This window comes from Pseudomonas sp. FeS53a (assembly GCF_000931385.1).
In the GTDB taxonomy this organism is placed as follows: domain Bacteria; phylum Pseudomonadota; class Gammaproteobacteria; order Pseudomonadales; family Pseudomonadaceae; genus Metapseudomonas; species Metapseudomonas otitidis.
Genome location: NZ_JYFT01000021.1, coordinates 1 through 56,238 on the forward strand (window position 1 = coordinate 1; position 56,238 = coordinate 56,238).

A 56,238-nucleotide genomic window follows, 5' to 3' on the forward strand; every position below is an offset into this window, starting at 1 on the left:
TGGCTACGTCGATCCCAATCACGGTACAGTGCATTGTCATGGTGAGCTCCCAGGGCCAAGATGAAACGACCTGTCGAGGGCTCACGTTGGCGCAGGCTTGCAGATATGGTCGGTCTCAGGGGGCGATCCTGAGCCGATGGATTCCTTATCGGCGCTTGCAGTGAGGTGAGGGGCGGGAGATTTCTCCCACGGTCTGACTAGCAGAAGCGAATTCAGTCCCTCCGCCCCCGACAGGTCTCACCCTAGGACATACAAGCGAATTCATTCGCGACGCGGCCCGAAGGGCCGCCAGGCACTCACAGCCACATGGCATCCCAATGCGGGTAATCACCCAGGCGTTTCACCAAACCAGCCCTCAGCGGGTTCGCCACCACATAGCGCGCAACCGGCAGCAGCTCGCTCTCGCGCCGCAACGCCCGGTCATGGAAACCCGGCTGCCAGACCGCACTGCGTTCTCCCATCAACAGCCCCAGATGCCTGGCCGTACGCCCCTTCAAGACCTTGACCACTGAAGACAACGACACCGGTGCATCGAGCCGCATCAACCAGTGGAAGTGATCGGGCATGACCACCCAGGCCAATGAATACGCCAGCTCGAGGCGCTGCAGGCGCCTCAACTCGCCGACCAGCAACCGGGCATGGCCGAAGTGGGCGAAGAACGGGCGTCGATCAGCGGTTGTCGCGGTAACGAGATAGACCCTGCCGAGTTGGGAAACACGCCCCTTGCGCAGATCACGGCTGCCCACGAGCCTCTCCTCTTCCGGTGGAAAGAACGGACTCTAGCCAGGCAAGGGCCGTTCGGTCGCAAGGGTGAGCGCCGGAAACATCGGATCAGTGGGTAGGACGGCTATCGCACGCCGGAAGCCATCGGTGCTCATACCCTCGCGAATGAATTCGCTCCCACAGGGCCCTCCTCCTGTGCACCCTCGCTTTGCGCCATCAACACCTTCACCCGCTCGCCCACCTTGCGCACGGCGGCTTCCTGGGCCGCGCTGGGGCGGGGGGCGTAGTTCATGCGCAGGCAGTTGCGGTACTTGCCGGAGGCGGAGAAGAGGCTGCCGGGGGCGATCTGCACCCCGTCCTGCAGCAGCTCGCGGTTGAGGCGCAGGGTGTCGAAGCCGGCTGCCAGTTCCACCCACAGCATGAAGCCGCCCTGGGGGCGGCTGACGCGGGTGCCCTCGGGGAAGTACCTCATCACCCAGTCGATCATCTGGTCCCGGCCCTGCTGGTACTGGGCACGCATGCGTCGTACGTGGGGCTCGTAGGCGCCACTGGCGATGAACTCGGCCAGTGCCAGTTGCGGCTGGGTGGCGGTGGCGCCGGAGGAGATGTACTTCATGTGCAGCAGGCGGTCGAAGTAGCGCCCGGGGGCGATCCAGCCCATGCGCAGGCCCGGCGCGACGGTCTTGGAGAAGGAGCTGCAGAGCAGCACGCGGCCGTCCTCGTCGAAGGACTTGATGGTGCGCGGACGCGGGTAGCGGTAGGCCAGATCGCCGTAGACGTCGTCTTCGAGGATCGCCACGTCGTAGCGCTGGGCCAGCTCCAGCAGGGCGCGCTTGCGGGCCTCGGGCATGATGTAGCCCAGCGGGTTGTTGCAGCTGGGGGTGAGCTGGATGAGCTTGATCGGCCACTGCTCCAGGGCCATCTCCAGCGCCTCCAGGCTGATGCCGTTGAGCGGGTCGGTGGGCAGTTCCAGGGCCTTCATGCCGAAGCCCTTCAGGGCCTGCATGGCGCCGTGGAAGCTGGGCGAGTCCACCGCGACGATGTCGCCGGGCTGGCACACGGTGCGGATCGCCGTGGAGAGCGCCTCGTGACAGCCGGTGGTGATGATCAGGTCGCTGGCGGGGATGCGGCTGCCGCTGTCCAGCAGCAGCCGCGCGACCTGTTCACGCAGCGCCTGGGAGCCCTGCAGGCTGTCGTAATACAGCCCGCCGAGGTCACTGCGCCGGGCCGCCTGGGCCAGGTTGCGCAGCAGCGGGCGCAGGGTGGGGCTGGTGATGTCGGGCATGCCGCGTCCCAGTTGCACCAGGCCGTCCCGCGCGCCACGGCGCACCAGCTCCAGCAGGTCGCTCCACTGCGACACCTCCACCGGCCGCTGGGCGGCCCGCGCCACGGCGGGCAGCTCGGGCACTTGCCGGCGCAGGGAGACGAAGTAGCCGGACTTGGGCCGGGGCTCCGCCAGACCCTGGTCCTCCAGCACCCGGTAGGCCTGCTGCACGGTACTGAGGCTGACGCCGTGCTCCTGGCTCAGGGCGCGCACCGAGGGCAGGCGGTCGCCAGGGCGGTAGTAGCCCTGCTCGATGCGCTCGCCCAGGGTTTCGGCGAGCTGGCTGTAGAGCGTCATGCTGTTCTCCCTGGTGACTCACGCGCGGCCACCGACCATACAGATTCGCCGTCGATTGTGGATTCAGATGCCGAAGCCGGCAATCTGTATGAAGAAAATTCCACAACCTTGAATCTGTATCGAACACGACCTGCCACCGGACAATGGCTTCGCCCCCCAGAAAACACCAGGAGTCCGGAGATGAGCGGCTTGAGCGATGTACGGCTGACCCTTCACCCACAGGAACTGATGCAGGCCGGCGAACGCGCCGCCACGTCGGTGCAGCTGTCTGGCAGCCCCTGGCAACGCTTCTGGCTGCGCCTGGCGACCCGCAAGGCGCTGCTGGAGCTGGACGAGCACGCGCTGAAGGACATCGGCCTGACCCGCGCCCAGGCGCTGGAGGAAGGGCTCAAGCCGTTCTGGCGCGGCTAGTGGCTCACCCCAGGCGGAAGCGCGAGGTGTTGTCGTGCAGGGCCTGGCTGCCCAGGCGCAACTGCTCGGCCACGCTCTGCACCGAGCGTGCCCCGCCCAGCAGCAGCGCGGCGGCCTGGTCCACCTGCTGGATGTTGCCGCTGACCTCGTCGGCGGTGGCGGCCTGCTGTTCGGCGGCGGTGGCAATCTGCGCCAGGCGGTCGCTGACCCGCTGCACGGCATCGGCGATCCCCGACAGGTCGTCGCCCATGCTCAACACGCTGCCGACGTCACCCTCGGCCTGGCGGTAGGCGGCCTCCATCAGCGCCACGGCCTGGCTGACCACGCCTTGCAGGCTGGAGACGGTGTCGCCGATCTCCTGGGTGGAGTCCTGGGTGCGCTGGGACAGGCTGCGCACCTCGTCGGCCACCACGGCGAAGCCCCGGCCCTGTTCGCCGGCGCGGGCGGCTTCGATGGCGGCGTTGAGGGCCAGCAGGTTGGTCTGCTCGGCGATGCCCTTGATGACGTCCACCACACGGTTGATCTGCTGGGTCTGGTCGCGCAGTTGCTGCAAGGCGGTGACCGTCTCGCCGAGGCGGCCGCTCAGCTCGCGCATGCTGGCCCCGGTGCGGGCGCTGCGCTGGTTGCTTTGCATGGCGATCTGGCGGGTCTGTTGGGCGTCGGCGGCGGCACCTTCGCAGCTTTCTGCCACCGTCTGGGCCGTGGCGGCCAGTTGGTGGGCGGCGGCGGCGATCTGGCTGACCTGGCCCTGCTGCTGCTCCACCGAGACGAGGGTTTCCTCGGCCTGGTCGTTCAACTGGCGCACGGTGCCACCCAGTTGCTGGCTCTCGCGATTGACCCCGTCCAGGGAATTGCGCAGCTGCACCAGCGCGGCGTTGAGAGCCTCGGCGATCTGCGCCAGGTCGTCCCGCCCATGTACGGCGGCGCTGACCCGCAGGTCCCCGGCACGCAGGCCCTCGGCAGCCTCGGTGATGGCCGCCGTGCCTCGGCGGATTGCCGCGTTCAGGCACAACAGCATGTACAGCGCGAGCAGGGTCAGCACGGCGAAGCCGCCGATCACTTCGCTCATGCTGGCCATGGCTTGGCCACGGAACACGCCAAGGCGCAGGCGCAGGCGTTCATCGAGCGCGGTCTGCAGGGCCGCGAGCTGGTTCCCGGCCTGCTCGGCCTGGCTGATGAAGTCCGCCACTTCGAGGGTGAAGGGGTTGGCATCGAACATGCCCTTGTCCACAGCGGCGAGGTAGTTCGAGAGGGCCTCTTCGGCCTGGCTGAACGATCCGTCGAGCTCGGCATTGGGTAGCCCCTTGCCGGCAATGGCCTCGCGGGCCTTGCGCAACTGCCGCACGGAGTCGTCGAGGGCGCGGCGCAGATCGCGCACAGCGACCCGGCTCTGCAGGGTGAAGTGCCGGGAAATCACAGCCCCATGGGCGCTGGCGACGAAGTTGCCGAGCAGCTCGCGGGTGCGCGGCTGCACGTAGGTGATCTGCTCCATCATCAGGTAGGTGTCCATCACCGGGTCGAGGATCAACCCGCTGCTGGTGGCCACCTGCTCACGCAGGGACTGCAGGCTCTGCAGCACTGCCTGATAGCGCTCCAGGGCATCGGGCAGGGCGACGCTCGCCAGCACCTGGGGGCGGATGGCTTCGCTGCGGCTCTTCAGCTCGTCGAACAGGGCCCGGTTGGGCCCTTCCAGGGATTCGGCTTTCAACTGCGCGTCGACCTTGTCCAGCATCGCTTCCAGTTGCCCGGCGCGTTGCTCCAGGGTGGCCTTGGCGGCAACCTCGGTGCCCTTCCAGCGTGCCAGCAGGGTGCGCTGGACGATGGTCTCGTTGAGGGCATCGTCGAGGACGACGATCGCCCGCAGGCCGCTGAGTTCACCGTCGATCTGTGTCAGGCGCTCCTGGTAGAGGCCGGCGATGACCCACAGGGCGTACCCCAGGGGCAAGGCGAACAGCAGGAACAGGATCTGGAACTTGCGGGCGAAGCTGAACCCCTCGAGGAGGCGGACACCCGGGCTGAACAGTGCGTTCATGACGAGACCTCTCTGAATCCGGTCGGCCCCTGGCCGTGGTCGTACAAGAGGCGCTCCGGCCATCAAGCCCCGCGACTGCTCCTTACGCGGGACCGCGCATGCCAGGCGGCATGCCGTGACTCAATGCAGCAGCGACTCCATCCGCTGGATCTCTACCCGCTGGCTGGCCACCAGGGCCAGGCCGTTGCCGCTGGGGTCCAACGCGTTCTGCGGTGGCAGCAGCTTGCGGTAGGCCGCCAACTCCACGATAGGCGGCAATTGGGCAGTGGGCCCGTTTTCACGGATCGCGTGGTACAGGCCGAGGTTGACCAGGTCCACCAGGCCGATGCCGGGCCCCGGGGATTCGCCCCATAGTCCAGCACCACGCACCACCTCGATGTAGCTCTGGTCCACCGCCCACTTCTTCAGCACCACCACCCCCAGCGACTTGCCGTACTCCCGGCACAGGCGGTTGTAGAGCTCGGTGGCGGGCACCTGGTCAGCCGCCTTGAACGCGGAAAGGATGGCCATGGCGCCCACCTCACTGAGGATAGTCGCCAATAGCACATGCTCACCGGAAACATGACCGAGCAGGCGCCCCAGCACGGCACTGATGGCCGCGCGACGGGCCAGGCGGTGCCAGGTGTCGAGGAACAGTTTCTTGTGCGCCGGGCTGTGCAGCGGGAACAGGCTCTTGATGCTGTGGACCATGGTGATGCGGTCCACCTCCAGCATGCCCAGCTGGCGGATGACCTCCTCCAGGCTCCTGGGCGGCGGTGTGCCGCGCAGGCGGGCGCTGGAGGCATGCTTGACCAGGGTGGCGCTCAGCGCCGGGTCCTTGCTGATGACCCGGGCCAGGGAGCCGGTGGTGGCGTTGGGGTCGGCCAGGGCGCGGCGGATCTCCATGGTGATCATGGGCAGGCTGGGCAGCTGTTCCTCGCCGTTCATCAGCTGGGAAACCAGCTTGCGGTAGATCGAATAACCCGACTCTTCAGTACTCACCGGTGTTCCTCACGTGGCCCTTTGCCATTCTAGCCAGCCGCCAGAGGCCCACACAGTGGGGTGACACGCGTTATTCGGGCACTTGGACCCCGGCCTCTGCCGCCATGCGGGCGAAGCGGCCGTCCTCCAGCAGGCGCTGGAAGGTCTCGTCGAAGCGCACTTTGAGCGCCTCGTAAGGCTCGCGCCGGGGGAAGGCGAAGTAGCCGTCCTTGCTGTCGATGGCCGGCTGCAGCTGGACCAGGCTGCCGGCCGGCAGGGCTTCGATCCAGGGGCGGGAATTACGCTCGTTGGTGGCCAGCAGGTCGATGCGCCCGTGCTGCAGCATCAGCAGGGCATTGCCCACGCCCTCGACGCTGCGCAGGTCGAGGTGGGCGCGGGCATGGTCGAAGCGGTCGCCGTAGACCCAGCCACGGATGGCAGCGACCCGCTGCCCCTGCAGACGCGCGTAGTCACCGCCCCATTCGAGGGGCTGGTCGCTGCGGGCATAGAACACCAGGCGGTCGCGGTAGAAGGCGTGGCGGGTGAAGAGCATGCGCATTTCCCGCTCGGGGGTGCGGTAGGGGCCGACGAGGATGTCAGCGCGGCCTTCGGCGACCATGAGCTGGGCGCGGGCCCAGGGATACAGCTCGAAGCGCACGCTGTCGCCCATCTCGCCCAGCACCACGCGCAACAGGTCGGCGCCCAGGCCGATGAAACGGCCCTGGCCATCCTGTTCGTACAGTTGCGGGAAATCGGTGCCGACGGCCAACCATTCCCGGGCATGGGCCAGGGGGCAGAACAGCAGGCACGACAACACCAGACCGGGCAACCAGGACGTGCGCTTCATGCCTAAGGGAATCTCGCAGAGGGACAGCGTCAGAGCCTAGCAGGCTTTACGCCCTCGTCAGGCAGTTGCGTCAGCCTCTCTCAGAAAGCCCCTACAACCGGCGCCCTAGTGCAATGGCTATAGTCCGCTCGTCATGCCCGCCTCAGGACTGCGCATCCTGCAGCCCTCCACAGCTGGGGCGGGCATGGCTCCTCAGCCCTTCTCCCCGAGGTCGCGCCAGGTCAGGTACAGGCGCAGGTCGAACTCAAGTTGGTGATACCCCGGCAGCATGTGCTCGCAGAGCTGGTAGAACGCCTTGTTGTGGTCCCGCTCGCGCAGGTGCGCCAGCTCGTGAACCACGATCATCCTCAGGAACTCCGGCGCGGCCTCCTTGAACAGCGAGGCGACGCGGATCTCCTTCTTCGCCTTCAGTCGCCCACCCTGCACGCGGGACACGGCGGTGTGCAGGCCGAGCGCATTCTGCACCACGTCCAGCTTGTTGTCGTAGACCACCTTGTCGATGGCCGGCGCACTGCGCATGTGCTCCTGGCGCAAGGCATTGGTGTAGCCGTAGAGCGCGCGATCGCTCTGCACGTCGTGGCGGTCGGGGTAGCGGCGGGCCAGGTATTCGCCCAGGCGACCCTGGTCGATCATCTGCCGCACCTGCTCCTGCAGGTGAGTGGGGTAGGCCTTCAGATAGCGCAGCGGATCCATGGTCGAAAGGGGGATCGTGGAAGGGCGCCCATTGTACCGGGCGCGGCAGCAGGTGCCGGGATTTGTCATGACCATCACAGCGCCAGCATCGCCGTTCGTCGGGGCAATTCAGGCCCCTTCCAACCGCCTCGCTTACGGCTATTTGACAGCCGCGCCGGAGCGCCTCCGCACGGCACGCGGCTTCCCTGAAAAGGCGATGTACCGGCTGGTTACTTTTAGCGATGGCATTGCGATGTCAAACACTGATTTCGCCATTTTTATGGCGGCATGAATTTGACGATCAGTGATTCACGGGCGGTTTTGCACGCCGTATAAAGCCATCCGCCAGGTGACCCCTCTCGGGACACCCGGTACGAACAGCGGCTCAGGCCGCAATTAACCGCCCTACTTTTGGTTCGTGTGCAGTTGGCCGGATTGCCAGTGTAAGGGCGTCTCTAAAAGCGCAGCGATGACAACGCAGATCGTTTTTAGAGATGTCCGCAAGTGATTACACGCTCGTGGATGAGTTGCACCCCACTGAAAGTTCTCTTCGAGAACTCAGTCATGATCGACCTTGGAACCTGGAACCTGACCATCCCCGTCGGCGCTCCCTCTGTCACCATCGATACCCCCGCCCTGGTCGGCGGTTACCAGGACAACTACTTCAAGGCCAGCAACGGCACGCTGTTCTTCTGGACGCCAGTGAACGGCAGCACCACCGCCAACGCCATCTACCCCCGCAGCGAGCTGCGCGAGACCTTCGCCGACGGCCGCCTGCGCAACTGGAACTACAGCGCGGCGGACAACTACATGAGCGCGAACCTGGCAGTGGACCAGGTGCCCTCAACCGGCAAGATCGTGATCGGCCAGATCCACTCCTACGGCAGCACCAGCCCGCTGCTGAAACTGGAGTACCAGTACAAGACCAAGACCGGCACCGGGAACATCGTCGCCAAGATCCGCAACACCCCGGCGGACCCCGACGGCGCAGTGAGCACCCTGCTCACCGGCGTGAAGCTGGGCCAGCGCTTCACCTACGTGATCAACCTGTCGCCCCAGGGCCGCCTGAGCATCCTGGTGAACGGCACCCAGTTCAGCCAACAGCTCGACGGCACCTGGGCGCCCAAGCCGCTCTACTTCAAGGCCGGGGTCTACACCCAGGACAACGCCGGGACCGACAGCGAAGCCGGCAGCGCGACCTTCTACAACCTGAAGACCGAGCACCGGGCGCTGACTGCCGCGAACTGAGCCCAGCCCGACGAGCGCCCATGAAAAAGCCCCGCCGAAGCGGGGCTTTCTCCATGCACCGACGCCGGATCAGTTGACCTTGGCGTCCAGCTCACCCTTGGCATAGCGCTGGAACATGCCTTCCAGGGAGATCGGCTTGATCTTGGAGGCATTGCCGGCGGTGCCGAAGGCTTCGTAACGGGCGATGCAGATGTCGCGCATGGCCTTCACGGTTTCGCTGAAGAATTTGCGCGGGTCGAACTCGCTCGGGTGCTGGCTCATGTAGCGGCGGATGGCGCCGGTGGAGGCCAGGCGCAGGTCGGTGTCGATGTTCACCTTGCGCACGCCGTGCTTGATGCCTTCGACGATCTCTTCGACCGGAACACCGTAGGTTTCCTTAATGTCGCCGCCGAATTCGTTGATGATCGCCAGCCAGTCCTGGGGCACCGAGGAGGAGCCGTGCATCACCAGGTGGGTGTTGGGGATGCGCTTGTGGATTTCCTTGATGCGGTCGATGGCGAGGATGTCACCGGTCGGCGGCTTGGTGAACTTGTAGGCGCCGTGGCTGGTGCCGATGGCGATGGCCAGGGCGTCCACCTGGGTCTTCTTGACGAAGTCGGCGGCCTCTTCCGGATCGGTCAGCATCTGGCTGTGGTCGAGGATGCCCTCGGCACCGACGCCGTCTTCTTCACCGGCCTGGCCGGTCTCCAGGCTGCCCAGGCAGCCCAGCTCGCCTTCCACGGACACGCCGCAGGCGTGGGCGAATGCCACGGTCTGCTGGGTCACGCGGACGTTGTACTCGTAGTCGGCCGGGGTCTTGCCGTCTTCACGCAGGGAGCCGTCCATCATCACCGAGCTGAAGCCCAGCTGGATGGAGCGCTGGCACACGTCGGGGCTGGTGCCGTGGTCCTGGTGCATGCACACCGGGATGTGGGGGAATTCTTCGATGGCAGCCAGGATCAGGTGGCGCAGAAAGGGTGCACCGGCGTATTTGCGGGCACCGGCGGAGGCCTGGACGATCACCGGGGAATCGGTCTTGTCGGCCGCTTCCATGATGGCGCGCATCTGTTCCAGGTTGTTGACGTTGAAGGCCGGGACGCCGTAGCCGAACTCGGCGGCGTGGTCCAGCATCTGGCGCATGCTGATGAGTGCCATGGTGTTTCAGTCTCCCAAGTGGGGTGGGCTGTCGAAATGCGAAGCCTGCCGCAGGGGCAGGCCGGGTTCAAGCTTCGCGGTGGAACCCACCGCGAAAGCGGATGTTCTCAAGGGTGGTGCGACTCAGGGCGCCTTGCAGCCGCGACCGATCAGGTCGTCGGTGGTCACCCAGTAGACCAGGCCTTCGTCACCCTTGGTGTGGAAGGCCAGGCGGTCGTCGCTGTAGAGCGCGCCGGAGCCGGAAGGTTCTGCCTTGAGGCGATAAACGATGTCACCGCCGCCCAGGCGCACGTCCACTTCCTGCTGGGCCTTGTCGGCGTAGCGCCAGAACACTTCGGCCTGGCTGTCGCAGACCCAGTGGGTCCAGTTGTCCTCGGGCGCCTTCTGGCTGGCGCACCCGGCCAGCGCCAGCAGCGCTGCGAGGGCGAGAATGCCTTTCATCCTTCACTCCATGGCCGGGCGTTGCCGTCGGCTCACTGACAATGCTGTTCCGCGCTGCTGCCCAGTGTCGGGTCCCCGCTGCTCTGGGCTTCCACCCGCTGGTCGTCGCGCGTCTGCGGCAGGACGACCTGGGGCGGGCTGAGCACCTCGCAGGGCTGGGGCGCCGGGCCTCCGGCACACCCGCCGAGCACGACGAACAAGGGCAACAGCAACGTTCTGATCCACATGGCGATGACTCCTTTATCGGTTTCCCTGAACGAGAGACCGCATGCCATCGCCATGATTCAGGCCATCTTTCAGGCCCTGGCGCGCTGCTCCAGCACCTCTACGGCCGGCAGCACCTTGCCCTCGACGAACTCGAGGAACGCGCCACCACCAGTGGAAATGTAGGAGATGCGCTGGGCCACGTCGTACTTGTCGATGGCGGCCAGGGTGTCGCCACCGCCAGCGATGGAGAAGGCATCGCTCTCGGCGATGGCCAGAGCCAGGGCCTTGGTGCCTTCGCCGAACTGATCGAACTCGAACACGCCGACCGGGCCGTTCCAGAGGATGGTCTTCGACGACTTCAGCAGCTCGGCGAACTGGGCAGCGGTCTGCGGGCCGATGTCGAGGATCATGTCGTCATCCGCCACGTCGGCGATGAGCTTGACGGTGGCAGCGGCGGTTTCGGCGAACTCCTTGGCAACCACCACGTCCACCGGCAGCGGCACGCTGACCTTGGCGGCGATGGCCTTGGCGGTGTCCACCAGGTCGGCTTCGTAGAGAGACTTGCCGACCTTGTAGCCCGCCGCAGCAAGGAAGGTGTTGGCGATGCCGCCGCCGACGATCAGCTGGTCGCAGATCTGGCTCAGGGAGTTGAGCACGTCCAGCTTGGTGGAGACCTTGGAGCCGGCGACGATGGCGGCCATCGGGCGGGCCGGGTTGCCCAGGGCCTTGCCCAGGGCGTCCAGCTCGGCGGCCAGCAGCGGGCCGGCAGCGGCGACCTTGGCGAACTTGGCCACGCCGTGGGTCGAACCCTCGGCGCGGTGGGCGGTGCCGAAGGCGTCCATCACAAAGACGTCGCACAGGGCGGCGTATTGCTGCGCCAGCTCGTCGGCGTTCTTCTTCTCGCCCTTGTTGAAGCGCACGTTCTCGAACAGCACGACCTGACCGGGGGCGACGTCGACGCCACCCAGGTAGTCGGCCACCAGCGGCACCTCGCGGCCCAGGGCCTTGGACAGGTAGTCGGCTACCGGCTTGAGGCTGTTCTCCTCGGAGAACTCGCCCTCGGTGGGGCGGCCCAGGTGCGAGCAGACCATTACCGCCGCGCCCTTCTCCAGTGCCAGCTTGATGGTCGGCAGGGAAGCGAGGATGCGTGCGTCACTCTTCACGACGCCATCCTTCACCGGCACGTTGAGATCCTCGCGGATCAGCACGCGCTTACCCTGGAGGTCGAGGTCGGTCATTTTCAACACGGTCATGGAGTCAGTCCTTCACGGGGCTGGAGGTCAACGGGTTGTAGTAGCAGCCCGCAGGTAGTGGCCTGCGGTGTCGAGCATGCGGTTGGCGAAGCCCCATTCGTTGTCGAACCAGGCCAGCAGGTTCACCAGGCGCGGGCCGGACACACGGGTCTGGCTGCCGTCGACGATGGCCGAATGAGGGTCATGGTTGAAGTCGCAACTGGCATGGGGCAACTCGGTGTAGGCCAGCAGGCCCTGCAACGGGCCGCTTTCGGCCGCCTCGCGCAGCACGCGGTTGATGGCGGCGGCGGAGGTGTCGCGGGCGGTCTGCAGGGTGATGTCGAGGCAGGACACGTTCACCGTCGGCACGCGGATCGCCTTGGCCTGGATGCGCCCGGCCAGTTCCGGCAGCAGGCGCTCGATGCCCCGGGCCAGGCCGGTGGATACCGGGATCACCGACTGGAAGGCCGAGCGCGTGCGGCGCAGGTCTTCATGGTGATAGGCGTCGATCACGGGCTGGTCGTTCATGGCCGAGTGGATGGTGGTGATGGAGACGTACTCCAGACCCACCGCCTCGTCGAGAAGTTTCAGCAGCGGCACGCCGCAGTTGGTGGTGCAGGAGGCGTTGGAGACCAGGCGCTCGGAGCCGCTGAGGCTGGCCTGGTTGACGCCGAAGACCACCGTGGCGTCGATGTCCGCCTCGCTGGCCATGGGCTGGGAGAACAGCACCCGCGGCGCACCCGCGGCGAGGAAGCGCTCGCCCTCGGCGCGGGTGGTGTACTGGCCGGAGCACTCCAGCACCAGGTCGACGCCCAGGGCGGCCCAGTCGATGCCCTCGGGCTCGGCGCTGCGCAGCACCTTCACGCAGTTGCCGTTGATGTGCAGGCAGTCGCCGTCCACCTTCACTTCGCCGGGGAAACGGCCATGGGTGGAGTCGAAGCGGGTCAGGTACTCGATGCTGGCCTGGTCGGCCAGGTCATTGAGGGCGACGATCTCGAAGCCGTCACGACCGCCACGCTCGTACAACGCGCGCAGGACGCAACGACCGATGCGGCCGTAGCCGTTCAGGGCGACTTTGAAGGGGCGATGGCTGGACATGGGCGCTCGCTGGGCCGAAAGGATTGAGAACCCCGGACCCGGGCCATGACGGCCCGGGTCCGTGCAGGTCAGACGTCCAGCAGTTCTTCGGCGGTGGCGACGATGTTGTCGACGGTGAAGCCGAAATGCTCGAACAGCGCCGGCGCGGGGGCGGACTCACCGAAGCTGGTCATGCCGATCACGCGGCCTTCCAGGCCCACGTATTTGTACCAGTAGTCGGCATGGGCGGCTTCGATGGCGATGCGCGCGCCCACCTGGACCGGCAGCACGGCCTGCTTGTAGGCGGCGTCCTGCTGGTCGAACAGGCTGGTGGACGGCATGGACACCACGCGCACCTTGCGGCCGGCAGCGGTCAGGGCGTCATGGGCCTGCACTGCCAGGCCCACTTCGGAGCCGGTGGCGATGAGGATCAGCTCGGGCTCGCCTTCGCTGTCCTTGAGCACGTAGCCACCCCGGGCGATGTCGGCCAGCTGGGCGGCATCACGGGCCTGGTGAGGCAGGTTCTGGCGGGAGAAGATCAGCGCGCTCGGGCCGTCCTTGCGCTCGATGGCGGCCTTCCAGGCCACGGCGGATTCCACCGCGTCGGCGGGGCGCCAGGTGTCCAGGTTCGGGGTCGAACGCAGGCTGGTGAGCTGCTCGATGGGCTGGTGGGTCGGGCCGTCTTCGCCCAGGCCGATGGAGTCGTGGGTGAAGACGTAGAGCACGCGCTGCTTCATCAGGGCGGACATGCGCACGGCGTTGCGGGCGTATTCCATGAAGATCAGGAAGGTCGCGCCGTAGGGGATGAAGCCGCCGTGCAGGGCGATGCCGTTCATGATGGCGCTCATGCCGAACTCGCGGACGCCGTAGAACAGGTAGTTGCCGGCGGCGTCATCGGCGGAGACGCCCTTGCAGCCTTTCCACAGGGTCAGGTTGGAGCCGGCCAGGTCGGCGGAGCCGCCGAGGAACTCGGGCAGCAGCGGGCCGAAAGCGTTCAGGGCGTTCTGGCTGGCCTTGCGGCTGGCGATGGTCTCGCCCTTGGCGGCCACTTCAGCGACGTAGGCAGCGGCCTTCTCGGCGAAGTCGGCCGGCAGTTCGCCCTTGATGCGGCGCTCGAACTCGGCGGCCAGCTCCGGATGGGCGGCGGCGTAGGCGGCGAAGCGCTGGTTCCACTCGTTCTCGCGGGCAGCGCCGGCGGCCTTGGCGTCCCACTCGGCATAGATGTCGGCGGGGATTTCGAACGGGCCGTGGTTCCAGCCCAGGGTGGCGCGGGTCAGGGCGATCTCGTCGTTGCCCAGGGGCGCGCCGTGGCACTCTTCCTTGCCCTGCTTGTTCGGCGAGCCGAAGCCGATCACGGTCTTGCAGCAGATCAGGGTCGGGCGGTCGGTGGTCTTGCGCGCGGTCTCGATGGCGGTGCGGATCTCTTCGGCGTCATGGCCGTCGACATTGCGGATCACCTGCCAGCCGTAGGCTTCGAAGCGCTTCGGCGTGTCGTCGCTGAACCAGCCATGGACTTCGCCGTCGATGGAAATGCCGTTGTCGTCGTAGAAGGCGATCAGCTTGCCCAGGCCCAGGGTGCCGGCCAGGGAGCAGACCTCGTGGGAGATGCCTTCCATCATGCAACCGTCACCCAGGAACACGTAGGTGTTGTGGTCGACGATGGTGTGGCCTTCACGGTTGAACTGGGCGGCCAGTACCTTCTCGGCGATGGCGAAGCCCACGGCGTTGGCGATGCCCTGGCCCAGCGGGCCGGTGGTGGTCTCGACGCCGGCGGTGTAGCCGTACTCCGGGTGGCCCGGGGTGCGGCTGTGCAGTTGGCGGAAGTTCTTCAGGTCATCGATGGACAGGTCGTAGCCGGTCAGGTGCAGCAGGGAATAGATGAGCATCGAGCCGTGGCCGTTGGACAGCACGAAGCGGTCGCGGTTGGCCCACTGCGGGTTGCTCGGGTTGTGCTGCATGTAGTCACGCCAGAGCACTTCGGCGATATCGGCCATGCCCATGGGGGCGCCGGGGTGGCCGCTGTTGGCTTTTTGCACCGCATCCATGCTGAGGGCACGAATGGCATTGGCACGCTCACGACGGCTGGGCATCGCTGATCTCCTGCGGGTTGAATGACGCTGAACGAAAAAAGGCGGCTATTTTCGCCCAGCGGGCAGGCTCGGGGCAATGACAGATGGTCGAAGAGGCGCAGCTTCCCTCAGGCCGGGCTGCTCAGACAGGGCGCACGGAACAGTTCGCCATGCCACAGGCCGGCCAGCGTACGGCGCATCACCAGGACCCAGACCAGCGCCAGGCCGGCGGCCAGCAGCAGCCCGAAGCCCCCGAAGGCGACCATGTCGGTCTGCCGCTGCAGCTCCAGGCTGGCCAGGGCGAACACCCCCAGCGGGAAGGTGAAGCCCCACCACCCCAGGTTGAAGGCCATGCGCTGGCGCCGGTAATGCAGGGTGAACAGCAGGGCGATCACCAGCCACCAGAACCCGGCCCCCCAGAGCACGAACGCGCCCATCAGGCCGACGGCGGGCGCCAGGCTGCCCAGCCCTTCCAGGGGCGTACCGGCGAAGGCCGCCGGGGCGGCGTGGCCCAGGGTCATCAGCCCCAGGCAGCCGGTGGCCAGCGGCCCCAGGGGCAGCCAGCTGGTGGCGGCGAAGGCGGTGTCCGGCAGCTTGTGCAGGGCCAGGCGCAGCAGCACCAGGGTGATCAGGGAGAACGCCAGGGTCAGGGACAGGCCCCACAGCAGGTAGCCGCTCACCAGCAGCGGCCGCGCCAGCTCCGGCGCCAGGTGCGGCGCCAGCACCCCGGCACTGGCCGCCGCCACCTCGGGTGCGACGATGGGTAGCAGCCACACCGCCGTCAGGGACTCCAGGGCATGGCGCTGGTGGGTGAACATCAGGTACGGCACCAGCAGGGCGCTGCCCAGGGCCAGCAGCATGTCCAGCCACCACAGCCCGTGGGCCAGGGCATAGGCCGCCTCGCCCCAGCGCGGGCCACCGTAGAGCACCAGCCCGTTGATCAGCGTTGCCAGCCCCATGGGGATGGCCCCCAGGAACATCGACTGGACCGGGTGCGCCAGCATGGGCCCGATGGTTTCCGGGAACGCCACCAGGCGACCGATGAACAGCAGGCTGAAGGCCAGGAACAGCACCAGGTCCAGCGCCCAGACCACCTCCCCCAGTGGACGCAGGGCGACCAGTGGGCCCGGCAGGTTGCCCAGCACCAGCGCCAGCACGCCGGTGCCCATGGTCACAGCGAACCAGCCGGGGATGAAATGGCGCACCAGGGCGCTGGGATGATCGAGGCGGGTGAAAGGGCGAGGCATGGCGGCTCCGGTCGGGCGGTCCCGTGTCAGACGATGCCTGCACGATACGGCCGGGCGTGCTATACGAAAAATACATCCTCGATATGCCAGACATGCCTTTCATTTATGAATCTGCACCACCTCAAGGTCTTTCTCGCCGTCGCCGAAACCGGCGCCATCAGCGCCGGCGCCGAGCGCCTGCACATCAGCCAGCCGGCGGTCACGCGGGAAATCCGCGAACTGGAGGGGCGCCTGGGCCTGCCGCTGTTCGATCGCCAGCCCCGCGGCGTCACCCTGACCGAAGCCGGCCAGCGCCTGCTGGCCTACGCCGAGCGCATCTTCGCCCTGGAGCAGGCCGCCGAGCGCGAGCTGCAGGTCTTCGCCGGGCTGGGCGACGGCGAGCTGCAACTGGGCGCCAGCGCCACCCTCGGCAGCTACGTGCTGCCGCCGCTGATCGCGCGCTTCCACCAGACCCACCCGCAGATACGCGTCGAGCTGCGGGTGGGCAACACCCGCAGCATCCTCCGTGACCTGCAGGACCAGCGCATCGCCCTCGGCTTCGTGGAGGGCGAATTCGACCACCAGGCCTGCGCCTTCCAGCGCCTGGAGCAGGACAGCCTGGTGGCGGTGTGCGCCCCCGATCACCCGTTGGCCCGACGGGGCACCCTGCGGGCCCGCGACCTGGCCGACTACCCGCTGTACCTGCGGGAAGAGGGCTCCGGCACCCGCGCCAGCATCGAGCAGGCCTACCACGCCCACGGCCTCGGCACCGACCCGCGCCTGGCCATCGGCAGCACCGAGGCCCTGAAGCACCTGGTGGCCCAGGGCCCCGGCCTGGCCTGGCTGTCCCGCCGCGCGGTGGCAGACGAGCTGGCTGCGGGGCGCCTGATCGCCCTGACGGTGGACGACCTGCACATCGAGCGTGAGCTGCACGTGCTCTGGCTGCCGGGCCGCAGCCTGGCCCCGGCGCCGGCAGCCTTCCTGGCGCTGGCCCTGGACGGCCAGGCGCCGCCGATCAGCAATATCAAAGAATCTTGATATTGGGATTGCGAGCAGGGGGAGCGCTGACTAGACTGCGCCCCCATGAACCTGCGCGTGCCCCAGATCCGCCATGACGACTGCGACGAGCTGGCCGCCCTGTGCAAGGCCGGTGGCGATCCGCTGCGGCTGAACGTGCTGCGGGCGCTGGCCAACGATTCGTTCGGCGTCCTGGAGCTGGCGCAGATCTTCGCCATCGGCCAATCGGGCATGAGCCACCACCTCAAGGTATTGGCCCAGGCCGGGCTGGTGGCGACGCGCCGCGAAGGCAACGCGATCTTCTACCGCCGCGCCATCGCCCGTAGCGACAGCCTGGGTGGCGCCCTGCACGCCGCGCTGCTGGTCGAGGTGGACGCCCTGGCGCTGCCGGACGACGTACTGGCCCGTATCGCCGAGGTGCATGCACGGCGTGAAGCCGCCAGCCGCGAGTTCTTCGCCCGCACCGCAGAGAAGTTCCAGGCCCAGCAGGACCTGATCGCAGGACTGCCGCAATACCGTGACAGTGTGCTGGCACTGCTGGACGCGCTGCGTCTGCCCGAGGCGGCCAGCGCCGTGGAGATCGGCCCGGGCGACGGCGGGTTCCTGCCTGACCTCGCCCGCCGCTTCCGGCGGGTGGTCGCGCTGGACAACAGCCCGGCGATGCTGGAGCTGGCGCGCCTGCGCTGCGAGGCCGAAGGGCTGGGGAACGTCGAGCTGAAGCTCGCCGACGCCCTGGATGACGAACAGGAAGCCGCCGACTGCGTGGTGCTGAACATGGTCCTGCACCATTTCGCCGCCCCGGCCGAGGCCCTGAAACAGCTGGCCCGCCACCTGCTACCCGGCGGCGCCCTGCTGGTGACCGAGTTGTGCAGCCACAACCAGAGTTGGGCCAGGGAGGCCTGCGGCGATCTCTGGTTGGGCTTCGAACAGGACGATTTGGCCCGTTGGGCCGATGCCGCGGGGCTCACGCCCGGCGAGAGCCTCTACATTGGCTTGAAGAACGGCTTTCAGATTCAGGTGCGGCACTTCGCCAAACCGGACTCGCGAAGCGACCTCACCCACCGGTAGTAAAGGAAACCGATAGATGAGCGAATACTCCCTGTTTACCTCCGAATCCGTGTCCGAAGGCCATCCGGACAAGATCGCCGACCAGATTTCCGATGCCGTCCTCGACGCCATCATCGAGCAGGACAAGCACGCCCGCGTGGCCGTGGAAACCCTGGTCAAGACCGGTGTCGCCATCGTCGCCGGCGAAGTGACCACCAGCGCCTGGGTCGACCTCGAGCAGATCGTCCGCGACGTAATCAACGACATCGGCTACACCAGCTCCAACGTCGGCTTCGACGGCGCCACCTGCGGCGTGATCAACATCATCGGCAAGCAGTCCGTGGACATTGCCCAGGGCGTCGACCGCTCCAAGCCGGAAGACCAGGGCGCCGGTGACCAGGGCCTGATGTTCGGCTACGCCAGCAACGAAACCGACGTGCTGATGCCGGCCCCGATCCGCTTCTCCCACGCCCTGGTAGAGCGCCAGGCCGAGGCCCGCAAGTCCGGCCTGCTGCCGTGGCTGCGCCCGGACGCCAAGAGCCAGGTCACCTGCCGCTACGAGAACGGCAAGGTCGCCGGCATCGACGCCGTGGTGCTGTCCACCCAGCACAACCCCGAAGTATCCATGGCCGACCTGCGCGAAGGCGTGATGGAGCTGATCATCAAGCACAGCCTGCCCGCCGAGCTGCTGCACAAGGACACCCAGTTCCACATCAACCCGACCGGCAACTTCGTGATCGGCGGCCCGGTGGGCGACTGCGGCCTGACCGGCCGCAAGATCATCGTCGACTCCTATGGCGGCATGGCCCGCCACGGCGGCGGTGCCTTCTCCGGCAAGGACCCGTCCAAGGTGGACCGTTCCGCTGCCTACGCCGGCCGCTACGTGGCCAAGAACATCGTCGCCGCCGGCCTGGCCGACCGCTGCGAGATCCAGGTTTCCTACGCCATCGGCGTGGCCCAGCCCACCTCCATCTCGATCAACACCTTCGGCACCCACAAGATCGCCGAAGACACGATCATCAAGCTGGTGCGCGAAGTCTTCGACCTGCGTCCCTACGCCATCACCAAGATGCTCGACCTGCTCCACCCGATGTACCGCGAGACCGCCGCGTACGGCCACTTCGGCCGCACCCCGCAGCAGAAGACCGTCGGCAACGACACCTTCAGCACCTTCACCTGGGAGAAGACCGACAAGGTCGACGCCCTGCGTGCCGCCGCCGGCCTCTAAGCCGACGCGAAGCAAAAAGCCCCGCCATCGTGCGGGGCTTTTTCGTTTACGGCCTTCGGCAACCGCGTATCGCACGCCCCGCGCGCGTGCTTTCCCACGCCCTAATCGGCCCTCTTTACCGGTACTCCTGGCGACACTGGCGGCTCGCAGCCTCACCCGAGCCACCCTGTTCAAGGAAGAACCATGCGCACCTCCGCCCTGCTGCTCCTGCTGACCTTCCCCGTCGCCATCTTCGCCACCCCCTCCTGCCCCGACTGGCCTGCAGACAAGGCCCGCCAGGAACTCACCACCCTGGACACCCAACTCGCCGCCTGGAACCAGGCCTATCACCTCGAAGGTCACTCGCCGGTGGCGGACGAGCTGTACGACCAGGCACTGGCCGAACGCGACCGACTCGACCGGTGTTTCCCCAACGGGGCGGGCGCCCCGCCCGATCCGCTCGACGGCGCCGGCGGCAAGCAGCTGCACCCGGTGCCCCAGACCGGCCTCGACAAGCTGGCCGATGCCAGCGCCCTCGCCCGCTGGATGCGGGGGCGCGAGGACTTCTGGGTGCAACCCAAGGTGGACGGCGTGGCCGTGACCCTGGTGTACCAGGACGGCCACCTGGCCCAGGCGATCAGCCGGGGCGACGGGCGCCAGGGCGAAGACTGGACGGCCCGCGCCCGCCAGTTGCCGGCGGTCCCCACCGAGCTGCCGGGACTGGCCGGGCGGCAGGTCCTGCAGGGCGAGCTGTACTGGAAGCGCCCCGGCCACGTGCAGGCACAAGCAGGCGGCCAGGGTGCGCGGGGACGGGTCGCCGGGCTGATGGCTCGCCAGCGACTGAGTGACGAGGACGCAGCAGGCATTGGCCTGTTCGTCTGGGACTGGCCCGGCGGCCCGCCCGAGATGGCGGCGCGGCTCGATCGCCTGGCGCAGCTGGGCCTGGACGACACCCGTCGGCTGACCCGCCCGGTGCACAGCGCCGCCGAGGTCGAGAAGCTGCGCGAGCAGTGGTACCGCTCACCCCTGCTCTTCGCCAGCGACGGCATCGTGGTGCGCCAGGGTCGCGCGCCGGCACCACACACCTGGGAGCCACGACCGCCCCACTGGGCAGTGGCCTGGAAGTACCCCTTCGCCCAGGCACTGGCCGAAGTGCGCCGGGTGGAGTTCCGCATCGGCCGCACCGGGCGCATCACACCCCTGCTGTACCTGGAGCCGGTCACCCTGGAGGACCGACGCATCCAGCGTGTCGGCCTGGGCTCCCTGGAACGCTGGCAAGCGCTGGACGTCCGCCCCGGTGATCGGGTCGCGGTCGCACTGGCCGGGCTGACCATTCCGAGGGTGGACGCGGTGGTGACCCGCGCGGTGGAACGCCCGGCACTGGAGGCGCCCGACCCGGCCCTGTTCCACCCCCTGAGCTGCTGGACGCCGGAGGCCATGTGTCGCCCCCAGTTTCTCGCCCGCCTGGACTGGCTCTCGGGCAAGCAGGGGCTGGACATGCGCGGCATCGGCGCCGGCACCTGGGAACAGTTGCTGCAGGCCGGAACGCTGGAGGGGCTGCTGGACTGGCTGGACTTGGAAACCACCCGCCTCGACACGGTGCCGGGCTTTTCCCACGCGCGCAGCCAGGCCTTCCACGAGGCCCGTGAGCGGGCCCTGAGCCGACCATTCGCCGACTGGCTGAAGGCACTGGGGGCACCACCGGGGCATAGCGTCGCTGAAGGAGCAGACTGGCGAGCGCTGGCCGCGCTCGATGAGGCCGATTGGCGACAGCGCCCTGGCGTGGGCCCGAAGCGGGCCGCGCAGCTAAAGGCGTTCTTTTACCATCCGCAGGTCGCCGACCTGGCCGCCCGCCTGGGAGCGGCGGGCGTGGAGGGTTTCGCGCCGGCTCAGTAGGCGCGGAATTCCTTGTGGCAGGCCTCGCAGGCGTCTTCCACCTTCTGCACCAGCGGCGCCATGGCCTGGGGCTGCAGCGGGCGGTTGGCCGTGGCGGTCGCCAGTTGGCCGGTGGCGGCCTCCAGCTCGCGGGCCAGGGTCTGGAAGCGCTCCTGGCGCTGCCACACTTCGTCACGGGCATCGCTGCCGTGCTCATCCTGGCGCACCTGGGGGAAGTGCTGCCAAGGCTGATGGGCCAACTGGTCCAGCTGCTTGGCGTTGTCGGCGAACTTCTGCTCGTCGAAGGTCACCCGGCCACGCAGCATGCCGCCCATGTCTTCGCTGACATGGAGCATCTGCTTGAACAGTGCCTGGCGCTTGCCCAGCGGGGAGTTGGGATCGACACCGCCACAGGCGGTCAGGGCGAGGCAGGCGGAAAGCAGGATCAGGGCAGGGATCGTCTTCATGGGAGCGGTGCACCGAACAGCTGGCGGCGGGGGCGCACAGTATCGACACCCGCCGGGCAAATACCAAGGGTGGCGACAGTTTGTCGCAGCCCTGTCCGCCCGGCGGCGTCGCCCGTCAGGCGGACACGAAGAAGAACGCGGCGATCAGTGCCATGCCGACGAACCACACCAGCGAACGCAGCAGCGCCCAGTCCGCCAGGTAGCAGACGAAATACACCACGCGACTGACCACGAAACCGACGGCCAGCAGGTCGAGGGTCTGCTGCGGCGCCTGGCCGATCTGGTGAGCGGCCAGCAGCGCGGCGGCAAAGGCCGGCGTGACCTCGAAGGCGTTGTGCTGGGCGTTGTCGGCACGCTTGCGCCAGCCGGTGAGGCCGGCGAGGAAGGTGCGCGGGTCGTGGTTCTGCCGCGGCCCGAAGTCCCCCCCGGTGAACTTCGCCACCCCCGTGGAGAGGTAGGGCAGGAACAGGGCGATCAGCAGGCACCAGTAGGCAAGGGTCATGGCAGGCTCCAGTCAGGAAGGGGAGCGCGGAGCCTCCCAGCCCTGGCCGGGGCTGTCCATGGCCGCCGCAACCGGGGTCGCGGCACGGCGGCCAATCCGGCGCTATTCCTTGAACTGGTCGCGGATGTAGGTGATCTCGGTCTTGCCATGGGCAGCGGGCTTGCCGTCGTCGCCGAGGTTGACGAAGACCATGCGGTCGATGGTGAGGATGCTCTTGCGGGTGATCTTGTTGCGCACTTCGCAGCGCAGGGTCAGGGAGGTACGACCGAACTCCGTAGCAGTGATGCCCAGCTCGATGATGTCGCCCTGGCGCGCGGAGCTGACGAAATTGATCTCCGACATCAGCTTGGTCACCACCCGCTGGCTGCCCAGCTGGATGATGGCGTAGATGGCGGCCTCTTCGTCGATCCACTTCAGCAGGCTGCCACCGAACAGCGTGCCGTTGGGGTTGAGGTCCTCGGGCTTGACCCATTTGCGGGTGTGGAAATTCATGGAATCCCTCCGGTTGGCGAGTGACGGCGCGATGATCGCAGGGCGCTGTCGGCTCGTCCAAGCGACGCACTCAATCGCCTCGATAGCAGCAGACGGAAAGCCTTGGGGAGTGCCGTTCGGGCCGCTATAATCTCCACCGCTTCAAACGGCCCACCGGGCCGTTCCCGCCACCTGTCCGAGGGGCGCTGCAGCAGGGCTGTCTTCGATGGCGCCTGTCAGGCTCGGATGGGGCGTTCCCCAAACGCATCAACGGCGCCCATTCGCACCCAACGAATGGAGAGTTCGCATGAGCGCTGTCATCACGCCTGCCGATTTCAACGATTACAAGGTCGCCGACATTTCCCTGGCCGACTGGGGCCGCAAGGAACTGACCATCGCCGAGTCCGAGATGCCGGCCCTGATGGGCCTGCGTCGCAAGTACGCCGACAGCCAACCGCTGAAAGGCGCGAAGATCCTCGGCTGCATCCACATGACCATCCAGACCGGCGTCCTGATCGAGACCCTGGTTGCCCTGGGCGCCGAAGTGCGCTGGTCGTCCTGCAACATCTTCTCCACCCAGGACCAGGCCGCCGCCGCCATCGCCGCCGCCGGCATCCCGGTGTTCGCCTGGAAGGGCGAGACCGAGCAGGAGTACGAGTGGTGCATCGAGCAGACCATCCTCAAGGACGGCAAGCCCTGGGACGCCAACATGGTGCTGGACGACGGCGGTGACCTGACCGAGATCCTGCACAAGAAGTACCCGCAGATGCTGGACAGGATCCACGGCATCACCGAAGAGACCACCACCGGCGTGCACCGCCTGCTGGACATGCTCAAGGCGGGCACCCTGAAGGTCCCGGCGATCAACGTCAACGACGCGGTCACCAAGAGCAAGAACGACAACAAGTACGGCTGCCGCCACAGCCTGAACGACGCCATCAAGCGCGGCACCGACCACCTGCTGTCCGGCAAGCAGGCCCTGGTGATCGGCTACGGCGACGTGGGCAAGGGCTCCGCCCAGTCCCTGCGCCAGGAAGGCATGATCGTGAAGGTCTCCGAGATCGACCCGATCTGCGCCATGCAGGCCTGCATGGACGGCTTCGAGCTGGTCTCCCCCTACAAGGACGGCATCAATGACGGCACCGAAGCCAGCATCGACGCCGCCCTGCTGGGCAAGATCGACCTGATCGTCACCACCACCGGCAACGTCAACGTCTGCGACGCCCACATGCTCAAGGCCCTGAAGAAGCGCGCCGTGGTGTGCAACATCGGCCACTTCGACAACGAGATCGACACCGCCTTCATGCGCAAGAACTGGGCGTGGGAAGAGGTCAAGCCGCAGGTGCACAAGATCCACCGCACCGGCGCCGGCAGCTTCGATCCGGCCAACGACGACTACCTGATCCTGCTGGCCGAAGGCCGCCTGGTGAACCTGGGCAACGCCACCGGCCACCCGAGCCGCATCATGGATGGCTCCTTCGCCAACCAGGTACTGGCGCAGATCTTCCTGTTCGAACAGAAGTTCGCCGACCTCTCTGCCGAGAAGAAAGCCGAGCGCCTGACCGTGGAAGTCCTGCCCAAGAAGCTGGACGAAGAAGTGGCCCTGGAGATGGTCAAGGGCTTCGGCGGCGTGGTCACCCAACTGACCAAGCAGCAGGCCGACTACATCGGCGTCACTGTCGAAGGCCCGTTCAAGCCGGACACCTACCGCTACTGACAGCCCCAGGCCGTGGACCGCACACGCGGTCCGCGGCCTGCCGCTGGAAAGAGACTGCTTTCCATGTCCCAAGACCGTCGTTACAGCTTCGAATTCTTCCCCGCGAAGACCGAGGCCGGCCACGAGAAACTCCTGGCCACTGCCCGCACCTTCGCCGGCTACAAACCCGACTTCTTCTCCTGCACCTACGGCGCCGGTGGTTCCACCCGCGACCGCACCCTGCAGACCGTGCTGCAACTGGATGGCGAGATCCAGGTGCCGACCGCCCCGCACCTGTCCTGCGTCGGCGACAGCAAGGCCGAACTGCGCGCCCTGCTGGCCCACTACAAGGATGCCGGCATCCAGCGCATCGTCGCCCTGCGCGGCGACCTGCCCTCCGGCATGGGCATGGCCAGCGGCGAGCTGCGCCACGCCAACGACCTGGTGGAATTCATCCGCGCCGAGACCGGTGATCACTTCCACATCGAAGTGGCCGCCTACCCCGAGGTGCACCCCCAGGCACGCAATTTCGAAGAAGACCTCAAGCACTTCGTCAACAAGGTGAAGGCCGGTGCCGACAGCGCCATCACCCAGTACTTCTTCAACGCCGACAGCTACTTCTACTTCGTCGATCGCGTCCGCCAGCAAGGCGTCGAGATCCCGATCGTCCCGGGCATCATGCCGATCACCAACTACAGCAAGCTGGCACGCTTCTCCGACGCCTGCGGCGCGGAGATCCCGCGCTGGGTGCGCAAGCAACTGGAGGCCTACGCCGACGACACGGCCAGCATCCAGGCCTTCGGCGAGCAGGTGATCACCGAGATGTGCGAACGTCTGCTGCAAGGCGGCGCCCCGGGCCTGCACTTCTACACCCTGAACCAGGCCGAGCCCAGCCTCGCGATCTGGAACAACCTCAAGCTGCCGCGCTAGGGCGCATCCGGAAACCCGGGCGAGGCCATCGGCGCACAGGCAGGCACAGGCAAAAGCGCGCAATTCATCCGGCGCGAATGAGCACTTTGAGCCTGTTCTCAACGCGGCGATGACAACGCAGGTAGCGTTTAGAGAACCCGTTAGAGACCAAGGCCGGTGGCGGAACCGCACCGGCCCCTCCTTCCAAGGACGATGCCATGAAGACCTCGCCACGCCTCCTCCCGCTGCTGATCCTCGGCGGGCTCGCCAGCCCTGCCGCACACGCCAGCTATGACTTCTTCTGCAGCCCCACCTGGGCGCTGGTGGAAGACAACCTGAACACCTGCAGCAACCTGCCCTTCCTCAGCCCGGGCAACGACAGCCGCGCCAACCTCAAGCTGCTGCTCGCCGATGCGGGCCGCCTGAGCCTGCCGAGCCCGCTGCAAGCATCCAGTGACTACGAAGGCGGCTACGCCCAGGCGCCCTTCGCCCTGAACATGCTCAACCCGGCCGCCCCGGAGAGCGAAGCCACCGAGGCGCCGACGGACGTGGACACCACCGCCACCGAGTCGGTCTCGCCGCGGGTGGAGAACCTGTCCCTGGCCCTGGAGCAGATCGGCGTGAAGCTGGAGGACGGCGCCCTGGCCGAACAGCAGTTCGCCGAAGGCGAAGGCAGCCGCTGCCGCACCAACAACCTGGACACCACCCAGGCCTTCGTCGAGCAGTTGGCCAGCACCAGCAGCCTGTCTGCCGAAGAGCGCAAGGCCCTGGCCATCAGCCGGGTGAACCTGCTGACCGTGTGTGGCGAAGGCGACCCGCAACCGGCCGACGTGCTGCCGACCGCCGGTACCGTCACCTCCGCCGACGGCCAGGCGTACCTCGCCTACCTGACGGGCGCCGACGCCTTCTACCGGGGTGACTTCGGCACAGCCCGCGAGCGCTTCACCCAACTGGCCGACAGCCCCCAGCCCTGGATCAAGGAAGCCGCCCTGTACCTGAAGGCCCGTGTCTCGCTGAACCAGGCCCAGGAAGGTGCGTTCGACGAATACGGCATCCCTGACCTGGCCAAGGTGGACCGCACCCTGCTGGACGCCAGCGACAACGAATTCAAGGCCTACCTCGCCGCCTACCCGGAAGGCGCCTACGCCGCCTCCGCACGCGGCCTGCTGCGCCGCATCTACTGGCTACTGGACGACAACCGTCGCTTCGCCGCCGAATTCGCCTGGCAGTTCGCCCAGGACGACGCCAAGCGCAACCTCGGCCTGCCCGAGCTGGTGGAAGAGTTGGACGTCAAGCTGCTGCCCGCGCTGAAGCCCGAGGACCTGCAGGACACCGCCCTGCTGGCCATGGCCGACCTGATGCGCCTGCGTCGCCCGGCCGAAGGCGAGCCGCCGCTGATCAGCCTGGAGCAACTGCAGGCACAGAAGCAGCGCTTCGCCGACCGCCCGGCGCTGCACGCCTACCTGGTCGCCGCCTGGCACTTCTACCGGGGCCACGATGCCGCCAAGGCCCTGGCGGCCCTGCCGGCGGAAGACCCGCAGGCGCGCCTGGACCTGGTCACCTTCAGCCAGGAAACCCTGCGCGGCCTGGCCCTGGAAGCCAAGGGGGATGCCGAAGGCGCCTACGCGCTCTGGCAGCGCCTGCTGCAACGCCAGCCCAGCGAACTGCAGCGCGGCCAGCTGGAACTGGCCATCGCCCTCAACCGCTCCCGTGCGGGCCAGGTCGATGCCCTGTTCACCGCCGACTCGCCGGTGCGCACCGCACCGATCCGCGAGATCCTCCTGCGCAACGTCGCCTCCGCCGACCTGCTGCGCCGCCAGGCGGTGGACAGCACCGCGCCGCAGCGCGAACGCGACACCGCACTGTTCACCCTGCTCTACAAGGACCTGGTGTTCGGCGACTACGCCGCCTTCCTCAAGGACCAGCCGCTGATCCCCTCCCCGACGCCCAAGGTCGAGGACGGCAACGAGCTGGCGGTGGGTCGGTTCGCCTGGAGCGGCCAGCAGGACGGCTATGCCTGCCCGAGCCTGACCGAGGTGACCACCCGCCTGCAGGGCAACGCCAAGGACGCCCAGGCCGGCAACTGCCTCGGCGAGTTCATCCGCACCAACGGCTTCGACGGCTTCAGCCTCAACACCCAGCCGCCGAAGGACGAACTGGGCGGCTCGGCCAGCCAGTTCCCCGGCAAGCCGTACTCGCGCCTGGTCGGCTACATGGCGGTGATCGACGACGCCAAGGCCAGCGATGACGACCGCGCCTACGCCCTGTACCGCGCCGTGAACTGCTACGCCCCCGCCGGCTACAACACCTGCGACGGCCAGGACATCAGCAAGGCCCAGCGCAAGCAGTGGTTCCAGGCGCTGAAGACGCGCTACGCCAAGAGCCCCTGGGCCGAGGCGCTGAAGTACTACTGGTGATGCCCCTCGGGTTCGCCAGGCTCCTGGCCCTCGGCCTGATCCTGGCCAGCCCGCTGCTCGGCGCCAGCGAGCGGGTCGACGCCGCCGCCCACGATGCCTTCTGGCTGTGGAGCGGCGTGCGCCCGCAACCCCTGCTGGCCAAGGCCAAGACCCTCTATATCCTCCAGGGCCAGATCGACGGGCCGCGCCGCGCGGGCGATCCGGCGGCGCGCTTCATCGCCCAGGGCATGGCCGTGCCACGCCTGCGCCAGGGCGAAATCTGGGTGGTCTATCGCGCCCACACCCTGCGCTGGACCGAGGACGTGCACCGGACCCTGCTGGCCCAGCTGTCACGCTGGAAGCGTGCCGGCAACACCGTCACCGGCATCCAGATCGACTTCGACGCCGGCACCCTCTACCTGGCCGAGTACGCCGACTTCCTCCAGGGCCTGCGCCAGCGCCTGCCGCCCGAATACCGCCTGAGCATCACCGGCCTGCTGGACTGGGGCAGCAACGGCGACCCCGAGGTGATCAACCGCCTGGCCCTGGTGGTGGACGAAGTGGTGGTGCAGACCTACCAGGGCCGCCACACCATCCCCGAGTACGGCCGCTACCTGCCGCGCGTGGCACGCCTGCGCCTGCCGTTCCGCATCGGCCTGGTGCAGAACGGTGAATGGCAGGCACCCGACTACCTGGCAGCGAGCCCCTGGTTCAGGGGCTATGTGGTGTTCCTACTGAATCCTTGAACGCGCCGGGATGTGAATCGGTCGAACCGTTGAGCGGTTGAATGGGCTGCACACGGGAAAGCCTCTGTTATACTCCGCGCTCCCGCCAGGCATTCGCCCGGACACTGGCCCTCCATTCCGCCAGTGGGACCGGACGGCACCGCGCTCCCCGTAGCGGCTGCTAAGGCCTGTACGAAAAGCATTTTTCGTCCAGTACCTCGCCAGGCTGACAAGTCCCCCGGGCCCAGCCCTAACTAGACAGGATCATCCATGTCCTTTGCCTCCCTCGGTCTCTCCGAGGCATTAGTCGGCGCGGTGGAAGCCGCCGGCTACGCCCAGCCCACTCCCGTGCAACAGCGGGCCATTCCCGCCGTGTTGCAAGGTCGCGACCTGATGGTTGCGGCGCAGACTGGCACTGGCAAGACCGGGGGCTTCGCCCTTCCGGTTCTCGAACGCCTCTTCCCCAACGGTCACCCGGACAAGTCCCACCGCCGCGCCGCGCGCCAGGCCCGGGTACTGGTCCTGACCCCGACCCGCGAGCTGGCTGCCCAGGTGCACGACAGCTTCAAGGTGTATGCGCGCGACCTGCCCCTGGCCAGCGCCTGCATCTTCGGCGGTGTCGGCATGAATCCCCAGGTGCAGGCCCTGTCCAAGGGCGTCGACGTGCTGGTGGCGTGCCCCGGCCGCCTGCTGGACCTGATGGGCCAGGGCAGCATCGACCTCTCCCACGTGGAGATCCTGGTGCTGGACGAAGCCGACCGCATGCTCGACATGGGCTTCATCCACGACGTCAAGAAGGTCCTCGCGCGCCTGCCTGCGCAGCGCCAGAACCTGCTGTTCTCGGCGACCTTCTCCAAGGACATCACCGACCTGGCGAACAAGCTGCTGCAAGACCCCGAGCGCATCGAGGTCACGCCGCCGAACACCACGGTCGAACGCATCGAGCAGCGCGTGTTCCGCCTGCCGGCCAACCAGAAGCGCGCCCTGCTGGCGCACCTGGTCACCGTCGGCGCCTGGGAGCAGGTGCTGGTCTTCACCCGCACCAAGCACGGCGCCAACCGCCTGGCCGAGTACCTGGACAAGCACGGCCTGCCGGCCGCCGCGATCCACGGCAACAAGAGCCAGAACGCCCGCACCAAGGCCCTGGCCGACTTCAAGGCCAACGCCATCCGCATCCTCGTGGCCACCGACATCGCCGCGCGCGGCCTGGACATCGATCAGTTGCCCCACGTGGTCAACTACGAGCTGCCCAACGTCGAGGAAGACTACGTCCACCGCATCGGCCGTACCGGCCGTGCCGGTCGCAGTGGCGAGGCCATCTCGCTGGTGGCCCCGGACGAAGAGAAACTGCTCAAGGCCATCGAGCGCCTGACCAAGCAGCGCATCCCCGACGGCGACCTGCAGGGCTTCGACCCCTCCACCGTCGAGGCCGAGCGCCCCGAGGCCCGCCCGCCGAAGCCGGAGCGCAAGCCCCGCGCCGACAAGCCCAAGCGCGAGCCGAGCAACGGCGACAAGCCCCAGGCCGCCCAGGCGGCTGCCGCCGATGGCGAAGGCAAGGCCAAGAAGAGCCGCAAGCGCCGTGGCAAAGGCAAGGGCAAGGCGGACGGCGCCCAACCGCAGCAGCAGTCGGCGAACCCGGCCGGCAAGCAGAACTCCCGCCCTGCCGGCCCCCCGCCGGTCCCGAGGGACCGCGACCCGGAAGAGTTCCTGGACGATGACGTGGACAACTTCGGCAACCGCGCCGACTACGTCAGCCCGTACCAGGACAAGGGCCGCGGCCGTCGCGGCGGCAATGGTCAAGGCCAAGGCCAGGGTGCCCGCAGCAACAGCGGCGGCAGCGCTGGCAATGGCGGTCGCGCCCGCAACCAGGGTGGCGCCGGCGGCAGCGGTGGTGGCAATGGCCAGCGCCGTGGCGGCAGTGGCGGCCAGCGCGCCCAGGGCGGCGGCAACCAGGGGCGTCGGGAAGAACCCCGTCGTCGCGAGGAGCCGGCCGTTCAGGAGCCGCGCAAGCCAGCCCCGAAGATCATCCACAAGGAATCCCGCGCCGACCGTTTCCCGACGCCGGAGCAACTGGATGAGCTGAGCAACGGCAACCGGCCGCGCGGTGAGAAACCCGCCCTGCTGACCCGCAACCGCTGACAGCAAGCCCCATTGAAAACGCCGGCCAAAGCCGGCGTTTTCATGTGCAGTGCCCGGTAGCGCCAGGCCAACTGCCAGAAACAGAAACGCCGGCTTGCGCCGGCGTTTCTGTTTCCCTGGGGAAGGTTACTTGCGTACACCTTCGAAGGAGATGATCAGCTCGACTTCCTGGGAAGCCGGGCCGAGGTCCTTCTGGATGTCGAAGTCCTTCAGCTTCAGGGTGGTGGTGCCTTCGAAGCCGGCACGGTAGCCGCCCCACGGGTCGCTGCCTTCGCCGATGAACTTGGCCTTGATCACCACCGGCTTGGTCACGCCGTTGAGGGTCAGGTTGCCGGTCACGTCGGCGGTGCCTTCGCCGGTGGATTTCACACCGGTGGACTCGAAGGTGGCGGTAGGGTGCTTGCTGACGTTCAGGAAGTCACCGCTCTTGATGTGCTTGTCGCGCTCGGCATGGTTGGTGTCGACACTGCCGGTCTTCAGCTCGACCTTCACCTTGCTGGCTTCGGGCGCCTTGGCGTCGAAGCTGAAGGTGCCGTCGAAGTCCTTGAAGGTGCCATAGAGCCAGCTGTAGCCCAGGTGGCTGATCTTGAAGTTGACGAAGGCGTGCTGGCCCTGCTTGTCGATGACGTAGTCGGCAGCCATGGCCTGGCCAGCGAACAGGGCGGCACCGAGGGTCAGCGCGGCGAGGGATTTCTTCAGCATCGGTGTTTCTCCTTGTGAGGGTGCAGCGTTATTTGGCGGCGCGCCCGAGCATGCGGACCAGGGTGGCGTCGCGATCGATGAAGTGGTGCTTGAGGGCGGCCAGGGCATGCAGGCCGGCGAAGATCACCAGGCCCCAGGCGAGGTACTCGTGGACCACACCGGCCACGTCTTCCTGGTCGGGAATGGTGGTCAGGGTGGCGGGTACTTCGAACATCCCGAACACCTCGATGCCACGGCCATCGGCGGTGGAGATCAGGTAGCCGGAGATCATCAGGGCGAAGAGGCCGGCGTACAGCGCCAGGTGGCCCAGCTTGGAACCCAGGCGGGTCATGCGGCCGTGATTGGCAGGTGCCGGCGGCGGCGGGCTCAGGAAGCGCCACACCAGGCGCAGGCCCATCACCAGGAACAGCAGCACGCCGATGCCCTTGTGGATATCCGGGGCGGTCTTGTACCAGCTGCTGTAGTAGTCCAGGCCGACCATCCACAGCCCCAGCCCGAACAGGCCGAAGACCACCAGGGCTACGCCCCAGTGCAGGAAAATGCTGATTGCGCCGAAACGGTCGGAAGTGTTGCGCCACTGCATCAGGAAGGGTCCCTTGAAAACGAATGGCCACAAGCCTAGCGGCAAAAAGATCGAATTAAAGTAGAAAATGTCGCTTTGAAATATCGAGCAATACGATCATTGAAGACGACCCAGCGCGCCGAAAATTTAGCGATAGGACAGGTCTGACAGAGATGTCCGGCGGCTGGCACAGCCGCCGGACGGGTGGAGGGGCGAGAGGATCAGAACAGCCAGGAGAAGAAGCCCTTCTTCTCCGACTTGGCGGCCTCGGCCTTGGCCGGGGCGGCAGGTGCAGCGGCGGCGACCGGCTCCACCGGTTCCAGCGGTTTGCCGGCGAACAGGTCGCGGGCCTGGCCGGCGGCGCGCTGGCCACTGCGCAGGGCACCCTCCAAGGTGCCCGGATAGAGGGCGTCGGTGTGCTCGCCGGCGAAGATCACCCGCTGCAGCGGCTTTTCCCACAGGCGCCAGTACTGGCTGATCTCGCCCGGGCCGTAGGCCAGGTAGGCGCCACCGGCCAGCGCATCCTTGCCATAGCGGCGGACCTCAAAGCCCTGGAACTGCTCGCGGGCACCGGGGAAGAACTTGTCCAGGCGGATCAGCACCTGGTCCACCATCTGCCGGTCACCGAAGGCCTGCAGCAGGCGCGCGCTGTCGCCGGAGATGTTCACCAGCAGGTTGGCGCCGCCCTTCAGGGCCGGCTCGACCCACAGCATGCCCAGGCCCTGGTCGCTGTAGACCTCGCCGGAAAGGCGGCTCTTGCCCCACACCGGCTTCTTGAACTTGAGCAGCAACTGGTCGCGCCAGCCGTAGTTGATGTCCTTCAGCGCCTTGAGCTGCAGCGCCGACAGCGCCGGGGTGAGGCTGATCTTGTCCATCGCCGGCAGCGGCACGGCCAGCACCACGTAGTCGGCACGGTAGCCGGCGCCGCCGACCTTCACGGTCACGCCGTCCTTGTCCTGGACGATGGCCGAGACGCGGGCGTTGGTCTTCACCGTCTTCAGCTTCTTCGCCACGGCCTGGGCCAGGGCCGCGCTGCCGCCGGGCAGTCGCGCGGCGCGCAGATCGCCTTCCGGCAGGCCCCGGTAGACGCGGGCCTGCTGGGCCAGGTAGAGCAGCGACAGGCGCGACGGCTCGTCGTAGCGGGAGCGGATACGCTGGTCCACCAGGGCGCGGGCGGTGGGCGGCAGGGCCAGCTTGTCCAGCCAGCGGGAGGCGGTGATGGCGTCCAGGCTCTGCAGGGTGTGGTTGACCAGCGGCTTGAGCGGGTCCTCGATGGACGCGGCGAGGTCATCCAGGCTCTTGTCGAAGCGCTTCAGGCCCTCGACGGTGGAAGGCGCCTCCTTCAGCAGGTCGGCCTCGGTGAAGTAGCGGCCATTCACCAGGTAGCCGGGGGCGCGCACGTAATCCGGCGCCGGGACGGTGCCCAGCTTGAAGTCCTTGAGGTAGGCATGCAGTGTCGGCTGCAGCTTGGCGGAGCCGATCCACTCGGTGGTGGCCAGGCCGGAGCGGCCGCCGATGGACGGCTTGGCCTCCAGCAGGGTGACCTGCCAGCCCTGCTGCTGCAGTTCATAGGCCGCCGTCAGGCCGGCCATGCCGCCACCGACGACGATGGCAGCCGGTTGTTTCTCCTTGCCCTGCGCACCGGCGCAGAACAAACCGATCAGGATCAGCGCGCACCCGCGCAGCCAGGCAGCAGACATTGGTTCCCCCAAGGAAAAGCGAGCGTCTTTCAAATGGCGCGCAGGATACGCCAGGCGCCCCCGGCCCACCAGAGAACCCCGTCGGCGATGTGCCGGATCGGCCGGCTTGTCCATCTCACCCCTATTGCATAGGCTTCCCCGACCTTTCCGGAGACCGACCATGGGCCAAAACGCCGACTGGATGCAGCGCGACCTCGCCGTGCTGTGGCACCCCTGTACCCAGATGAAGGACCACGAGCGCCTGCCGGTGGTACCGATCCGCCGTGGCGAGGGCGTGTGGCTGGAGGACTTCGAAGGCAAGCGCTACCTGGACGCGGTCAGCTCCTGGTGGGTCAACGTGTTCGGCCACGCCAACCCGCGCATCAACCAGCGCATCAAGGACCAGGTCGAGCAACTGGAGCACGTCATCCTCGCCGGCTTCAGCCACCAGCCGGTGATCGAGCTGTCCGAGCGCCTGGTGAAGCTCACGCCCAAGGGCCTGGACCGCGTCTTCTATGCCGACAACGGCTCCTCGGGCATCGAGGTGGCGCTGAAGATGAGCTACCACTTCTGGCGCAACCAGGGCCTGGAGCGCAAGAAGCGCTTCGTCACCCTGACCAACAGCTACCACGGTGAAACCGTCGCGGCGATGTCGGTGGGCGACGTGGCGCTGTTCACCGAAACCTACAAGTCCCTGCTGATGGACACCCTCAAGGTGCCGACCCCGGACTGCTACCTGCGTCCGGAGGGCGTCAGCTGGGAGGCCCATTCGCGGGCCATGTTCGCCCACATGGATCAGACCCTCGCCGAGCACCACGAAGAGGTCGCCGCCGTGATCGTCGAGCCGCTGATCCAGGGCGCCGGCGGCATGCGCATGTACCACCCGATCTACCTCACGCTGCTGCGCGAGGCCTGCGACCGCTATGGCGTGCACCTGATCCATGACGAGATCGCCGTCGGCTTCGGCCGCACCGGCACGATGTTCGCCTGCGAGCAGGCCGGCATCGCCCCGGACTTTCTGGTGCTTTCCAAGGCGCTCACCGGCGGCTACCTGCCGATGGCCGCCGTGCTCACCTCGGAGGCCGTCTACCAGGGGTTCTACGACGACTACCAGACCCTGCGCGCCTTCCTCCACTCGCACACCTACACCGGCAACCCGCTGGCCTGCGCCGCCGCCCTGGCGACCCTGGACATCTTCGAGCAGGACAACGTCATCGAGGCCAACCGCGCCCTGGCCACGCGCATGGCCAGCGCCACCGCACACCTGGCCGACCACGCCCACGTCGCCGAGATCCGCCAGACCGGCATGGTGCTGGCCATGGAGATGGTTCAGGACAAGGCCAGCCGCACGCCCTACCCCTGGCAGGAGCGCCGTGGCCTGAAGGTGTTCCAGCACGCCCTGGAGCGCGGCGCCCTGCTGCGCCCGCTGGGCAACGTGGTGTACTTCCTGCCGCCCTACGTGATCACCCCGGAGGAGATCGACTTCCTCGCCGAGGTGGCCAGCGAAGGCATCGACATCGCCACCCGTGACGGGGTGAGCGTGGCCGTCGCCGCCGACCTGCACCCCAATCACCGCGATCCCGGCTAGCAGGCGGTTTAACGGCGGGCGGCGAAGCGGGTAAGCTTGCGGCTTTCCCTCTTCAGCCCGCCGAATCCATGCGCCTTTCCCGCTTTTTCATCGACGCCGCCCTCGCCCTCGGACAACACGCCCTGCCCGAAGCCCAGGCCCACTACATCGGTCGCGTGCTGCGCCTGGCCGAAGGTGATGCCGTCCAGCTGTTCGACGGCTCGGGCCAGGAATTCATCGGCGAACTGGTGGAGGTCGGCAAGAAGAGCGTCCGCGTCGAACTGCGCGAAGCCTTCGCCGGCCTGGCCGAGTCGCCGCTGCGGGTCCACCTCGGCCAAGGCCTGTCCCGGGGCGAGCGCATGGACTGGGCCATCCAGAAGGCCACCGAGCTGGGCGTGGCGGAGATCACCCCCCTGGTGAGCGAGCGCTGCGAAGTGCGCCTGAAGGATGAACGCGCCGACAAGCGCCTGGCCCACTGGCGCCAGGTGGCCATCAGCGCCTGCGAGCAATGCGGCCGCTCGGTGCTGCCGGTGATCCACCCGCCGGTGACGCTGGGGGAGTGGCAGAAGCAGGTGGAGGCGGACCTCAAGCTGGTCCTGCACCCGGTGGCCGAGCCCCTGGCCAGCCATGCACGACCGGCCACGCTGGCGTTCCTCATCGGCCCGGAGGGCGGGCTGTCCGACGCCGAAGTGGAAGCCGCCCAGCAGCAGGGCTTCCAGGCGGCACGCCTGGGCCCGCGCGTACTGCGCACGGAAACCGCGCCGGTGGTGGCGCTGAGCGTCGCCCAGCAGTTGTGGGGGGATTTCTAAGGGGGCAGGCCGCCGCAGCGGCTCAGCGGCTCAGCGGCTCAGCGGCTCAGATCAGGCCGGCGTCCGCCAGGAGTTGCTCCAGGCCGACCAGGTCCGGAATCTTGGCGATGCCGTCCTCCAGTTGCACCGAACCCAGCTCCAGGGGCAGCAGCTCGGCATTGGCCGAGGGCAGGTCGGTGTCGACCTTGAGGGAGCGCGGAATGCCCTGCACCAGCAGGGCGATGAACTTCACATGGGCACGGCTGCCCAGGGCGTTGAGCACCACCACCCGCGCGCTGGAGCCCACCTGGGGCTGGCCACCGCTGGCGGCTTCGAACGACAGCAGGGGCAGGCGCAGGTCGCGCCAGGCCACCTGGCCGAGGAACCAGGCCGGCATCCCCGCGGACGCCTGGGGCGCCCGGTAGGGGATCAGCTCCGCCACCGCCACGTTGGGCACCAGCAGGGTGCGGTCAGTCAGCGACAGCAGCAGACCGGTCAGGCTGTTGGCGCTCTGGGTATTGGCGACGGCTTGGCTCATGGCGTTTCCTTCAACGATTCTTCAAGACCACCGGCGGCGCGTCAGGCGCACTGCTCGGCCAGGTGGTTCACCAGCGCCTGGGCCAGCTCGCGCGGGTCGGCACTGAAACTGCTGTAGCCGCCTTCACGCAGGCTGTCGGGCATGCTCGAACAGACGCAGCTCTCGGCCCGCTGGGTCCAGATCGGCGCACCCTGGCGACGCACGTAGGCCGCTGCGGCGCTGCCATCACTGCCCATGCCGCTGAAGGCGATCACGCCGCACTGCTCGCCGAAGTGCTGGGCGAGGTTGAGCATGATCTGATCGATGGACGGGCTGTAGGGCTCGGGCCAGGGGCGGTTGCCCATGAGCATCGCGCCGTCTTCGGCGAAGGTCAGCTCCTGGGCGATCGGCACCACCACCACCTCGCCGGCGCGCACGTGGTCGCCGGGGCGGGCCAGGTTGACCGGCCACTGGCTGTGGCGGCCTACGGCCTGGGGCAGGATGCTTTCGAAGGCGGGATCGATGTGCTGGGCGTAGAGGAAACCCACCGGCAGGCCGCCGGGCAGGGCATCAAGGAAGGCCTTGACCGCCGCCGGCCCCCCGAGGGATGCCGCCAGCAGCCAGACCTGGCGCGCCGGCTCGCCCGCCACCAGCGGGGTGTCCGCCAGGGCACGCGGCAGGTCCAGGCGGGCGGGGCGCTGGGCCTCGGCCATCAGGGCCTCCAGGCTCGGGCCGACCGCCACGGCGGGGTCCCCCACCAGGCGCTTGAGCTTGCCGAACAGGCGGCGCTCCCAGCGCGGGTAGTTTTCCGAATGGCGTTCCGGGGCGTGCCCTTCGCCGAACAGCACCGGGGCGCTGGCGCGCTCCAGCAGGCTGTCCACCAGCGGCGAGTCTTCCGATTGGGCCAGGTCCACCAACCAGAGGTCGGCGTCGCAGGCGCTCAGGGCGTCGTCGTCGAGGCGGGCCGGGTCACTGTTGAGGATCACCTGGTAGCCGTTGCCGACCAGCGCCTGCTGCAGCACATGGCGCTGCAGCGAGGTGTCGGCGATGACGGCGATGCGTGCAGAGGTTTTCTCAGTCATGTCCCTTGACCAGTCGCTGGATGGTTTCAAGCAGCAAGGACTCCTGGTACGGCTTGCCCAGGTAGTCGTTCACGCCGATGGCCATCGCCCGCTCGCGGTGTTTCTCGCCGGTACGGGAGGTGATCATGATGATCGGCAGGTCCTTCAGGCTCGCGTCGTGACGCACCAGGGTGGCCACTTCGAAGCCGTCCATGCGCGGCATCTCGATGTCCAGCAGCATGACGTCGGGGCGGTGCTCCTGCAGCTGGGCGATGGCGTCCACCCCGTCCTTGGCCGTCAGCACGTTCATGCCGTTGCGTTCCAGCAGGCGGCTGGTGACCTTGCGCACGGTGACCGAGTCGTCCACCACCATGACCACCGGCGGGCGGTCGTGGTCCAGCTCCGCCGGCAGGGCGGCCTGGCTGGTGGTGCGCGGCAGCATCTGCACCTGATGGGCATGGCGGGCGCGGATGGTCGCCAGCAGGTCGAGAATCACCACCACGCGGCCGTCCCCGAGGATGGTGGCACCGGAGATGCCCTGCACCCCGGCGAACTGCGGGCCGAGGCCCTTTACCACGATCTCGCGGGAGCCGGCCAGGGCGTCCACCTGGACGGCCACGGCGTGCTCGGTGGAACGCACCAGGATCACCGGCAGCGGCAGGCTCTGGCCCACCAGCTTGGGATGCTGGCCATTGTTCAGCAGGTCGCCCAGGTACTTCAGCTCGTAGGCCTGGCCGGCGTACTCGAAGCGCGGTGCGTCCGGCTGGTAGTAGGCCTCCAGCTCATACGGGGACACCCGCACGATACCTTCGATGGTGTTCAGCGGGATGGCGTAGAGGTCTTCGCCGGAGAGCACCATCAGCGCACGGTTCACCGACACGGTGAACGGCAGGCGGATGAGGAAGCGCGAGCCCTCGCCCGGGGTCGACTCGATGCTCATGGAGCCGCCGAGCTGCTTGACCTCGGAATGCACCACGTCCATGCCCACGCCACGCCCGGAGATCTGCGTGACCTTCTCGGCGGTGGAGAAGCCGGCCTCGAGGATGAACTGCAGCACCTCGTGGTCGGAGAGCTGGGAGTCGGCATCCATCAGCCCACGCTCGATGGCCTTGCGGCGCACGGCGTCGAGGCGGATGCCGCCACCGTCGTCGGACAGGGTCAGGAGGATGTCGCCACCCTCGCGGCCCAGGGTCAGGCGGATGGTACCGGCGTCTGGCTTGCCCGCGGCGCGGCGCAGTTCGACCGGCTCGATGCCGTGGTCGACGGCGTTGCGCAGCATGTGCTCCAGGGGCGCGACGATGCGCTCGAGCACGGTCCGGTCCATTTCGCCCTCGGCGTTGCCGACGAGGAATTCCACCTGTTTGCCCAGCTCGCTGGCCACCTGGCGCACGATGCGGCGCAGGCGCGGTACGAGGCGGTCGAAGGGCACCATGCGGGTCCGCATGAGGCCTTCCTGCAGCTCGGTGTTGACCCGTGCCTGTTGCAGCAGCAGGGTTTCGGCGTCGCGGTTACGCGCGGCCAGGGTTTCCTTCAGGTCCAGCAAGTCGGACGCGGACTCGAACAGTGCGCGGGAGAGCTGCTGCAGCTGGGAGTGGCGGTCCATTTCCAGCGGGTCGAAGTCCTCGTAGCCGGCGCGCTCGGCCTCGGCCTGGTAGCGGCTGAGGATCTGCGCCTGGGTCTCGGTGTCGAGGCGGCGGAGCTGGTCGCGTACCCGCTCGATGGTGGATTCCATCTCGCTCAGGGTGAAGCTGAAGTCGCTCACCTGCTGCTCGACACGGCCCCGGAAGATCGACGTTTCACCCGCCAGGTTGACCAAGCCTTCCAGCAGGTCGGCCGGGACCTTGACCATTTCCTGCGGCGCACGACGTGCGGCTGCATCCTGGGCGGCTTCCTGGGCCTTGAGCACGAACGGCAGAACCTTGTCCTCGGTCACCGCCACCGGCACGGCGCTCGCCGCCACGATGGGGGCTGCGAGGGTCGGCTGGGGCGCCGGCTCGTGGATCTCGGCAGGCGCTTCGGGCTCGTCCGCCAGGCTGGCGTCCAGGCGTTGGCGCAGTTGGTCCAGCTCGGCCTGCAGGCCTTCGAAGCCGGACTGCACGTCGAGGAACAGGCTTTCGGGCCAGGGCGCGCCTTGTTGCAGCGCCTCGGTCAGGTGCTGTTCCAGGTCGTGGCTGAGGTCGCCCAGGCGTTTCTGGCCGGCCAGGCGCGCACCGCCCTTGAGGGTGTGCAGCAGGCGCAGGAGGTCGTCGATCTGGGCGCTGTCGTCGCGGTTCTCTTCCCAGCGGCCGATGGTGCGCTCCATCGCTTCCAGCAGGTCATCACCCTCTTCGAGGAAGATGTCGAGGATGTCGGCTTCCGCCTCATCGTCCTCCACCACGGGCGCGGCGGCAGGCTGCAGGTGCACGCTGGAGGGCATGCTCAGCTGTTCGTCGGGGTTGGCACGGAAGCGGCGGATCGCCTCGATCAGCACGCTGCCATCCGGCACCGCGCGCTTGTCACGCACGGCTTCGAGCATCTCGGCAAGACGGTCGTGGCAGGACTGCAGCAACCCGAACAGCGTCGGGCTGGCACGCAGGCGGCCGCCACAGAGGCCTTCGTAGAGGAATTCCAGTTCGTGGGCGAGGTCGCCGATCTCGCGGATCTCGGCCATGCGCGCACCACCCTTGAGGGTGTGCAGATCGCGTTGCAGGGCCTCGACTTCCAGCAGGTTGTCGACGTCCTCCATCCAGCGCTGCAGGGCGTTGCCGGCGCTTTCGATGATGTCGAAGCCTTCCTCGAGGAAGATTTCCACCAGTTCGGGATCACGGTCATCGAAGGCGCTGTGGACCGGCTCGCTCACCACGGGAGCCGGTACAACCGGCTCGACCGGGGCGGGCGCCTCGGCCATCTCGGGCAGCACCAGCTCGATGCTCGGCTCGTCGTCCACCTCAGGCAGCGCCGGGGCTTCATCCACCGGCAGCCATTCGGCGTCCAGCTCGGGCTCGGGCTCGGGCTCGGGCTCGGGCTCGGGCTCGGGCTCGGGCTCGGGAGAAAGTGTGGCTTCGGCTTCGGCTTCGGCTTCGGCTTCGGCTTCGGCTTCGGCTTCGGCTTCGGCTTCGGCTTCGGCTTCGGCTTCGGCTTCGGCTTCGGCTTCGGGGGCAGGCGACAGGTCGCCTTCGGTCTCGTCAAGCAGCCAGGCATCGGCCTCGGCGCTTTCCACGAGCGCCGGCTCGTCGGTCTCCGGCAGGGGCAGGTCTTCCAGCACCAGCGGGGCGTCGGCATCGGGTTCGTCGAGGGTCGGCAGCGGCAGGACGTCATCGTCCAGCTCAGGCAGGCCGGCATCCAGTTCGAGGGGCGCTTCGGACACCTCATCCGGCAAGGCAGGCGCTTCCACCTCTGCCTCTGCCTCTGCCTCTGCCGGCGGGGCGATGGCCTCACTCGCCGGAACTTCGGTCACCGGCGCGACGGGCAGGCTTACCGTGCCGCCTTGGCGAAACGCACGAATCGCCTGGATCAGCGCCTCCGGGTTGCGCAGCGGTTGGCGGGCCTGGAGCTGGTCGAGCATCACGGCCAGGTCGTCATGGCTGGCCTGGAGCAGGCCGGCCAATGCCGGGGAATGGTTGAAGCGGCGGTCCACCAGCCCTTCGTAGAGGGATTCGAGTTCGTGGGCGAGGTCGCCGATGGGGGCGATCTCGGCCATGCGCGCGCCACCCTTGAGGGTGTGCAGGTCACGCTGCAGCGAGTGCAGCGGTGCGTGGTTGTCCGGCTCGTCGAGCCAGCGTTCCAGCGCCTGGCCGGAGCTTTCCAGGATGTCCACGGCCTCTTCGAGGAAGATGGAGACCATCTCCTCGTCGAGGTTCTCGTAGGCCAGCGGTGCGGCAGCCGGTTCGACCGCTGCGGCAGGCTCGGCGGCCGTGGCAGGCACCGGCTCGATGGCCTCGGCGGGCTCGTCGAGCAGCTCCGGCAGGGTGACCGGTTCAAGGGCCGGCACTTCATGCAGTTCGGGCAGCGGCGGCAGTGCGTCGTCGTCCGCAAGCGTCAGCTCGGCTTCGGTGGCGGGCGGCAGCGCCTGGTCCGGCTCTTCGACCAGCAGTCCGGTGTCGCGGTCCATGTCCAGCAGCGCGAGGGCTGCCGGATCGACGGCCTGCTGGAGCAGGTCGCGCAGGGCCTGGACCCGCTCCGGCTGGGGCGTGACCTGAAGGGCGGCGGCGACCTGGTCCATCATGCTGATCAGCGCTTCGTGGGCCCGTTCGGCCTCGTCGAAGAAGCGTTCGCTGACCGGCAGGCTGCCTTCCTCGACGGCACCGTAGGTGTCCAGCAGGGCTTCGCAGAGCTCTTCGATCTGCGGCAGCTCGGCCATCTCGGCGCCACGGCCGAGGGTGTTCAGTTCTTCCAGCAGGGCGCCCAGTTCCTGGCGCTCGGAGGGGTGCTCGCGCCAGCGGCGCAGCAAGTCCTCGGCATCCAGGAGGATGTCCATGCCTTCGGCGAGGAAGATGGAGATCAGTTGCGGGTCGCGCCCGGCCTGACCCTGTTCGCCCAGGCGAGCGGCTTCGGCGGCGCCGATGCGCTCGGCATGCAGGCGCTGGACGCGTTCGAGGAAGGCCTCGGTCCCGGGGATCGGGCGCAGCGGTGCGGTTTCCAGCTGTTCAAGGCCGATGCGGAACAGTTGCTCGGCATCGCGCAGCAGTTCGGCATCCACCAGGTCCATCTGGATCAGGTTGGTCTTGTATTCCTTGGCCAGCTTCTCCAGCGGCATGGCGATGGCGGCGATCGGCAGGATGCCGGCCATGTGCGCACTGCCCTTGAGGGTGTGCAGGGCGCGCTGGAGGTTGTCGGTCACCGGCTGCGGCAGGGACTGCGCGCAATCGGCGAGGAAGCCGACGAGGGTTTCCAGGTGGGCTTCGGCCTCGTTGCGGAAGATGTCCAGCAACTGCGGGTCGAGCGGCTCTTCATCGGTCGACGCGCTGGAGGCAACGGTCGGCGCGGCCACTTCGGGCTGAGAAGGAAGCTCGCCCACGGGCTCGGCAGCCTGTACGGAGACCGGGGCTTCAGATTTTGGGAGGCGCTGCCCCTTGGCCAGGGCGTGCGCCTCGGCGGCCAGGTGGTCGACATCGTCGCGCTGGCGCTGGGCCTTGGCGGCGAATTCGTCCACCAGTTGCGGCAGCAGGGCGACCACGTCGTTGACCACGCCCTTGACGTCCTCGTCCGGCTGGATGCTGCGGTCGAGCACGCGGTTGAGCAGGTTCTCGATGGACCAGGACAGCTCGCCGATGACCAGCGCGCGGACCATGCGGCCGCTGCCCTTGAGGGTGTGGAAGGCACGGCGGACTTCGGTCAGCGCGTCCTTGTCGTCGGTATTGGCGCACCAGCGCGGCAGGTAGTCGCCGATGGTCTCCAGCACTTCGCCGGCTTCTTCGATGAAGACTTCCAGCAGTTCGTCGTCCACGGGCTCTTCGTCGGCAGGCGGCGGCAGCAGGCTGGGCGGGACCTCGCCAGCGGGCGGGTTGATGGGCTGCACCGGGGCGGCCATGACATCGGCCATGGACAGCGCGCGGGGCGCTTCCTCGACCGGGGCGACAACGGGCTCCAGCGGGGCGGAGGGCAGGTCGACCTCCGGCAGATCGAGGCCGCTCAGCTCCACGTCGTCCCAGTTGGGGGTGGATTCGGGCAGCGGCTCGAGGCTAAGGGGCTCGTCCAGCATCGGCTCGAGGGGCTCGGCAGCCGGCAGCGGCTCGAGGGCCTCGAGATCGAAGGAGGCGAAGGGCTCATCGGCCGGCTTGGGCTGATCGAGGGATTCCAGTTCCAACGGGGCGTCGAGGCTGAAGTCGATGACCTCGGGCGCCTGGACCTCCGGCTCGCCGAGGTTCCAGTTGTCATCGGAGACCAGCAGAGTCGGCGCGTCATCGGCCTTCAGCTCGGTGGTCTCGAAGCTGTCGAGGGTGCCCAGCTCCAGGGGCTCGTCCAGCAGCGGCTGGGCCTCCAGCTCGGGCAGCGGCTCCAGTTCGGGCAGTGCGTCGAAGGCCACCGGCTCGGCGCTGTCCAGCGGTTCGAGTTCAGGCAGGGCATCCAGTGCAGGGGCCTCTTCCACCGGGGCGGGGGCCTCGGCGAAATCGGCATCGAGCGTGATTTCCGGCTCGGCCGGCTGGGGTTCGAAGGCCAGGGGCTCGACCGGCTCGGGCGCTTCCTCGGCGAGGACTTCGATCTCCTCCACCGGGTCGGCCAGCGGAGCGGGCTCTTCGGCCTGGAACTCCGGGAGATCGAGGATGGAGGGCTTGGCCTTGAGCGGGTAGCCCAGGTTCTCCAGGCTCTCCTCGGCCACGTCGAGGATCATGTCGCCTTGGGTGGCGTGGTCCTCGGAGAGGCGCTCCAGGTAGTACTCGACGCTGGTGATGGCGTCGGCCAGGGTGTCCAGGCTCTGCCAGTTGGGCACGGCCTTGCGGGCCAGGAGCTGTTCCTGGATGTAGCGGTTGCAGGCTTCCAGCAGGGCAGCGGCGCGGGCCAGGGGGATCATCGCCAGGCCGCCACGGACCTGGGTCAGCAGGTCGGGCACGCGGGCCAGGTGCTCGTGGTTCCACTGGGAGGCGATGAACTCGATGATCGCGTCCTTGGCCTGTTCGAGGCCATTGCGCGCTTCCTTGATCACCAGTTGGTGGATCTGCGCCACGTCGGTGGTGGGCAGGTGGCTCTCTTCGCGGGAACCGTCATCGGCCGGGCCGACCATGCCGGCGAGGGTCGCCTCGACGTACAGCAGGGCGCCGGCGACGTCCATGAGAACGGCGTCGTTGGGCTCGCGCTGCCCGAGGGACAGGCTGTGGATGACGTCGATCTGGTCGAGGATGACCCGGCGCGGTTGGCCGAAGCCGAGCACGGCGAGGGTGTCGGCGATCTGCTTGAGGGGCGCGAGCAGGGCATCCAGCTCGGTGACGCCGCGGCGGTCGCTGCGCACGAAGATGTCGAGGCTGTCCTTGACGCGGACCAGCTCTTCGCAAAGGGCGGTGACCACCGAGCGCATGGCGTCGCGGTCGGGGCCGGCCAGGCGGGCACGTTCCTCGTCCACCACGTCGGTGTCGGGCAGGGCTTCGTCGAGACGGTACTGTTCCTTGAGGGCACGGATGCGCGGCGACTGGGCCGGGGCCTTGGCGATGTAGAACAGCAGGTTCTTGACCAGTTCGTCCGGAGCCGGCTGGTTGATGCCATCGGCGCCCTGGTCGACCAGGCGTTTGAGCTCCTTGTCGATCTGGCGCAGCAGGGTGCGGACGGAGGTGCCATTGACCACGCTGCCATTGGCCAGGCCTTCGACCATGCCGGAGGCGATGGGCCACAAGGTGCCCAACGGGGCCTCCTTGCACAGCGATTCGAGGCGGGCGAAGACGCGGGCCATGTAGCCGAGGTTGGTGGCCAGGTCCTGGCCACGGATGATCCCCACCAGGGCCATCTGCAGCATCTGCCGCAGCTTGCGCAGCAGTACCGGCAGTTCGGCGGTGCGCATGCGCGCCAGCGCATCCACCGAGAGCGCGGGGGTGCGGCTGGAGAGGTCGGGGGAGAACAGGCTGGTTTCGGACAGCAGCTTCTCGCCACGGGCGGCGCGCAGGTCGTTGAGCAGCGGCAGGACGACCATGGGCAGGTCACGGCGCGCGCTCTGGATGCGATCCAGGTAGACCGGCAACTGCAGGATGGCCTGCATGAGCACTTCCAGGGCTTCGCCCTGGTTGGTCACGCGGCCTTCCATCAGTGCCTGGGCGAGCTGCTCCATTTCCTCGGCGAGCAGGGCCGCGCCGTAGAACTCGACCATCTGCAGGGTGCCGTGGACCTGGTGCACGTAGGTCTGGCAGAAACGCATGCGCGTCGGGTCCTGGGTGTTCTCGACGAACGCCTCCAGGGCCTGGCGGGCCTGCTTCAGGGTTTCCGCGATCTCGCCCTTGACCCACTCCAGGGCGACATAATCGTGCCGATCACTCATAGCCGTCTGCTATCCCTTCCGGGTGAATGCCAGAACCTGATCGTCGGCCACCGGCTCCAGGTCCGGATGGTGCCAACCAACCACTTCACCGACGCCGATCACCATGAGTCCACCGGGCGCCAGGCGCTCGGCCAGGCGGTTGAGGATTTCACGGCGACGCCAGCGGCGGAAATAGATCAGCAGGTTCTGGCAGAAAATTACGTCCATGCCGGACATTGGCGCCTTTGCCAGTTCCAGCACATTGAGCCGGGCGCAACACACGCGCGCGGCCAGGCTCTCCACAACTTTGAAACGGCCATCGCCCAGAGGCTGGAAGTAGCGCTCGCCCATGTCGCCTTCCAGGTGCTCCAGGCGCCGTGCGCCATACACCCCCTCGCGGGCCTTGTTCAGGGCGCTGAGGCTGATGTCGGTGCCGGTCACACCAAAATAGTCGGGCCGCTCGCTGCCCGTGAGGGCCTCGGCGGCCGCGATGGCCAGGGAATACGGCTCTTCGCCGCTGGAACAACCGACGCTCCAGAGGGCGAGGGGGCTGTCCAGTCCCTTGGCAACACGCTCGCGCAGATAGGCGCCGAGCAGGTCGAACGAGGGTCCGTGGCGGAAGAAACGGGTTTCCTGAACGGTGAGGCGGTCCAGCAGGGTCGACCATTCGACGGCACCACGCGGCCCGTCGGTGACCTGGCGGAAGTAGAGGGTGTAGTCGTCTACGCCCAGCTCTCGCATCCGCGCGGTGAGGTTGGTCTGCAGGAACGAGCGTCGCTGCTCGTTGATGACCACGCCGGTACGTTCCTCGAGCAGCGATTGCCAGTCATGGAACTGCGCGGGGGTCATGTCGGCCATGGGTTTCAAGGCCCACACGCCGCCAGGCTGCATGCTGTCGTGCCTCTCGCTCATGGCCGTTGCGCCGCAGCCTCAGGCTGCGGCACCTCCCTTGGTCAGGCCCGGTCTGCGTCCGGCAGGTTGAAGCCGGATACCGACTTGCGCATCTCGCTCGCCATCTTGGCGAGGTTACCGATGCTCTTGGCGGTTGCCGTGGTACCGGCGGAGGTCTGCGAGGTGATCTCCTGAATGACGTTCATGGTGTTGGAAATGTGGCCCGCGGACGACGCCTGCTGGCGTGCCGCGTTGGAGATGTTCTGGATCAGGGCCGCGAGGGTCTTGGATACCTTCTCGATCTCTTCCAGGGCCACACCGGCGTCCTGCGCGAGGCGGGCACCGCGTACCACTTCGGAGGTGGTCTGCTCCATGGAGATAACCGCTTCGTTGGTGTCGGTCTGAATGGTCTTAACCAGGGCCTCGATCTGCTTGGTTGCGGCAGAGGAACGTTCTGCGAGGCGCTGTACCTCGTCCGCTACCACGGCGAAGCCTCGACCGGCGTCACCCGCCATGGACGCCTGGATCGCGGCGTTCAGTGCAAGGATGTTGGTCTGGTCGGCAATGTCGTTAATCAGGCTCACGATGTCACCGATCTCCTGGGACGATTCACCGAGACGCTTGATTCGCTTGGAGGTGTCCTGGATCTGCTCGCGGATGTTGTCCATGCCGGTGATGGTGTTGTGCACCACTTCGTTGCCCTTGTTGGCGATGGCTACGGAACGTTCCGCTACCGCGGAGGATTCCGAGGCGTTCGCCGATACCTGGTCAATCGACACGGCCATTTCGTTGATCGCGGCGGACGCACCGGCGATTTCCTGGGCCTGGTGCTCGGAAGCCTCGGCCAGGTGCATGGCGGTGGCCTGGGTTTCCTGGGCAGCGGCGGCTACCTGCACGGCGGTCAGGTTGATGGTCTCTACCAGTTCGCGGAGCTGGTCGATGGAGTAGTTGATCGAGTCCGCGATCGCACCGGTGAAGTCCTCGGTTACGGTCGCCGCTACGGTCAAGTCACCGTCTGCAAGGTCGGCAATTTCGTCGAGCAGTCGCAGAATCGCGGCCTGGTTACGTTCGTTCTTCTCGGCGGTCTCGGCCAGACGCTGGCGGGTGGTCTGAACCATGACCAGGCCGATCAGGATGATCGAACCCAGTGCCAGGGCACCGAGGATGTAGCCAGCCAGGGTGTTCAGGCTACGGCCGGCGGCCTGCTCCTCGAAGCCGGCAGCCAGTTGGGATGCCTTGTCCAGCAGTGTCTGGGAGCCGGTGAAGATGGTGTTGGCGGATTCACGGACCTGGAAGAGTTCGGGCGAAGTCTCGAGGATTTCGTCCACGGAACCGGAGACGAACTCGAACAGCTCGGAAATCTCCTGCAGGCGCTCCAGGGCTTCGGTATCGGTCACCTTGGAGATTTCCATGGCGGCGTTGCCTTCGAGCATCGCGTTCAGTACGCGGCCGAACAGACTGGCGTCGCGGCCGAACATGTCGGCGGCCTGTACGGAGTCCTGGTCACCGGCCAGTACCTTGTTCACGGAGCCGAGGATCCGTTCGGCCAGCAGCGACTGGCGCTGGGCCACGGACACCTGGGCAGCGGGCGCGCCGCTTTCCAGCAGGATGTCCACGACTTCCTCGTACTCGACCTGCAGCTGCGGGATGGTCTCGGCGAGGGTGCCGGCTACCTGGTGCAGGGAGAGTACGGTCTGCTCGCTGGCCAGGATGGCGTCGGAGTTCTGCCGCAGGCTGTTCCAGTCCGCCTGCACGGCGTCCATCTGGGCCTTGACGGCTTCGGGCGCCGGCGGCAGGCCGGTTTCCGCGTCACCGTTGAGCAGGATGTTCCAGCGCTTCTCGAAGTCGTTGCGCGCTTCCTTCAACAGGGCGAAGGCCTCGGGCTTGCCCGCCGCCGCTTCGGTGGCGTTCTTCGCGATACGCTGGGACAGGACCCGCAGCTCACCGGAGTGGCCGAGGTATTCCTGGTCGTGGTTCGCCTGCGTGTTGAGGTACGCGAAGTTGGCGAACAGCAGCACGATGGAGACGATCAGGACCACGAAGAGTCCGGCGATCAACGTACTGCTGCGCGCTCCCGCGAGTAGATTGCCTGCGTTCAGTTTTTTCATTATCGGGCCCCCGCCTGGACCAACTACACAACGATTTCCATGTAACGCCAAGGGCCGGTATAGACCGGCCCAACCTTGGATCAACGGCACACGCTGGTGCCTGGGTCAGCCGGAGACACTGCACTCCGACCGATCGGGCCGCCCCTCCCGGAAACGGCCCTGCGCGCAGGCCCGAAAGCCTGCGCGTTGGGAACTAGACCGCGACGTCCAGGAACACCTGGTGCTGGGCCAGCGCATGAGGGCTGAACACCAGCCAGGGATGTTCACGCTGGAACACGCCGTGGATGAAGGGTTGGATGGTGGCCTCCAGCGGCGGCAGTTCCTCGGAGAACGAGCCCACCGGGAAGTGCTGCATACCGAAGACTTCGTCGACGATGAGGCCGGCGAAGATTTCCTGGTGGTCGACCACCAGCACCCGGCGCTGCTTGCGCAGGGACGAGAGTTCGCCGCCGAAGAAGCCGCACAGGTCCATGATCGGCAGCAACCGGCCACGGACGTTGGCGACTCCCTTGACCCAGGGTTTCACCCCCGGCAGCTGGGTGTAGCGGGGCTCGTGGAGCACTTCGCCCACTTCGCCCATGGACGCCACGAAGAAGCGCTCGCCCATGCGGAAACCGATCCCACTCCAGGTCTGGACCGTTTCCTGCTGGGCGGGCAAGCCCGCCGCCAGGGCGCGGCAGCGCTGGTCGATCTCGAGGAGTATCTGGAATGGGGTCTTTGCGTCCGACATGCGGGGCTGAGCCTTCTTCTAGGGCATCACGGTGCTACCGGCATCAGCCGGCCAGCACCGCGTTGAGGGTTTTCAGCAGCGTGTCTTCGTCGATCGGCTTGGTCAGGTAGTCCTTCGCGCCCTGGCGCTTGCCCCAGACCTTGTCGGTTTCCTGATCCTTGGTGGTGACGATGATCACCGGGATGTGGCTGGTTTCGGCGTCCTTGGTCAGCTGACGGGTCGCCTGGAAGCCATTGAGGCCGGGCATGACGATGTCCATCAGCACGGCGTCGGGTTTTTCCTGGCGAGCCAGGGCGACGCCGTCGGCGCCATTTTCCGCCTTCAGTACCTGATGGCCATGTTTTTCGAGCATGGCGGTCAGCTTGTACATTTCGGTCGGCGAGTCATCAACAATCAGAATACGAGCCATGTTTGTCCCCAATACGGAAAGGCACTTCCAGCCACGAGGGCCGGACTTCAGGAGGCTTGTTCCACCGGGGTGAAATCAGGCACGTGGGTCTTGATCGCGCCGAGCAGTTCTTCCTTGCTGAAGGGCTTGGTGAGGTACTGGTCGGAACCGACGATGCGACCCTTGGCCTTGTCGAACAGGCCGTCCTTGGAGGACAGCATGATCACCGGGGTGGACTTGAAAGCACTGTTGTTCTTGATCAGGGCGCAGGTCTGATAACCGTCGAGACGCGGCATCATGATGTCGACAAAGATGATGTTCGGGTGTGTGTCCGCGATCTTGGCCAGGGCATCGAAACCGTCGACAGCCGTGATGACCTCGCAACCCACCTTCTTCAGCAGAGTTTCAGCGGTGCGACGAATCGTCTTCGAATCGTCGATCACCATCACCTTCAAACCCTCGGAATGCTGTTCCATGTTCGCCCTACCATCGCCTCGGTGAGTCGTTATTAGCTTCGTTCAGTGCGCCTGAGGCCCTGTCAGCGACGGGCTGCGACCCAATCGTCGGGCCTTTTTAGCACACTCTCCAGACGCAAGCCAGAAACCGCCTACGCCATGGATTTGCCAGTTCGCACGGCGAGGTTTCCCTTGACCGCAACCGCCTCCAGCGCCACCCTGAGCGCCTCTTCCGGGGCCCGATCGAGGCCCCTTTCTTCACTTCACGAGTTGCGGAGACACCACCCATGAGCGTTCGCCTCGGGATCGTCATGGACCCCATTGCGCAGATCAACTTCAAGAAGGACAGCTCCCTGGCCATGCTTCTCGCGGCCCAGGCTCGCGGCTGGTCCCTCTTCTATATGGAGCAGCAGGATCTTTACCAGGCAGCGGGCGTAGCCCGTGCCCGCATGAAACCGCTCGAGGTGAAGGCCGACCCTGCGGGCTGGTATGTCCTCGGGGATGAGCAGGACACCCCGCTCGCCGACCTCGATGTGATCCTCATGCGCAAGGATCCGCCCTTCGACAACGAGTTCATCTACTCCACCTACCTGCTGGAGCAGGCCGAACGCGCCGGCGTGCTGGTGGTGAACCGTCCGCAGAGTCTGCGCGACTGCAACGAGAAGTTCTTTGCCACGCTCTTCCCGCACCTCACCCCGACGACCCTGGTGAGTCGACGGCCCGACATTCTGCGCGAGTTTGCAAAAGAGCAGCGTGACATCATTCTCAAACCCCTTGATGGCATGGGCGGTTCGATGATTTTTCGTCACCGCGAGGGCGACCCGAACCTTTCGGTGATCCTGGAGACCCTCACCCGCCACGGCGCCGAACAGATCATGGCGCAGCGCTACCTGCCGGCGATCGTCGACGGGGACAAACGTATCCTGATGATAGACGGCGAACCGGTACCTTACTGCCTGGCGCGCATTCCCGCTGCCGGCGAGACCCGTGGCAACCTCGCCGCCGGTGGCCGGGGCGAAGCCCGCCCGCTGACCGAGCGGGACCGCGAGATCGCCGCCACCGTCGGTCCGGTACTGCGGGAGAAGGGCCTGCTGTTCGTCGGCCTCGACGTGATCGGCGACCACCTCACCGAGATCAACGTCACCAGCCCGACCTGCATCCGCGAGATCGACGCGGCGTACGACACCCGCATCGGCGAACGCCTGATGGACGTCATCGCCACCCGCCTGGAGGCGAACCAGAGCAAGCCGCAAGCTTGACGCAGTCAACACCTTGCAGCTTGCGGCTTGCAGCCTGCCGCCCCAGTTCGGCAGACTGCGCGCCACTTTGAGCAGACCCGATGTGCGATGAACGCAGCCGCTGACCTCCCCCGCTTCCCCTCCGCCAGCGTGCGCCCGGCGGACAGGCTCGGCTTCACCCTGTTCCTCGCCGCGGTGCTGCACATCGCGCTCATCCTCGGTGTCGGCTTCACCTTCAGCGACCCCAGCCAGATCAGCAAGACGCTGGAAGTCACCCTCGCCACCTTCAAGAGTGACGAGAAGCCGAAGGAAGCCGATTACCTGGCCCAGAACAACCAGCAAGGCAGCGGCACCCTGGAACACAAGGACACGCCCAAGACCACCGAGCAGGCGATGTTCCAGGATCAGGAGATCCGCAAGGTCACTCCGCCCGCCGCGCCCCAGCAGACCAAGCGCCAGGAAGCCCCCAAGGCGGCCATCGCCACCACGGCACCCAAGCCACAGAAGACCCCGATCAAGCGCGAGGAAGCCAAGCCCGAGCCCGAGGCGCCGCCCGCCCCCGTATTCGACAGCGCCCAGCTCTCCTCCGAGATCGCCAGCCTGGAGGCCGAGCTGTCACAGGAGCAGCAGCGCTACGCCAAGCGCCCACGCATCCACCGCCTCAACGCGGCCTCGACCATGCGCGACAAGGGTGCCTGGTACAAGGACGAATGGCGCAAGAAGATCGAGCGCGTCGGCAACCTCAACTACCCTGAAGAGGCCCGCCGCCAGCGCATCTACGGCTCGCTGAGGCTGCTGGTATCGATCAACCGCGACGGCACTCTTTATGAGGTGCAGGTGCTGGAGTCATCCGGCCAGCCGGTACTGGACCAGGCCGCCATGCGCATCGTCCGCCTCGCCGCCCCCTTCGCCCCCTTCACCGGCGACCTGGCCGACATCGACCGCCTGGAAATCATCCGCACCTGGCGTTTCGAGCGGGGCGACAGGCTCTCCAGCAACTGAACCGGCACCCTTGAAGCCGACGGCGCGAAGATCGACACTAGCGCCCATGAAAAGCACCGCACCCAGCTACCTCAAGCACCACTTCCTGATCGCCATGCCGCACATGGACGATCCCAATTTCGCGCAGACCGTCACCTACCTGGTCGAACACAACGACCAGGGCGCCATGGGACTGGTGATCAACCGCCCCAACGGCCTCAACCTCGGTGACGTGCTCGAACAACTGCGCCCCGACGACACCGCCCCCGCCCACTGCCAGAACCTGCCCATCTACGCCGGCGGCCCCGTGCAGACCGACCGCGGCTTCGTCCTGCACCCCAGCGGCCCGCAGTACCAGGCCACCCTGGACCTGGGCGACCTGGCGCTGTCCACCTCCCAGGACGTGCTGTTCGCCATCGCCGACGGCAGCGGCCCGCAGAAGAGCCTCATCGCCCTCGGCTATGCCGGCTGGCAGGCCGGGCAACTGGAGGCCGAGCTGGCCGAAAACGCCTGGCTCACCTGCCCCGCCGACCCGGCCATCCTCTTCGACACCCCCAGCGACCAGCGCCTCGCCGCCGCCGCCGCACGGCTGGGGGTCAACCTCAACCTGCTCACCAGCCAGGCCGGGCACGCCTGATGGCCGGCCCGACAACCGCGCCCCGGCTGCTCCTCGGCTTCGACTACGGCACCCGCCAGATCGGCGTCGCCGTCGGCCAGGCCGTCACCGGCCAGGCCCGCGAACTGTGTGTGCTCAAGGCGCAGAACGGCGTACCCGACTGGCAGAAGGTCGAGGCCCTGATCAAGGAGTGGCAGCCCGACGCCATCGTCGTCGGCCTGCCGCTGAACATGGACGGCACCCCCAGCGAGATGAGCGAACGCGCCGAAAAATTCGGCCGGCGCCTCAATGGCCGCTTCAACCTGCCCGTCTTCACCCACGACGAACGCCTGACCACCTTCGAAGCCAAGGGCCACCGCCTGGCGCAGGGCCAGCGCGGCGGCTACCGCGAACGCCCGGTGGACGCCCTGGCCGCCGCCCTGCTGCTGGAAGGCTGGTTGGCCGAGCACCCCGGACACGACTAGCGAGGAACGCCCATGACATTGCCCAACCCGGCCGAACTGCTGCCGCAGATGGCCCGCGCCCTGACCGACCACCTGGCGGCCCGGCACATCGACACACCGCGCTTCATCGGCATCCGCACCGGCGGCGTCTGGGTCGCCCAGGCCCTGATGGAAGCCCTGGGCCGCGACGACGCCATGGGCGTGCTCGACGTCTCCTTCTACCGCGACGACTTCACCCAGAACGGCCTGCATCCCCAGGTGCAGCCCTCCGAACTGCCCTTCGAGATCGAAGGCCAGCACCTGGTGCTGATCGATGACGTGCTGATGAGCGGGCGCACCGTGCGCGCCGCCCTCAACGAGCTGTTCGACTATGGCCGCCCGGCCAGCGTGACCCTGGTCTGCCTGCTGGACCTCAACGCCCGGGAGCTGCCGATCCGCCCCGACGTGGTCGGCGCCACCCTGTCCCTGGCCACCCACGAGCGGGTAAAATTGCTCGGCCCCGCGCCGCTCGCACTCGAGCGCCAGGTCCTCGCCGCCTCCTGAAAACCCGACCCCCAGGGCCCGCCCCATGCCGAACGCCAAGCGCCCGCTGCAGCTCAACGACCAGGGCCAGCTGCGCCACTTCCTCTCGCTCGACGGCCTGCCCCGTGAGCTGCTGACCGAAATCCTCGACACCGCCGACTCCTTCCTCGAAGTCGGCGCCCGCGCCGTCAAAAAGGTGCCCCTGCTGCGCGGCAAGACGGTGTGCAACGTGTTCTTCGAGAACTCCACGCGCACCCGCACCACCTTCGAGCTGGCGGCCCAGCGCCTCTCCGCCGACGTCATCAGCCTGAACGTCTCCACCTCCTCCACCAGCAAGGGCGAGACGCTGTTCGACACCCTGCGCAACCTGGAGGCCATGGCGGCCGACATGTTCGTGGTCCGCCATGCCGACTCCGGCGCCGCCCACTTCATCGCCGAGCACGTCTGCCCTGACGTCGCCATCATCAACGGCGGCGACGGGCGCCACGCGCACCCGACCCAGGGCATGCTCGACATGCTCACCATCCGCCGCCACAAGGGCAGCTTCGAGAACCTCTCGGTGGCCATCGTCGGCGACATCCTGCACTCGCGCGTCGCCCGCTCCGACATGCTCGCCCTCAAGGCCCTGGGCTGCCCGGACATCCGCGTGATCGCGCCGCGCACCCTGCTGCCCATCGGCATCGAGCAGTACGGCGTCAGCGTCCACACCGACCTGGCCGAAGGGCTCAAGGACGTGGACGTGGTGATCATGCTGCGCCTGCAGCGCGAGCGCATGCAGGGCGGCCTGCTGCCCAGCGAAGGCGAGTTCTACCGCCTCTACGGGCTGACCACCCAGCGCCTCAAACTGGCCAAGCCCGACGCCATCGTCATGCACCCGGGGCCGATCAACCGCGGCGTGGAGATCGAGTCCGCCGTCGCCGACGGCAGCCACTCGGTGATCCTCAACCAGGTCACCTATGGCATCGCCATCCGCATGGCCGTGCTCTCCATGGCCATGAGCGGCCAGAACACCCAACGCCAGATCAATCAGGAAGCCGAGGTGCAGAACTGATGCGTACCCACATCATCGGCGCCCGCCTCATCGATCCCGCCAGCGGCACCGACCAGGTCACCGACCTGTTCCTCCAGGCCGGCAAGGTCACCGCCATCGGCCAGGCACCGGCCGGCTTCGAGGCCGAGACCCGCATCGACGCCCAGGGCCTGGTGGCCGCTCCCGGCCTGGTGGACCTCAACGCCGCCCTGCGCGAGCCCGGCTACAGCCGCAAGGGCAACGTCGACAGCGAGACCCGCGCCGCCGCCGCCGGTGGCGTGACCAGCCTGTGCTGCCCGCCGCTGACCCGCCCGGTGCTGGACACCCCCGCCGTGGCCGAACTGATCCTCGACCGCGCCCGCGAGGCCGGCCATGCCAAGGTCTTCCCCATCGGCGCCCTCACCCGCAACCTCGCCGGCGAGCAGCTGGCCGAGCTGGTCGCCCTGCGTGACACCGGCTGCGTCGCCTTCGGCAACGGCCTGGCGCCCATGAGCAGCAGCCGCACCCTGCGCCGCGCCATGGAGTACGCCGCCACCTTCGACCTGACCCTGGTGCTGCAACCCCAGGACGCCGACCTGGCGGAAGGCGGCCTCGCCCACGAAGGCGCCACCGCCGGCTTCCTCGGCCTGGCCGGGATCCCCGAGAGCGCCGAGACCGTGGCCCTGGCCCGTGACCTGCTGCTGGTGGAGCAGAGCGGCGTGCGTGCGCACTTCAGCCAGATCACCAGCGCCCGTGGTGCCGAAATGATCGCCGAGGCCCAGGCCCGCGGCCTGCCGGTCACCGCCGATGTCGCCATGTACCAGCTGCTGCTGACCGACGACGCCCTCACCGACTTCTCCAGCCTCTACCACGTGCAGCCGCCGCTGCGCAGCCAGGCGGACCGCGAAGGCCTGCGCCAGGCGGTGAAGAGTGGCGTGATCGGTGCCATCGCCAGCCACCACCAGCCCCACGAAGCCGACGCCAAGCTGGCGCCCTTCGCCGCCACCGAGCCCGGTATCAGCAGCGTCGAACTGCTGCTGCCGCTGGCCATGAGCCTGGTGGAAGACGGCCTGCTGGACCTGCCCACCCTGCTCGCCCGCCTCACCGCCGGCCCGGCCCGCGCCCTGCGCTTGCCGGCCGGCCGCGTGGCGGTCGGCGCCCCGGCGGACCTGGTGCTGTTCGACCCGAAGGGCCGCACCCAGGCCGGCGAGGCCTGGCACTCGCGCGGGCGCAACTGCCCGTTCATCGGCGACTCGCTGCCCGGGCGCGTACGCTACACCTTCATGGACGGCCACCTGACCTTCCAGGGCTGAAGCTGAAACCGCAGCAAACGAAAGGGGCCGTCATCGACGGCCCCTTTGCTTTCCGGCTCAACGCTGGGCGTTGAGCACCGAGACCTGCGTGTTCAAGGTCCAGAAGTCGTAGAGCACGCCCAGCAGGAAGAACCCACCGGTGAAGAAATAGAGGATGCCGGTGATACATTTGCCCTGGTACATGCGGTGCACACCGAACACACCGAGGAAGGTCAGCAGCAGCCAGGCCACCGTGTAGTCGTAGGAGCCCGCATTGAAGCGCAGGGCGGCCTCGCGCTCCATGGACGGGATCAGGAACAGGTCGATGATCCAGCCGATGAAGAACAGCCCCAGGGTGAAGAACCACAGGGTGCCGGTCACCGGCCGGCCGTAGTAGAAGCGGTGCGCCCCGAGGAATCC

Annotated in this window: 48 protein-coding genes, 1 pseudogene and 1 riboswitch (1 of these 50 only partly in view); of the genes and pseudogenes, 21 read left to right on the forward strand and 28 right to left on the reverse strand. The window is 67.4% G+C overall.

Annotation, left to right across the window (positions count from 1 at the left end):
• Positions 1-296: 296 nt before the first annotated feature.
• Positions 297-746, reverse strand: coding sequence for an REP-associated tyrosine transposase (locus SZ55_RS07055; protein WP_044403485.1), 450 nt, complete (start codon positions 744-746; stop codon positions 297-299).
• A 128-nt stretch (positions 747-874) separates the two neighbouring features.
• A complete protein-coding gene (locus SZ55_RS07060; protein WP_044403487.1) occupies positions 875-2,344 on the reverse strand; it encodes an aminotransferase-like domain-containing protein in 1,470 nt (489 codons plus the stop codon).
• Positions 2,345-2,524: 180 nt separating this feature from the next.
• On the opposite strand from SZ55_RS07060, the gene SZ55_RS07065 reads away from it, so the two are divergent.
• Positions 2,525-2,755, forward strand: coding sequence for a DUF1127 domain-containing protein (locus SZ55_RS07065; RefSeq protein WP_044403489.1), 231 nt, complete (start codon positions 2,525-2,527; stop codon positions 2,753-2,755).
• A gap of 4 nt (positions 2,756-2,759) precedes the next feature.
• Here SZ55_RS07065 and SZ55_RS07070 read toward each other — a convergent pair whose 3' ends face one another.
• The 4 genes from SZ55_RS07070 to SZ55_RS07085 form a co-directional block, all read right to left on the reverse strand.
• Positions 2,760-4,787 (reverse strand): methyl-accepting chemotaxis protein, encoded by a 2,028-nt coding sequence (locus SZ55_RS07070; RefSeq protein ID WP_044403491.1) that lies wholly within the window; start codon positions 4,785-4,787, stop codon positions 2,760-2,762.
• A 120-nt stretch (positions 4,788-4,907) separates the two neighbouring features.
• On the reverse strand, positions 4,908-5,768 hold the full coding sequence (locus SZ55_RS07075) for an HDOD domain-containing protein (protein ID WP_044403493.1): 861 nt from the start codon (positions 5,766-5,768) through the stop codon (positions 4,908-4,910).
• Positions 5,769-5,838: 70 nt separating this feature from the next.
• Complete coding sequence (locus SZ55_RS07080) at positions 5,839-6,594, reverse strand: substrate-binding periplasmic protein (protein WP_044403495.1); 756 nt, start codon at positions 6,592-6,594, stop codon at positions 5,839-5,841.
• Positions 6,595-6,786: 192 nt separating this feature from the next.
• Positions 6,787-7,287, reverse strand: a complete 501-nt coding sequence (locus tag SZ55_RS07085) for a M48 metallopeptidase family protein (RefSeq protein WP_044403496.1) — start codon at positions 7,285-7,287, stop codon at positions 6,787-6,789.
• A 67-nt stretch (positions 7,288-7,354) separates the two neighbouring features.
• Here SZ55_RS07085 and SZ55_RS07090 point away from each other — a divergent pair, with 67 nt between their 5' ends.
• Both SZ55_RS07090 and SZ55_RS07095 read left to right on the forward strand, forming a co-directional pair.
• Positions 7,355-7,558, forward strand: a complete 204-nt coding sequence (locus tag SZ55_RS07090) for a hypothetical protein (protein WP_152644448.1) — start codon at positions 7,355-7,357, stop codon at positions 7,556-7,558.
• Between the two features lie 272 nt (positions 7,559-7,830).
• Positions 7,831-8,514 (forward strand): polysaccharide lyase family 7 protein, encoded by a 684-nt coding sequence (locus SZ55_RS07095; protein WP_044403500.1) that lies wholly within the window; start codon positions 7,831-7,833, stop codon positions 8,512-8,514.
• Between the two features lie 69 nt (positions 8,515-8,583).
• Here SZ55_RS07095 and fba read toward each other — a convergent pair whose 3' ends face one another.
• From fba to SZ55_RS07130, 7 genes are all read right to left on the reverse strand, one after another.
• Complete coding sequence (gene fba, locus SZ55_RS07100; protein ID WP_044403502.1) at positions 8,584-9,648, reverse strand: class II fructose-bisphosphate aldolase; 1,065 nt, start codon at positions 9,646-9,648, stop codon at positions 8,584-8,586.
• Between the two features lie 123 nt (positions 9,649-9,771).
• On the reverse strand, positions 9,772-10,089 hold the full coding sequence (locus SZ55_RS07105) for an MliC family protein (protein WP_044403504.1): 318 nt from the start codon (positions 10,087-10,089) through the stop codon (positions 9,772-9,774).
• Between the two features lie 32 nt (positions 10,090-10,121).
• On the reverse strand, positions 10,122-10,316 hold the full coding sequence (locus SZ55_RS07110) for a hypothetical protein (protein WP_044403506.1): 195 nt from the start codon (positions 10,314-10,316) through the stop codon (positions 10,122-10,124).
• A gap of 69 nt (positions 10,317-10,385) precedes the next feature.
• Positions 10,386-11,549 carry a phosphoglycerate kinase gene (locus SZ55_RS07115; protein ID WP_044403508.1) on the reverse strand — a complete coding sequence of 388 codons (1,164 nt, stop codon included), beginning with the start codon at positions 11,547-11,549 and terminating at the stop codon, positions 10,386-10,388.
• A 27-nt stretch (positions 11,550-11,576) separates the two neighbouring features.
• A complete protein-coding gene (gene epd, locus SZ55_RS07120) occupies positions 11,577-12,626 on the reverse strand; it encodes an erythrose-4-phosphate dehydrogenase (protein WP_044403510.1) in 1,050 nt (349 codons plus the stop codon).
• Between the two features lie 68 nt (positions 12,627-12,694).
• Complete coding sequence (tkt, locus tag SZ55_RS07125; protein ID WP_044403511.1) at positions 12,695-14,695, reverse strand: transketolase; 2,001 nt, start codon at positions 14,693-14,695, stop codon at positions 12,695-12,697.
• A 107-nt stretch (positions 14,696-14,802) separates the two neighbouring features.
• A complete protein-coding gene (locus tag SZ55_RS07130) occupies positions 14,803-15,921 on the reverse strand; it encodes a TDT family transporter (RefSeq protein ID WP_044403513.1) in 1,119 nt (372 codons plus the stop codon).
• Between the two features lie 105 nt (positions 15,922-16,026).
• On the opposite strand from SZ55_RS07130, the gene SZ55_RS07135 reads away from it, so the two are divergent.
• The 4 genes from SZ55_RS07135 to ligB all read left to right on the forward strand — a co-directional run bounded on the left by SZ55_RS07135 (position 16,027) and on the right by ligB (position 21,067).
• Positions 16,027-16,938 (forward strand): LysR family transcriptional regulator, encoded by a 912-nt coding sequence (locus SZ55_RS07135; protein WP_044403515.1) that lies wholly within the window; start codon positions 16,027-16,029, stop codon positions 16,936-16,938.
• 45 nt (positions 16,939-16,983) lie between these two features.
• Positions 16,984-17,985: an ArsR/SmtB family transcription factor gene (locus tag SZ55_RS07140; protein ID WP_044403517.1), complete on the forward strand. Its 1,002-nt coding sequence runs from the start codon at positions 16,984-16,986 to the stop codon at positions 17,983-17,985.
• A 16-nt stretch (positions 17,986-18,001) separates the two neighbouring features.
• Complete coding sequence (gene metK, locus SZ55_RS07145) at positions 18,002-19,192, forward strand: methionine adenosyltransferase (RefSeq protein ID WP_044403519.1); 1,191 nt, start codon at positions 18,002-18,004, stop codon at positions 19,190-19,192.
• A gap of 183 nt (positions 19,193-19,375) precedes the next feature.
• Positions 19,376-21,067, forward strand: a complete 1,692-nt coding sequence (gene ligB / locus SZ55_RS07150) for an NAD-dependent DNA ligase LigB (protein WP_044403521.1) — start codon at positions 19,376-19,378, stop codon at positions 21,065-21,067.
• Here ligB and SZ55_RS07155 read toward each other — a convergent pair.
• The 3 genes from SZ55_RS07155 to SZ55_RS07165 all read right to left on the reverse strand — a co-directional run bounded on the left by SZ55_RS07155 (position 21,061) and on the right by SZ55_RS07165 (position 22,507).
• A complete protein-coding gene (locus SZ55_RS07155; RefSeq protein ID WP_044403523.1) occupies positions 21,061-21,513 on the reverse strand; it encodes a c-type cytochrome in 453 nt (150 codons plus the stop codon). The genes ligB and SZ55_RS07155 overlap by 7 nt on opposite strands.
• A 115-nt stretch (positions 21,514-21,628) precedes the next feature.
• Positions 21,629-22,015 carry an MAPEG family protein gene (locus SZ55_RS07160; protein WP_044403525.1) on the reverse strand — a complete coding sequence of 129 codons (387 nt, stop codon included), beginning with the start codon at positions 22,013-22,015 and terminating at the stop codon, positions 21,629-21,631.
• A 102-nt stretch (positions 22,016-22,117) separates the two neighbouring features.
• Positions 22,118-22,507 (reverse strand): acyl-CoA thioesterase, encoded by a 390-nt coding sequence (locus SZ55_RS07165; protein WP_044403527.1) that lies wholly within the window; start codon positions 22,505-22,507, stop codon positions 22,118-22,120.
• 171 nt (positions 22,508-22,678) lie between these two features.
• A riboswitch (S-adenosyl-L-homocysteine riboswitch) is annotated at positions 22,679-22,772 on the forward strand.
• 21 nt (positions 22,773-22,793) lie between these two features.
• On the opposite strand from SZ55_RS07165, the gene ahcY reads away from it, so the two are divergent.
• From ahcY to SZ55_RS07190, 5 genes are all read left to right on the forward strand, one after another.
• A complete protein-coding gene (gene ahcY, locus SZ55_RS07170; protein WP_044403529.1) occupies positions 22,794-24,203 on the forward strand; it encodes an adenosylhomocysteinase in 1,410 nt (469 codons plus the stop codon).
• 63 nt (positions 24,204-24,266) lie between these two features.
• The gene (gene metF, locus SZ55_RS07175; protein ID WP_044403531.1) at positions 24,267-25,112 is read left to right on the forward strand and encodes a methylenetetrahydrofolate reductase [NAD(P)H]; all 846 of its coding nucleotides are present in this window, start codon (positions 24,267-24,269) and stop codon (positions 25,110-25,112) included.
• A gap of 197 nt (positions 25,113-25,309) precedes the next feature.
• Complete coding sequence (locus SZ55_RS07180) at positions 25,310-27,508, forward strand: hypothetical protein (RefSeq protein ID WP_044403533.1); 2,199 nt, start codon at positions 25,310-25,312, stop codon at positions 27,506-27,508.
• Complete coding sequence (locus tag SZ55_RS07185) at positions 27,508-28,233, forward strand: DUF3142 domain-containing protein (protein WP_044403535.1); 726 nt, start codon at positions 27,508-27,510, stop codon at positions 28,231-28,233. The genes SZ55_RS07180 and SZ55_RS07185 overlap by 1 nt, the downstream gene beginning before the upstream one ends.
• A 249-nt stretch (positions 28,234-28,482) precedes the next feature.
• The gene (locus tag SZ55_RS07190; protein ID WP_044403537.1) at positions 28,483-30,351 is read left to right on the forward strand and encodes a DEAD/DEAH box helicase; all 1,869 of its coding nucleotides are present in this window, start codon (positions 28,483-28,485) and stop codon (positions 30,349-30,351) included.
• 126 nt (positions 30,352-30,477) lie between these two features.
• Here the strand turns inward: SZ55_RS07190 and SZ55_RS07195 are convergent, their stop codons facing one another.
• The 3 genes and pseudogenes from SZ55_RS07195 to SZ55_RS07205 all read right to left on the reverse strand — a co-directional run.
• Positions 30,478-31,053 carry a YceI family protein gene (locus tag SZ55_RS07195; protein ID WP_044403540.1) on the reverse strand — a complete coding sequence of 192 codons (576 nt, stop codon included), beginning with the start codon at positions 31,051-31,053 and terminating at the stop codon, positions 30,478-30,480.
• A 28-nt stretch (positions 31,054-31,081) separates the two neighbouring features.
• Complete coding sequence (locus tag SZ55_RS07200) at positions 31,082-31,636, reverse strand: cytochrome b (RefSeq protein ID WP_044403542.1); 555 nt, start codon at positions 31,634-31,636, stop codon at positions 31,082-31,084.
• A 203-nt stretch (positions 31,637-31,839) separates the two neighbouring features.
• Positions 31,840-33,315, reverse strand: a pseudogene (locus SZ55_RS07205) (flavin monoamine oxidase family protein); the annotation flags it as partial.
• Between the two features lie 160 nt (positions 33,316-33,475).
• Here SZ55_RS07205 and SZ55_RS07210 point away from each other — a divergent pair.
• Together SZ55_RS07210 and SZ55_RS07215 are read left to right on the forward strand one after the other, a co-directional pair.
• On the forward strand, positions 33,476-34,882 hold the full coding sequence (locus SZ55_RS07210) for an adenosylmethionine--8-amino-7-oxononanoate transaminase (RefSeq protein WP_044403546.1): 1,407 nt from the start codon (positions 33,476-33,478) through the stop codon (positions 34,880-34,882).
• A gap of 68 nt (positions 34,883-34,950) precedes the next feature.
• Positions 34,951-35,670, forward strand: coding sequence for a 16S rRNA (uracil(1498)-N(3))-methyltransferase (locus SZ55_RS07215; RefSeq protein WP_044403548.1), 720 nt, complete (start codon positions 34,951-34,953; stop codon positions 35,668-35,670).
• A 46-nt stretch (positions 35,671-35,716) separates the two neighbouring features.
• On the opposite strand, the gene SZ55_RS07220 is transcribed toward SZ55_RS07215, so the two are convergent.
• The 8 genes from SZ55_RS07220 to pilG all read right to left on the reverse strand — a co-directional run bounded on the left by SZ55_RS07220 (position 35,717) and on the right by pilG (position 49,738).
• Positions 35,717-36,187, reverse strand: a complete 471-nt coding sequence (locus tag SZ55_RS07220) for a chemotaxis protein CheW (RefSeq protein WP_044403550.1) — start codon at positions 36,185-36,187, stop codon at positions 35,717-35,719.
• 41 nt (positions 36,188-36,228) lie between these two features.
• A complete protein-coding gene (locus tag SZ55_RS07225; RefSeq protein WP_044403551.1) occupies positions 36,229-37,248 on the reverse strand; it encodes a chemotaxis protein CheB in 1,020 nt (339 codons plus the stop codon).
• The gene (locus SZ55_RS07230) at positions 37,241-45,166 is read right to left on the reverse strand and encodes an Hpt domain-containing protein (RefSeq protein WP_044403553.1); all 7,926 of its coding nucleotides are present in this window, start codon (positions 45,164-45,166) and stop codon (positions 37,241-37,243) included. Before SZ55_RS07230 ends, SZ55_RS07225 begins: the two co-directional genes overlap by 8 nt.
• A gap of 9 nt (positions 45,167-45,175) precedes the next feature.
• Positions 45,176-46,036 (reverse strand): CheR family methyltransferase, encoded by an 861-nt coding sequence (locus SZ55_RS07235; protein ID WP_044403650.1) that lies wholly within the window; start codon positions 46,034-46,036, stop codon positions 45,176-45,178.
• Positions 46,037-46,098: 62 nt separating this feature from the next.
• Positions 46,099-48,144 (reverse strand): methyl-accepting chemotaxis protein, encoded by a 2,046-nt coding sequence (locus SZ55_RS07240; RefSeq protein ID WP_044403555.1) that lies wholly within the window; start codon positions 48,142-48,144, stop codon positions 46,099-46,101.
• Positions 48,145-48,337: 193 nt separating this feature from the next.
• The gene (locus tag SZ55_RS07245; RefSeq protein WP_044403557.1) at positions 48,338-48,874 is read right to left on the reverse strand and encodes a chemotaxis protein CheW; all 537 of its coding nucleotides are present in this window, start codon (positions 48,872-48,874) and stop codon (positions 48,338-48,340) included.
• A 43-nt stretch (positions 48,875-48,917) separates the two neighbouring features.
• A complete protein-coding gene (gene pilH / locus SZ55_RS07250; RefSeq protein ID WP_003458790.1) occupies positions 48,918-49,283 on the reverse strand; it encodes a twitching motility response regulator PilH in 366 nt (121 codons plus the stop codon).
• Between the two features lie 47 nt (positions 49,284-49,330).
• On the reverse strand, positions 49,331-49,738 hold the full coding sequence (pilG, locus tag SZ55_RS07255) for a twitching motility response regulator PilG (RefSeq protein WP_021218373.1): 408 nt from the start codon (positions 49,736-49,738) through the stop codon (positions 49,331-49,333).
• A gap of 266 nt (positions 49,739-50,004) precedes the next feature.
• On the opposite strand from pilG, the gene gshB reads away from it, so the two are divergent.
• The 7 genes from gshB (at position 50,005) to SZ55_RS07290 (ending at position 55,839) form a co-directional block, all read left to right on the forward strand.
• Positions 50,005-50,976, forward strand: a complete 972-nt coding sequence (gshB, locus tag SZ55_RS07260) for a glutathione synthase (RefSeq protein WP_044403568.1) — start codon at positions 50,005-50,007, stop codon at positions 50,974-50,976.
• An 87-nt stretch (positions 50,977-51,063) separates the two neighbouring features.
• Entirely contained in the window at positions 51,064-51,957 is an 894-nt protein-coding gene (locus SZ55_RS07265) for an energy transducer TonB (protein WP_044403569.1), read from the forward strand.
• A gap of 46 nt (positions 51,958-52,003) precedes the next feature.
• The gene (locus SZ55_RS07270; RefSeq protein ID WP_044403571.1) at positions 52,004-52,573 is read left to right on the forward strand and encodes a YqgE/AlgH family protein; all 570 of its coding nucleotides are present in this window, start codon (positions 52,004-52,006) and stop codon (positions 52,571-52,573) included.
• Positions 52,573-53,016: a Holliday junction resolvase RuvX gene (ruvX, locus tag SZ55_RS07275; protein ID WP_044403573.1), complete on the forward strand. Its 444-nt coding sequence runs from the start codon at positions 52,573-52,575 to the stop codon at positions 53,014-53,016. The genes SZ55_RS07270 and ruvX overlap by 1 nt, the downstream gene beginning before the upstream one ends.
• A gap of 12 nt (positions 53,017-53,028) precedes the next feature.
• Positions 53,029-53,538 (forward strand): bifunctional pyr operon transcriptional regulator/uracil phosphoribosyltransferase PyrR, encoded by a 510-nt coding sequence (pyrR, locus tag SZ55_RS07280; protein WP_044403576.1) that lies wholly within the window; start codon positions 53,029-53,031, stop codon positions 53,536-53,538.
• Positions 53,539-53,563: 25 nt separating this feature from the next.
• Positions 53,564-54,568 carry an aspartate carbamoyltransferase catalytic subunit gene (locus tag SZ55_RS07285; RefSeq protein ID WP_044403578.1) on the forward strand — a complete coding sequence of 335 codons (1,005 nt, stop codon included), beginning with the start codon at positions 53,564-53,566 and terminating at the stop codon, positions 54,566-54,568.
• On the forward strand, positions 54,568-55,839 hold the full coding sequence (locus SZ55_RS07290) for a dihydroorotase (protein ID WP_044403581.1): 1,272 nt from the start codon (positions 54,568-54,570) through the stop codon (positions 55,837-55,839). Before SZ55_RS07285 ends, SZ55_RS07290 begins: the two co-directional genes overlap by 1 nt.
• A 57-nt stretch (positions 55,840-55,896) precedes the next feature.
• Here SZ55_RS07290 and SZ55_RS07295 read toward each other — a convergent pair whose 3' ends face one another.
• Positions 55,897-56,238 carry the 3' portion of an NINE protein gene (locus SZ55_RS07295; protein ID WP_044403583.1) on the reverse strand. Its footprint extends 54 nt past the window's final position, so 342 of the gene's 396 nt are visible here — the last part of the coding sequence; its start codon lies beyond the right edge, outside the window — the gene reads right to left on this strand; its stop codon occupies positions 55,897-55,899.

Bases quoted from the DNA above. Each gene is read 5' to 3' on its own strand.
- SZ55_RS07140 (WP_044403517.1), top strand. From the start codon at position 16,984: ATGAACCTGCGCGTGCCCCAGATCCGCCATGACGACTGCGACGAGCTG.
- gshB (WP_044403568.1), top strand. From the start codon at position 50,005: ATGAGCGTTCGCCTCGGGATCGTCATGGACCCCATTGCGCAGATCAAC.
- SZ55_RS07065 (WP_044403489.1), top strand. From the start codon at position 2,525: ATGAGCGGCTTGAGCGATGTACGGCTGACCCTTCACCCACAGGAACTG.
- SZ55_RS07130 (WP_044403513.1), bottom strand. From the start codon at position 15,921: ATGCCTCGCCCTTTCACCCGCCTCGATCATCCCAGCGCCCTGGTGCGC.
- SZ55_RS07190 (WP_044403537.1), top strand. From the start codon at position 28,483: ATGTCCTTTGCCTCCCTCGGTCTCTCCGAGGCATTAGTCGGCGCGGTG.
- SZ55_RS07270 (WP_044403571.1), top strand. From the start codon at position 52,004: ATGAAAAGCACCGCACCCAGCTACCTCAAGCACCACTTCCTGATCGCC.
- SZ55_RS07165 (WP_044403527.1), bottom strand. From the start codon at position 22,507: ATGAATTTCCACACCCGCAAATGGGTCAAGCCCGAGGACCTCAACCCC.
- tkt (WP_044403511.1), bottom strand. From the start codon at position 14,695: ATGCCCAGCCGTCGTGAGCGTGCCAATGCCATTCGTGCCCTCAGCATG.
- SZ55_RS07245 (WP_044403557.1), bottom strand. From the start codon at position 48,874: ATGTCGGACGCAAAGACCCCATTCCAGATACTCCTCGAGATCGACCAG.
- SZ55_RS07090 (WP_152644448.1), top strand. From the start codon at position 7,355: ATGACCATCACAGCGCCAGCATCGCCGTTCGTCGGGGCAATTCAGGCC.
- SZ55_RS07070 (WP_044403491.1), bottom strand. From the start codon at position 4,787: ATGAACGCACTGTTCAGCCCGGGTGTCCGCCTCCTCGAGGGGTTCAGC.
- ligB (WP_044403521.1), top strand. From the start codon at position 19,376: ATGCGCACCTCCGCCCTGCTGCTCCTGCTGACCTTCCCCGTCGCCATC.
- SZ55_RS07110 (WP_044403506.1), bottom strand. From the start codon at position 10,316: ATGTGGATCAGAACGTTGCTGTTGCCCTTGTTCGTCGTGCTCGGCGGG.
- metF (WP_044403531.1), top strand. From the start codon at position 24,267: ATGTCCCAAGACCGTCGTTACAGCTTCGAATTCTTCCCCGCGAAGACC.
- pilH (WP_003458790.1), bottom strand. From the start codon at position 49,283: ATGGCTCGTATTCTGATTGTTGATGACTCGCCGACCGAAATGTACAAG.
- SZ55_RS07155 (WP_044403523.1), bottom strand. From the start codon at position 21,513: ATGAAGACGATCCCTGCCCTGATCCTGCTTTCCGCCTGCCTCGCCCTG.
- SZ55_RS07080 (WP_044403495.1), bottom strand. From the start codon at position 6,594: ATGAAGCGCACGTCCTGGTTGCCCGGTCTGGTGTTGTCGTGCCTGCTG.
- SZ55_RS07085 (WP_044403496.1), bottom strand. From the start codon at position 7,287: ATGGATCCGCTGCGCTATCTGAAGGCCTACCCCACTCACCTGCAGGAG.
- epd (WP_044403510.1), bottom strand. From the start codon at position 12,626: ATGTCCAGCCATCGCCCCTTCAAAGTCGCCCTGAACGGCTACGGCCGC.
- pilG (WP_021218373.1), bottom strand. From the start codon at position 49,738: ATGGAACAGCATTCCGAGGGTTTGAAGGTGATGGTGATCGACGATTCG.
- fba (WP_044403502.1), bottom strand. From the start codon at position 9,648: ATGGCACTCATCAGCATGCGCCAGATGCTGGACCACGCCGCCGAGTTC.
- SZ55_RS07210 (WP_044403546.1), top strand. From the start codon at position 33,476: ATGGGCCAAAACGCCGACTGGATGCAGCGCGACCTCGCCGTGCTGTGG.
- SZ55_RS07105 (WP_044403504.1), bottom strand. From the start codon at position 10,089: ATGAAAGGCATTCTCGCCCTCGCAGCGCTGCTGGCGCTGGCCGGGTGC.
- SZ55_RS07240 (WP_044403555.1), bottom strand. From the start codon at position 48,144: ATGAAAAAACTGAACGCAGGCAATCTACTCGCGGGAGCGCGCAGCAGT.
- SZ55_RS07180 (WP_044403533.1), top strand. From the start codon at position 25,310: ATGAAGACCTCGCCACGCCTCCTCCCGCTGCTGATCCTCGGCGGGCTC.
- ahcY (WP_044403529.1), top strand. From the start codon at position 22,794: ATGAGCGCTGTCATCACGCCTGCCGATTTCAACGATTACAAGGTCGCC.
- SZ55_RS07185 (WP_044403535.1), top strand. From the start codon at position 27,508: ATGCCCCTCGGGTTCGCCAGGCTCCTGGCCCTCGGCCTGATCCTGGCC.
- SZ55_RS07225 (WP_044403551.1), bottom strand. From the start codon at position 37,248: ATGACTGAGAAAACCTCTGCACGCATCGCCGTCATCGCCGACACCTCG.
- SZ55_RS07265 (WP_044403569.1), top strand. From the start codon at position 51,064: ATGAACGCAGCCGCTGACCTCCCCCGCTTCCCCTCCGCCAGCGTGCGC.
- SZ55_RS07095 (WP_044403500.1), top strand. From the start codon at position 7,831: ATGATCGACCTTGGAACCTGGAACCTGACCATCCCCGTCGGCGCTCCC.
- SZ55_RS07200 (WP_044403542.1), bottom strand. From the start codon at position 31,636: ATGCAGTGGCGCAACACTTCCGACCGTTTCGGCGCAATCAGCATTTTC.
- SZ55_RS07160 (WP_044403525.1), bottom strand. From the start codon at position 22,015: ATGACCCTTGCCTACTGGTGCCTGCTGATCGCCCTGTTCCTGCCCTAC.
- SZ55_RS07215 (WP_044403548.1), top strand. From the start codon at position 34,951: ATGCGCCTTTCCCGCTTTTTCATCGACGCCGCCCTCGCCCTCGGACAA.
- SZ55_RS07220 (WP_044403550.1), bottom strand. From the start codon at position 36,187: ATGAGCCAAGCCGTCGCCAATACCCAGAGCGCCAACAGCCTGACCGGT.
- SZ55_RS07135 (WP_044403515.1), top strand. From the start codon at position 16,027: ATGAATCTGCACCACCTCAAGGTCTTTCTCGCCGTCGCCGAAACCGGC.
- SZ55_RS07195 (WP_044403540.1), bottom strand. From the start codon at position 31,053: ATGCTGAAGAAATCCCTCGCCGCGCTGACCCTCGGTGCCGCCCTGTTC.
- pyrR (WP_044403576.1), top strand. From the start codon at position 53,029: ATGACATTGCCCAACCCGGCCGAACTGCTGCCGCAGATGGCCCGCGCC.
- ruvX (WP_044403573.1), top strand. From the start codon at position 52,573: ATGGCCGGCCCGACAACCGCGCCCCGGCTGCTCCTCGGCTTCGACTAC.
- SZ55_RS07285 (WP_044403578.1), top strand. From the start codon at position 53,564: ATGCCGAACGCCAAGCGCCCGCTGCAGCTCAACGACCAGGGCCAGCTG.
- SZ55_RS07060 (WP_044403487.1), bottom strand. From the start codon at position 2,344: ATGACGCTCTACAGCCAGCTCGCCGAAACCCTGGGCGAGCGCATCGAG.
- metK (WP_044403519.1), top strand. From the start codon at position 18,002: ATGAGCGAATACTCCCTGTTTACCTCCGAATCCGTGTCCGAAGGCCAT.
- SZ55_RS07290 (WP_044403581.1), top strand. From the start codon at position 54,568: ATGCGTACCCACATCATCGGCGCCCGCCTCATCGATCCCGCCAGCGGC.
- SZ55_RS07235 (WP_044403650.1), bottom strand. From the start codon at position 46,036: ATGCAGCCTGGCGGCGTGTGGGCCTTGAAACCCATGGCCGACATGACC.
- SZ55_RS07230 (WP_044403553.1), bottom strand. From the start codon at position 45,166: ATGAGTGATCGGCACGATTATGTCGCCCTGGAGTGGGTCAAGGGCGAG.
- SZ55_RS07115 (WP_044403508.1), bottom strand. From the start codon at position 11,549: ATGACCGTGTTGAAAATGACCGACCTCGACCTCCAGGGTAAGCGCGTG.